The following is a 55,331-nucleotide window of genomic DNA, read 5'->3' on the forward strand; positions in this document are numbered from 1 at the left end:
GATCGTCGTCGGCCTCGGCCGGACCCTGCTGGGCAACGCCCCGGTCGCGGAGAGCGCTCAGTACGCCGTCCAGGCGGAATCGCTCACGCAGGCGGCGCTGATCCTGCTGATTCTGCGCGCCTTCTCGAGCGGATGTTCCGCCCTGACGGGGGTCGAGGCCGTGTCGAACGGCGTGCCCGCCTTCCGCATGCCGAAGATCCGCAACGCCCAGACGACGCTCACGATGATGGGCGGGATCGCCATCGTCCTGTTCACGGGCCTGACGCTCCTCGCGCTCATCTCGAACGTGCACTACGCCGAGAACCCGTGTCACCTCATCGGCTTCGACTGCGCGAACAACCCGCAGCCCAGCCTCATGGCGCAGGTCGCCGCCGCCACGTTCGGCATGGGCAGCATCCCGTTCTTCATCATCCAAGCCGCGACCGCGTGCGTGCTCCTGCTCGCGGCCAACACCGCTTTCAACGGCTTCCCGCTGCTCGGCGCCGTGCTCGCGCGCGACGGATACGCCCCGAAGGCTCTCAACACCCGCGGCGACCGGCTCGTCTACTCGAACGGCATGATCATCCTCGGCATCGTCGCCATCGGCGTGCTGATCGTCTACCAGGCCAACCTCACGACGCTGATCCAGCTCTACATCATCGGCGTCTTCGTGTCGTTCTCGCTCGGTCAGCTCGGCATGGTCAAGCACTGGCGCCGGGCGCTGCGCGGGCTGAAGAACCTGCCGCCCGAGGCCGCGAAGCAGCAGTCCGCGGCGATCGAGCGTCGCTCGGCGATCTCGGGCCTGTGGATCAACTCCGTCGGCGCCGGCATGACCGTGCTCGTGCTGCTGATCGTCACGATCACGAAGTTCACGCACGGCGCGTGGCTCGTGTTCATCGCCATCCCGATCCTCGCGGTGCTGATGGTCGGCGTGAACCGGTACTACCGCGACGTCGAGCACGAGATCCAGATGGACGACACGGTGCACTTCGGTGCGTCCGGCGACGTGGCGATCGTGCTCGTCAACCGGCTGCAGAAGCCCGTCATGAAGGCGATCGACTACGCCCTGGCGGCCAAGCACGACAAGACGCTCGCGGTGCACGTCGCGATCACCGACGAGGAAGCGGCGAGCCTGCAGCGCGAATGGGCCGAGCACGACATGCCGATCCCGCTCGTGATCATCGAGTCGCCGTACCGCACGTACACGTCGCCCGTGTCGAGCTTCATCAAGTCGTACCGCGAGAAGCACGGCTCCTCGGTCGTCACGGTGTACCTGCCGCAGTTCATCGTGGGGCACTGGTGGGAGTCGATCCTCCACAACCGCCGCTCCCGGCGACTGGCGCAGCAGCTCATGCTCGTGCACGGCGTCTCGATCACGCTCGTGCCCTGGCTGCTCGACTCGTCCGAGGTCATCTACGGCCGCCGCTCGCGACCCCTCCCGGGACAGCAGCGCGGTGGACAGCCGGTCGCTGAGGTGCCGGCGCACCGCGTGCGGAAGGGGCCCGGCGGCTCGGCATCCTGAGGCCGGGCCCGGCGAGGGCCGGGCGGGGGACGCGACGCGACGAGACGGGCGAAACTCCTGAGAAACGGCGACCGCAGCGGCATGCAGGCCACAACGGCGAGTTCCGCGCGCAGAAAGTCAGGAGTTCGGGCCGCCTCGTCGCGCCGCCGTCGCAGGCGGTAGACGCGACAGCATGTCTGGGGCAGGGTGGATGCCATGCCGATCCTCGCCCTGCTGACCCTTGCCGTCATGGTGATCGCGCTGATCGATGCCATCACCCGCCGCGATGACCAGGTCAAACACATGCCGAAGTTCGTCTGGGTGTTCTTCATCGTGCTGCTGCCGCTGATCGGGTCGATCCTGTGGTTCACGATCGGGCGCGAGTACGAGCAGCGCTCGACGCCGATGTCTTTCGGCGACCCGCGGCGGTGGCAGAAGGATGCCGAGCCCGCACCCGCTCCGCGCACGTACGACTCGCGGAGCACCGAGCAGCAGATCGCCGACCTCGAGCGCGAGATGCGCCTCGCCGACCTCGAGGAGCAGGTGCGGCGGCGGCGCGCCGAGGGCGACTCGGCGTGAAAGTCAGAGAGCGTCGATCAAGTCCCGCATGAGCTGCGACGGCGTCGTGTGACGATCGTGCGCGACCTCGTCGAGCTTCGCCCGACGCGCCGCGTCCAGCCGGAGAGTGAACGGGCGGGCCTTCGCGCCGACGCTGACGGGCCGACCGGGCTGCGACGGGCCGAGGTGCCCTCCGGTGTAGCCCTTCTCGGACTCGGCTTCAGCGGCCCACGCCTCGATGTCGTCATCGGTGAACGGGACGCCGTTCACATCGGTGTACTTCTTCACGCGTTATCTCCCCAATCCGACTTCCTTCAGAACGCTCTTGGTGGCCGGCATCGCGTGGAAGATCAGCCACCCGTCCGGCTCATCCTCGACCGCGATGTATTCGATCAGCCGACCAGCGGCGTCGGTTCCGACGCCCACCCAGTGGACGGGGTGCGTGTCTCGCGCCCTCACCCGGAGCGATGACTCGAACGCCGTCCGCACGTCGTCCTCTGTGACCTCAGGATGCCGGAGCGTGACTCGCTCATGCACGCGTACTCGCACCGGCCGCCCCTGTTCTCTTTTCGTACTACATCAGTGTAGTACGAAATAGGATCAATCGGTCGGGCGCCGGCGCATCCTCTTGACGTCGGTGCGGCGCTGCTTCGCGCGCAGGCGGCGCTCGGCCGACCCGCGTGTCGGCTTCGTCGCGCGACGTGGCGGCGCCGGAGCGCGCACGGCGTCGGCGACGAGCGCGGCGAGGCGCTCGCGCGCGGCCTCGCGGTTTCGCAGCTGATGGCGGTGCTCCGACGCCGCGATCGTCAGCACCCCGTCGACGAGCCGGTTCCCGAGGCGCTCGATGAGCCGCTCGCGCTGGACCGGTGACAGAACCGTCGAGGCCCTGGCATCCCACATCAGCTCCACGCGCGAATCGGTGGTGTTCACGCCCTGCCCGCCCGGGCCGGACGATCGTGAGAACCGCCACGACAGCTCGGACGCGGGGATCACGAGCGAAGCCGTGACCCGGATGCCGGAATCGTCGGAGGCGCTCATGCCTCCATCTTGCGTCAACGAGATGTGCCGCGCTCCGGAGAAATCCGCCCCACCGGCCGCCCCGCGGCGGCCTCCCGCAGAAGATCGGGCTCAGCTCCGGAGCCCGGCACCGGCGTCGCCCGCGTAAGCACGCCGTATGCGTCGGTCACCGACCCGTAGGGATACCGTTAGGACGCCCGGATGCCGGGCCCCCGGCGCGTTGGATCGACAGACGTGCCGCCCCGCGGCGCCCGCGGTCCGCCGCGGACACCCCCGAACCTGGAGTCGTCGTGCTCGATGCCGTCTTCCTCGTCGCGACCGTCGCGCTGTTCGCGCTCGTCGCCCTCGTCGCCAAGGGGGTCGAGAAGCTCGGCCCGCCGGCGAGCACTCTCGCGCCCCGCGGCACCTCCACCGCGCGTTCCGACGCGAACGCGGCCGGTGCCTTCCGCGAGGACGGGGACCGCTCGTGATCTTCTTCTCGATCCTCGCCGCGGTGCTCGCGGTCGCCGCTGTCGTGTACCTCGTGGTCGCGCTCGTCCGGCCGGAGAAGTTCTGACATGTCAATTCTCCTCACCAGCCTCACGCTCGTCGTCGCCCTCGGCCTCGCGTACCGCCCCCTCGGCGACTACATCGCCCGCATCTACACCGGCCAGCACGACCTCGCGATCGAGCGCGGCACCTACCGCCTGATCGGCGTCGACCCGAAGAGCGCCCAGACCTGGCAGGCCTACCTGCGCTCGGTGCTGCTGTTCTCGTTCGTCGGCGTCGTCTTCGTCTACGCGATCATGCGCCTGCAGGCGGTGCTGCCGTTCTCGCTGGGCCTCGACGCCCCGGGCGAAGCGCTGTCGTTCAACACGGCCGTCTCGTTCGTCACCAACACCAACTGGCAGTCGTACGGCGGAGAGTCGACCCTCGGCTACACCGTCCAGTTCGCCGCCCTGACCGTGCAGAACTTCGTGAGCGCCGCGGTCGGCATCGCCGTCGCCGTCGCTCTCGTGCGCGGCTTCGCGTATCGCCGCAGCGGAGTCATCGGCAACTTCTGGGTCGACCTCATCCGCGGCACCTACCGCCTCCTGCTGCCCTTCTCGATCATCGCGGCGATCGTCCTGCTCGCGGGCGGCGCCATCCAGAACCTCAACGGATTCACGGATGCCACGACCCTCACGGGCGCGGCCCAGTCGATCCCGGGCGGGCCGGTGGCGTCCCAGGAGGCCATCAAGCTGCTCGGCACCAACGGCGGCGGCATCTTCAACGCCAACTCGGCGCACCCGTTCGAGAACCCCACGCCGTGGACGAACCTTCTCGAGATCTTCCTCATGCTCGTGATCCCGTTCTCGCTCCCCCGCGCGTTCGGCCGCATCGTCGGCGACGACCGCCAGGGGTACACGATCCTGGGGGTGATGGGCGCGATCTTCGTGGCATCCACCGCTCTCCTCACCTGGGCGGAGCTCGCCGCCGCGGGCACGGCACCGACCCTCGCGGGCGGCGCGATGGAGGGCAAGGAGGTGCGGTTCGGCATCTTCGGATCGACGCTGTTCGGCACGACCAGCACGCTCACCTCGACGGGTGCGGTCAACTCGATGCACGACAGCTACACGGCACTCGGCGGCATGATGCCGATGATCAACATGATGCTCGGCGAGATCGCCCCCGGCGGCGTCGGCTCGGGGCTGTACGGGATGCTGATCCTCGCCGTGATCGCGGTGTTCGTCGGCGGTCTGCTGATCGGCCGCACGCCGGAGTACCTCGGCAAGAAGATCGGGCCGCGCGAGATCAAGCTCGCGAGCCTGTACATCCTCGTCACGCCGACGCTCGTGCTCGCCGGGACGGCGCTGAGCTTCGCCCTGCCGGGCATTCGCGAGGACGTCGAGAACACCGCGATCCTCAACCCGGGCGTGCACGGGTTCAGTGAGGTGCTCTACGCCTTCACCTCGGCGGCGAACAACAACGGCTCGGCGTTCGCCGGGCTCACCGCGAACACCCCGTGGTTCAACACGGCCCTCGCGGTCGCGATGCTGCTCGGACGCTTTCTGCCGATCGTGTTCGTGCTGGCCCTGGCCGGTTCTCTCGCGGCTCAGGATGCCGTGCCCGCCACCGCCGGAACCCTGCCGACGCATCGACCGCAGTTCGCGGGCCTGCTCGCCGGCGTCGCGGTGATCGTCACCGCCCTCACCTACTTCCCGGTCCTCACCCTGGGGCCCCTCGCCGAAGGACTTGTCCGCTGATGTCCACGTTGACCTCCTCCCCTGCGTCGCAGCCGGCCCCTGAGCCTGTCGAAGGGTCCGGCGCCCCGGCCAATGCCCCGCGCCGCGCCTTCAGCGCCGCGCAGATCGTCGCCGCCCTCCCGGGCGCCGCGAAGAAGCTCAACCCCGCCGCGCAGTGGCGGAACCCCGTGATGTTCCTCGTGTGGGTGGGGGCGGCGCTGACCACCCTGATCGCTCTTGCCGAGCCGTTCCTGGGGGACGCTTCGACAGGCTCAGCGACCGACGCCCTGCCCTTCGGCTTCACGTGGGGCATCGCCGTCTGGCTGTGGCTCACGGTGTTCTTCGCGAACATCGCCGAGTCGGTCGCCGAGGGGCGCGGCAAGGCCCAGGCGGCCACCCTGCGCAAGACGCGCACGACGACCTCGGCCCGCCGGGTCGTCTCGTATGACGAGAAGGCCGACCCCTCGGCATCCGGGGCCGCCACCGAGGACGTCCCCTCGGGCGACCTCCGCGTCGGCGACATCGTGCTCGTCGAGACCGGAGAGCTCATCCCCGGCGACGGCGACATCGTCAACGGCATCGCGACCGTCGACGAATCGGCGATCACCGGAGAGTCCGCCCCGGTCGTGCGCGAGTCGGGCGGTGATCGCAGCGCGGTGACCGGCGGCACCCGCGTGCTGAGCGACCGGATCGTCGTGAGAATCACCTCGAAGCCCGGCGAGACCTTCGTCGACCGCATGATCGCGCTCGTCGAGGGCGCCTCGCGCCAGCGCACGCCGAACGAGATCGCGCTGAACATCCTGCTCGCGAGCCTGTCGATCGTGTTCGTCGTCGTGGTGCTCGTGCTGAACCCGATCGCGTCGTACGCCGCGTCGCCGGTGTCGATCCCCGTGCTCGTGGCGCTGCTCGTGTGCCTCATCCCCACGACGATCGGCGCGCTGCTGAGCGCGATCGGCATCGCGGGCATGGACCGTCTCGTGCAGCGCAACGTGCTGGCCATGTCGGGCCGCGCGGTCGAGGCCGCCGGAGACGTCACGACGCTGCTGCTCGACAAGACCGGAACGATCACGTACGGAAACCGGCGCGCGTCGGCCTTCGTGCCGCTCGACGGCGTCGGCGGGCCGCTGCTCGCCGAGTACGCCTCGCTCTCGTCGCAGGCCGACCCGACCCCCGAGGGCGTCTCGGTCGTCGAACTGGCCGCGGCCCAGGGCATCGTCGCCGAGATGCCCCGCGGCGCGGAACCCGTCCCGTTCACGGCCCAGACCCGCATGAGCGGCCTCGACCTCACCGACGGCACGCAGGTGCGCAAGGGCGCCGCGTCGGCCGTGGTGGCCTGGCTCGCGGCATCCGGAGCCCCCGTTCGCGAGGCGCTGCGCGTGCAGCTCCAGAGCGAGACGGATGCCATCTCGCAGTCGGGCGGCACGCCTCTGGTGGTGGCGACGTGGACTCCCGAGAGGGGCCCGGTGGCTTCGACGAGCTCAGCCACCTCGGTCGCCGCCCGGGTCGCTGCCGCCGCGACCGAGGCCGCTGAGCACGCGACCGAGGTCCCTGAGCCTGTCGAAGGGACCGGACCCACGCAACCCCCGGTGACTTCGACAGGCTCAGCCACCTCCGCTTCGGGCGGCACCGGCCGGGTGCTCGGCGTCATCCACCTCAAAGACGTCGTCAAGGACGGCCTCCGCGAGCGCTTCGGCGAGCTTCGCGCGATGGGCATCCGCACCGTGATGATCACGGGCGACAACCCCCTCACCGCGAAGGCGATCGCGGCCGAGGCGGGGGTCGACGACTACCTCGCCGAGGCCACGCCGGAGGACAAGCTCGCCCTCATCCAGCGCGAGCAGGAGGGCGGCAACCTCGTCGCGATGACCGGCGACGGCACGAACGACGCCCCGGCGCTCGCGCAGGCCGACGTGGGCGTCGCGATGAACACGGGCACCTCGGCGGCGAAGGAGGCCGGCAATATGGTCGACCTCGACAGCGACCCGACGAAGCTCATCGACATCGTGCGGATCGGCAAGCAGCTGCTCATCACCCGCGGAGCCCTCACGACGTTCTCGCTCGCGAACGACATCGCGAAGTACTTCGCGATCATCCCGGCGATGTTCATGGGGGTGTTCCCGGGCCTCGCGGTGCTGAACATCATGCAGTTGTCGTCTCCGGCATCCGCGGTGCTCAGCGCGATCGTCTTCAACGCGATCGTCATCATCGTGCTCATCCCCCTCGCCCTGCGCGGAGTGAAATACCGCGCGGCGAGCGCGTCGAGCATCCTCAGCCGCAACCTGCTCGTGTACGGGCTCGGCGGCGTCATCGTCCCCTTCATCGGCATCAAGCTCATCGACCTCGTCGTGAGCCTGCTCCCCGGCTTCTGAAAGGCCCCGTCATGCGCACCACCCTGCGTACCGCCGGCGTCGCCGTCCGCGCGATGCTCGTCTTCACCGCCGTACTCGGCATCGGCTACATGCTGCTCATCACCGCGATCGGCCAGGTCGCGCTCCCGTTCCAGGCGAACGGCTCGCTCGTCCGCTCGGCCGACGGCGCCGTGGTCGGCTCGGCCCTCATCGGGCAGTCGTTCCAGGATGCCGACGGCCAGGCGCTGCCGCAGTACTTCCAGTCGCGTCCCTCCGCCGCCTCGTACGACGGCGCCGCCTCGACCGGCTCGAACCTCGGCCCCGAGAACCCCGACCTCATCGCCTCGATCCAGCAGGGGCAGTCGGACTTCCGGGACCTCAACGGTGCGGGGTCGGTCCCCGCCGACGCCGTCACAGCCTCGGGCTCGGGGCTCGATCCCGACATCTCGGTCGAGAACGCCGAGCGTCAGGTCGCGCGCGTGGCGGAGGCTCGCGGCATCCCGTCGTCGGAGGTGGAGGCGCTGGTGGCGCAGCACACGCTGCCGCGCGATCTCGGGTACCTCGGTGACCCGCGCGTGAATGTGTTCGAGCTCAATCGCGCGCTCGATGCCCGGTGAGCGACGAGAATCGCTGGCATGACCTCCGTCGCGTCCTTCGCCGCCGCGCCCCTCGCGCGGCGGCGGGGCCGCGCGGGCGTCCCGGTCCCTTCGACAAGCTCAGGGACCTCTCGAGCACCGGAGGTGGCTGAGCCTGTCGAAGCCCCCGGAACGCCCTCACGACCGGACCCGGCGACAAGCTCAGGGACCCGGGGCGCGGGAGCGCGGCCGTGAAGCGCGGCACGCTGCGCGTCCTGCTCGGCATGGCCCCGGGCGTCGGCAAGACCTACGAAATGCTCGAAGAGGGACGCCGGCTCGCCGCCGAGGGACGCGATGTCGTCATCGCGGTCGTCGAGACGCACGGTCGAGCCGCCACCGCCGCTCAGGCCGAGGGCCTCGAGGTCGTCCCACGTCGAGCCGTCGCCCACCGCGGGGTCGTGCTCGACGAGATGGATCTCGCGGCGGTGATCGCGCGGCATCCGGATCTGGCCCTCGTCGACGAGCTCGCCCACACCAACGCGCCGGGATCCGCGAACGACAAGCGCTGGACCGACGTCGAAGAGCTCCTCGACGCGGGGATCGACGTCATCACGACCGTCAACGTCCAGCACATCGCGTCGCTGAACGACGTCGTCGAGAAGATCACCGGCGTGACGCAGCGCGAGACGGTTCCGGATGCCGTCGTCCGCGCGGCCGACCAGATCGAGGTCGTCGACCTCGCGCCGCAATCTCTGCGCGATCGCCTGTCGGCCGGGTTCGTCTACCCCGCCGAACGCATCGACGCGGCGCTGTCGAACTACTTCCGCCTCGGCAACCTCACGGCCCTGCGCGAGCTCGCGCTGCTGTGGCTCGCCGACGAGGTCGACTCCGCGCTCCAGCGCTACCGCACCGAGCACGGCATCGAGGGGGCGTGGCAGGCGCGCGAGCGCGTCGTCGTCGCGCTGACCGGCGGCTCCGAGGGAGAGACGCTGCTCCGCCGCGGGGCGCGCATCGCCGCGCGCTCGGCCGGTGGCGAGCTGCTCGCCGTCCACGTGTCGACGCAGGACGGTCTGCGAACGAGCAACCCGGGGGCTCTCGAGACGCAACGCGCCCTCGTCGAACAGCTCGGGGGCACGTATCACCAGGTCGTGGGCGACGACGTGGCCACCGCTCTCGTCGACTTCGCCCGCTCGGTGAACGCGTCGCAGCTCGTCATCGGCGTGAGCCGACGCGGACGCCTCGGTGCCGCCCTGACCGGTCCCGGCATCGGTAACACCGTCATCCGCGAGTCGGGCGACATCGACGTGCACATCGTGAATCACGCCCGCGCGGGCGGCCGGTTCGCGCTGCCGCGTCTGACGGGCCCCGCGCTGAGCAGGAAGCGGCGCCTCCTCGGCTTCGTCACCGCCCTCCTGGGCGGCCCGATCATCTCGCTGCTCCTGCTGGCGACCGGCTCCGACGACTCGATCACGACCGACGTGCTCAGCTACCAGCTGCTCGTGGTGATCGTCGCGCTGATCGGAGGGATCTGGCCGGCGGTGTTCGCGGCGGTCCTGTCGGGTCTCACCCTCGACTTCCTCTTCATCGCGCCCGTGCACACGGTGACGATCAGCGACCCCGTGCACGCGATCGCCCTCGTCCTCTACGTCGTGATCGCGATGCTCGTGAGCGTCGTCGTCGACCAGGCGGCCCGCCGCGCCCGCGCCGCGCGCCGCGCCTCCGCCGAGGCCGAACTGCTCGCCACGGTCGCGGGCAGCGTGCTCCGCGGCGAGGTCGCCGTCCCCGCGCTGGTCAGCCGCGCGCGCGAGGCGTTCGGCCTGGCCGGCGTGCGCCTCGTCGCCGCCGACGGACGCGTGCTCGCGACCGACGGCGAGCCGGTCCGGGACGAGCGGCGGACCACGATTCCGGTCGGCGACGGACGCGCCACCCTCGAACTGCACGGCGGAGATCTGGATGCCGGCAGCCGCCGCCTCCTCGACGTCGTCGTCGCTCAGCTCGCCGCAGCCCTCGAACGGGCCGACCTGGCCGAGACCGCCGCCGAAGCGGGCGCCCTCGCCGAGACCGACCAGGTCCGCAGCGCGCTCCTCTCGGCCGTGAGCCACGATCTGCGCCGTCCCCTGGCATCCGCCGTCGCCGCCCTGGGGGGACTGCGCGCCGCGGGCGATCACCTCTCCGACGACGACCGCCGCGAGCTCATGGAGACCGCGGACGAGAGCCTCGCCACGCTCTCGGTGCTGGTCACCGACCTGCTCGACGTAAGCCGCGTGCAGGCGGGCGTGCTCGCGGTGTCTCTCGCGCCCGTCGACGCGGCCGATGTCGTGATCGCGGCGCTCGACGAACTCGACCTGGGTCCCGACGAGGTCGAGCTCGCCCTCGACCCCGAACTGCCCGCGCTCCGCGCCGACGCGGTGCTGCTGCAGCGCGTGCTGGTCAACGTGCTCGCGAACGCACAGCGGTACACGCCGGCGGGCGTGCGCGTGCGCATCGCGACGAGCCGGCTCGGCGGGATCGCCGAGATCCGCGTGATCGACCACGGCCCCGGCATCGCCGCGGAGCGTCGGACCGACATGTTCTCGCCGTTCCAACGGCTCGGCGACACCGACAACACCGCCGGCCTCGGGCTGGGGCTCGCCCTCTCGCGCGGCTTCGCCGAGGGTATGGGGGGCACGCTGGTCCCCGAGGACACCCCGGGCGGCGGACTGACGATGGTGGTGACGCTGCCGATCGCCGAGCGCGAAGCCGAGGCCGTGGCATCCGGGATCCGAGAGGACGCACCGTGAAGATTCTGATCGCCGACGACGACCCGCAGCTCGTCCGCGCGCTGCGCATCACCCTCGGCGCGCACGGGTACGACGTCGTGGCCGCGGCAGACGGCGCCGCGGCGATCACCCTCGCCGCCCAGGCGCACCCCGACATCGTCCTGCTGGATCTCGGGATGCCACACCTCGACGGCGTGCAGGTGATCCAGGCGCTGCGCGGGTGGACGAGCGTGCCCATCATCGTCGTGTCGGGACGCACGGGCTCGGCCGACAAGGTCGACGCGCTCGACGCCGGGGCGGACGACTACGTCACGAAGCCGTTCCAGATCGACGAGCTGCTCGCGCGGCTCCGCGTGCACGCGCGGCGGTCGATCCCCGCCTCGGGCGACGCGGTGGTGCGCTTCGGAGACGTGGAGGTCGATCTCGCCGCGAAGGCGGTGCTGCGCGACGGCACCCGCGTGCACCTCACCCCGACGGAGTGGCGGATGCTGGAGTTCCTCGCCCGCAACCCCGGGTCGCTGGTGACGCGACAGACGCTGCTCAAGGAGATCTGGGCGAGCGAGCAGGTCGCAGACAGCGGCTACCTGCGGCTGTACATGTCGCAGCTGCGCAAGAAGCTCGAGGCCGACCCGTCGAACCCGGCGCACCTGCTGACGGAGCAGGGGATGGGGTATCGGCTGGTGGTGTGAGGCGGCGGGTTCGGCCGCGGCCGGGGCCATCCGCCCGCCGGGCCGAACTCCGGAGAAACCGAGCCGTCGGCCGTCTTACACCCCGGTTCCGGCCTCAACCGAGCGAAAACTCCGGAGTTTCGCACGCCCCCGCGTCGCGCCCGCCCACTCGGCCGAGCGAAAACTCAGGAGTTCCGCTCGGCCTCGACCTCGTCGCCGGCGGAGCACCCCTCGAACTCCGCCTGCACCCGCGCGCAGCGGCACGCGTAGACGATCGAGTGGAGCAGCATCAGCGGACCTCGCCGACCGTGTGGCATCCGGGCCAGGGGAAGGCGACGCGGTCGCCCACGTGCACGTCGCCGGGCAGCACGACCGTTCCGCACGCGGCCGAGCCGTGAGCGTCCAACACCGCGAAGGGCTCGTCATAAGCGTGCGAGACGCGACCGATCAGTCGCGCTTCGCGCCAAACGGCCTCGAGCCCCGCGACGCACGCGTCGAGGCGCAGCCCCGCGGGTCCGGCATCCGTCACCGTCGCCACCACCACGGTGGTCGACAGACTCGCGGATGCCACCCCGCCCGACGCCGGGATCACCGCCGGTCCCGTGCACACGCAGGGCGTGCCGCAGATCTCGGCGTACCGCCCGACAGACACCGCGCGGACGGTCACGTCGTCGAGGGTGGGCGCGGAGCCCGCGGGCCAGGCCGCGGCGTCGAAGGGCGCCGGGATGCTCGAGCGGAGGGTGGGGAGGAGAGCCGTGAGGGTCATGGCATCCGGTCTACGCCGGTCGTACGGCGGGGTGCGGGAGTCTCACGACTCCCATACGGCGCGCCCGGCGATCCCTACGGGTCCCTGCGGCCGGGCGCGTGCCGCGCTCCGGAGAACGGCCCCGGGTGCTCCCGGTTCGGCCGCTCTGTGCGGCAATCGGGCAGTTCTTTCCGGAGCGCGGCACGCGCCAGCGAGCGAAACTCCTGAGATTCAGTCCCCCTCCGCGCCCGAACCCGCGACCGCGGGGGCACGGCGTCCGCTCTGTCAGGAGTTTCGCCCGCCCCCGCCGTCCGAACCGCCCCTCGACATCGGCCGGGCCGGCCCGCCACGTCCGTGGGACGCCCAGCCCCCACCCACCCGCCGCCACCCACCCCGCGCCGCGTAGCCTGGAGGGGTGACCCTCCCCTTCGATGTCGACGCCGTGCGCGCCGACTTCCCGATCCTCGAGACCGAGGTCGACGGACATCCGCTCGTCTACCTCGACTCCGGCGCGACGAGCCAGAAACCGCGCGCGGTGCTCGACGCCGAGCGCGACTTCCTCGAGCGCGCGAACTCCGCCGTGCACCGCGGGGCGCACACGCTCGCCGCCGAGGCGACCGAGCTGTTCGAAGACGCCCGCTCGACGGTTGCCGAGTTCGTGGGCGCCGAGCCCGAGCAGCTCGTCTGGACGAGCGGCGCCACCGCCGGCCTCAACCTCGTCGCCGGGTCCCTCGGCTACGCGGGGCGTCTGCGCGAGGGCGACGAGATCGTCGTCACTGAGGCCGAGCATCACGCGAACCTCATCCCCTGGCAGGAGCTCGCCGCCCGCACAGGAGCGCGCCTGCGGCACATCCCCGTCCTCGACGACGGCACCCTCGACATGCGCGCCGCGGCCGACCTCATCGGCGAGCGCACGAAGGTGGTCGCGTTCGCGCACGTCTCCAACGTGCTCGGCATCGTGAACCCGGTCGCGAAGCTCGTCACCCTGGCTCGCGGCGTCGGCGCGCTGACGGTGCTCGACGCGTGCCAGTCGGCGCCGCACCTCGCGCTCGACCTTCCGGCATCCGGGGTCGATCTCGCCGTGTTCTCCGGCCACAAGATCCACGGTCCCTACGGCATCGGTGCCCTGTGGGGCCGCGACGAGGTGCTCGAGTCGCTGCCCCCGTTCATCACGGGCGGATCGATGATCACGACCGTCACGCTCGACCGCGCCGAGTACCTCCCGCCGCCGCAGCGCTTCGAGGCCGGCACGCAGCCGGTGTCCCAGGCCGTGGGCCTGGCCGCCGCGATCCGCTGGCTCGGCGAGCACGACCTCGACGCCGCGCGCGCACACGAGGCGACCCTTGAGAAGCGCATGCGCGAGGGGCTGCGCTCGATTCCCGGTGTCCGCCTCCTCGGAGACACGGATGCCGCCGACCGCGTCGCCCTGCAGTCGTTCGTCGTCGACGGTGTCCACGCGCACGACGTGGGTCAGTTCCTCGACTCACGCGGGGTCGCTGCCCGGGTCGGTCACCACTGCGCCCAGCCGCTGCATCGGCGCTTCGGCATCACCGCCACCGTGCGGGCCAGCGCCGCGATCCACACGACCGAGGCCGAGATCGACACCTTCCTCGACGCGGTGTCGGGCGTCCGCGGATTCTTCGGGGTCGACGCATGAGCGGGCTGGAGTCGCTGTACCAGGAGCTGATCCTCGACCATGCGAAGAAGCCCCGCGGCTTCGGCCTCGTCGAGCCCGGTGCGCACAGCGCGACGGTGCACCAGCGCAACCCGGTCTGCGGCGACGAGATCACGCTTCGCGTCGACGTCGAGGGCGACCGCGTGGCCTCGGTCACGTGGGAGGGCGCCGGTTGCTCGATCTCGCAGGCCTCGGCATCCATGCTGGTGGCGCTCCTGCAGGAAGACGGCGGAGACGAGGGGATGCCACGCGCCGACGCCGAAGCCCTGATCGCGTCGTTCCGCGAGGCGCTGCGCTCGCGCGGCAAGATCCCCCTCGACGAGGAGACGTTCGCCGACGCCGCCGCGCTGTCCGGCGTCTCGAAGTACACCGCCCGCGTGAAGTGCGCGATGCTCGCCTGGGTCGCGCTCGAGGAAGGGCTGCGGCAGGCCTGAGGCTGTGGCATCCGGATGTCCGCTCGCCAGCGCCCACGCCCACGCCGACACTCACGAGGGGACGCCGCGAGCCGACGCCGACGGCGGGCAGCGGATGGTCGGGCCGCCGGGGCGGCGATATCCTGCGACCACCACGGAGAGAGGCGGATGCCATGGCCACCGGATTCAGCGCAGAAGAGCGCGCGGCGATGAAGCAGCGGGCCGAGGAGCTCCAGGCGATGAAGGGCCTGAAGGGCCTCGCGAAGCTCCAGAAGGAGAACGAGGCCTGCCTCGAGGCGATCGAGAAGCTCGAGGGAACCGACCGCGCGATCGCCGAGCGTGTCCACGTCATCGTGCTCGAAGAGGCACCCCACCTGACCCCGAAGACGTTCTACGGCTTCCCGGCCTACGCCAAAGATGGAAAGGTCGTGGTCTTCTACCAGCCGGCCTCGAAGTTCAAGACGCGCTACGGCACGGTCAGCTTCGACGACACCGCGCAGCTCGACGACGGCCCGATGTGGCCGGTGTCGTTCGCGGTGGTCGAGGTGACCCCCGAGGTGGAGCAGCGGATCCGCGAGCTCGTGCGGCGGGCGGCGCCCGCGGCCTGACGCGCGGCACCGGAATCGGAGCGCGGCGACAGAATCGGAGCAGCGAGGCCGCGGCATCCGAATCCGCTACGTCGGTCCGATTCCGCGTGCCCGGCCGAGAGGATGCCGCGACCCTGAGGCCGCGGCATCCGGAGATCACCCGATGACCACGCGCTCCATGCGCTCGAAGCTCTGCTCCATGCCGTCGACCATGCCCGTGGCAAGGACGGCGTCGCGGGTGGCGGCATCCGGATACTCGATGAGCAGCGTGACCAGGGTCGCGCCGTCCTCCTCGTAGAACGACAGGTCGTTGGTCGTGGAGGGGTAGTCGGTGCCGGTCATGTGCTCGGTCTGCACGATGCGGCGCGGCTCGTCGACGAGCAGCGTCTCGCCGTCGAAGCCGAAGGGCTCGCCCTCGGTGCCCTCCTCGGGTTCCCAGGCGATGCGGTACGTCCCCCCGACCGAGACGTCGACCTCGCTGACGCTCATGCGCCAGCCGTCGGGGCCGAGCATCCAGCGCCGCATGAGGTCGGGGTCGGTGTGCGCGCGCCAGACGAGCTCGCGCGGACCGTCGATGAGCCGCGTGATGCGCACGTGCTGGTCGTCGAGGATCTCGAGTCGCGTGCCCTTCCCCTGCGCGAACTCCCGCAGCCCCACGAGCACCGCGTCGAGCTGGTTCATCGCGAGCGTGGCACCCTCGACGGCGCCCATCGCGGTGAGCTGCTCGAGTGCGTCGAGCGAGTCGAAGTACGTGATGTTCGTCAGGCGGGACCCCGTATCGGTCTCGTCGAACGCGAAGGTCATTCGCATGGCGGGCATGCCCTCGATCGGGTCGCCCTCCTCGTCGAGGAACGAATCCACGACCTCGAAGCCGCGCGGAGCGTCGATGGCGATGAACTCCCAGCTGCCCCGGGCGATCTCACCGGTCGGGCTGGCCATCGAGTAGCGGGCACGGCCGCCCGGTTCGAAGTCGAAGGAGGCGAAGGTGGCCGGCCAACCGGGAGGTCCCCAGAAGCGCTCGAGCTGCCGCGGGTCGGTGAACACGGTCCAGAGCCGCTCGGGGCCGACAGGGAAGTCGGCGACCAGGGTCATGGTGAGCGCTTCGGCGTCGCTCTCGACGGATGTGACGGGCATGACGGACTCCTTCGTCGGTTCAGTTCGTGGGTGGAGGGACGGATGCCGGGTCCCCGGCGTCTTCGAGGCCGGGATCCGCGGGCGCGGGTTCGGCCAACAGGGCGTCGAGCCGGTCGATACGGCCCCGCCAGAGGTTCTCGTAGGAGCGGAGCAGTTCTTGCGCCCGCGCGAGCGCGGCGGGGTCGGCGCGCACGAATCGCACCCTTCCCTCCGCGCGTTTGGTGATGAGCCGCGCCTCGGCCAGCACGGAGATGTGCTTCGACACGGCGGCGAACGACATGGCGTACCCGGCCGCGAGCTCCGACACCGACTGCTCCGCGACGAGCGTGCGCCGCACGATGTCGCGCCGCGTCGCGTCGGCGAGCGCATGGAAGACGCGGTCGATGTCGGCGTCGTTGAGGAGATTTTGTTTAACCATTTGGTTGCACGTTAGCGCTCGCCGGACGAGGGCGCAACCGCGGAGCCGAAATTGTCGGGGATGCGCACTTGCTGCATTCGCAATGCTTCAAGTCAATCCCAGATCTTGGACGAGCCGAGGGCGCGCGGTGGCACCGGCATTTCATGTAACTCGCAACCCGGGTTTCGGGTTACACTAACCGCGTGAGTGGTAGCGTCGCTGCTAGGTCCAAGCTGTTGTTCAATAACGTGCATATGTTGCGGGTCGCGGGGGTCATCAGCCACGGGGACGACGTCGTCGACTCGCAAAGGTTGCAGAGGGAGCTCGAGCTCGGGCAGTCGGCGGTGCAGCGTATCCTCGTCACCCTGGAAGGAGTGGGACTGATGGAGAGATTGGAACGTCAGGTCAGGACGGAGCCCGTCCGGTTCCGTCGGCTGCCGCACTCATTTTGGCGGGCAGCTCAGGAGCTCGCCGATGCTTGAGGTGTTGGAGGTTCCCGGCGCATCTCGTCAGGCGTTCCGGCACATGGGGGTGTTCGACGGCGCGGAGCTGACGGTGACCTACACCGTGGACCCTGGCGAGCATGAGGCGCGAATTGACGCGAACGTTGGGGCGTTTGCGAACGAGTTTCTCCTCGCCGCGCTCCTCACCCTCCCCACGGACTGCATCGGGCCCGTGGACCCCCGTTTCGAGCGCGTACTTCGCAACCCCACTTCGTCGGCTGCTGCCACTGTCATCAGCGACCCCGACGGGGGTCTTTGGGCGCGACGCCGCATCGGCGCGGTCGTAGACGTCCTCGGCATCGAGATCTCCTCCGCGACTCTCCAGCGCGGATGCTCCGTCGCGCATCGGTTGGCGGGCTACGGTCCGCGCACGGTGCATTCCTCACGCGCTGCGAACGCTCTCGCGCTCACGGAAGCATCCCACTACGGGATCGGTTTCATCGATGCCGACGGCCGCCGTCTGCTAGCGCCTGCAACCTTCGTCGCCGAGCGCTGGTCCTCAGCGCGATGGCGATTCGCGGAGCTCGTGTATGGCCGGCACCGCGACCTCCTCGGCTAGGACGTCGTCGCCCACACCTTTTCGAGGATGTTGTCAACCTTGAGTGGGCGACCAATGTGCGACTCGAGCTGCGGGTAGGTGTCGAGCGCTCCGGCTACCTGACGAGCCCAAAGTGCTCGCCGGCCAGGCTCGTCGAGGTCGATGTAAAGCGAATAGAGGCTGTCGAGCGAGACGACGTTGTGGTTGTGCCCGATGCGACGTTCGGGCTCTTCGCCGTGCAGGCGGTCGAGGGCTTCACCGCGGCAGATGCTGCAGAAACAGTGAATGGGGTTGACGCCAGCGAACCAGTCGCGACGCATGTGTGTGGACCGAACAATCCGCAGCATGTCAGTGATCATCATGTGCGGCGACATGTCTTCACGGTCGATGGCACCGCCTCGTCCGCCGACTGGCGTGAGGCGCCGCAGCTTCGGATACGACCCGATAGCAGAGGCGATGGCACCGTGGGCGAGCGCGTCGAACCCGACGAGGTCGGCTCGGTACGCAAGGACGGGGACGGTAGCCTCCTGGAAGATCTGACGGTACGCGCGGGCACGAGACATGCTGCCGACCGGGTTGGTGGGGTCGGTGAACGTAAGAAGAACGGGGTGGCGGCTGCGGTTGATTACGGCGATGAGTTGCTTCGTGAGCTGCGGCTCGCTCAGCCATCCCGCGGCGACGGGGATCGCGAACAGCAAATCGGCGCGGTCGAGCTTGTTGGCCTCGCGCAGTGCAGCCTTGAGGGCGGCGGAGTCGTTCTTGCGGATCTGACCCGTCGGGGTGATGGCGAGATCGCTGTCCATCCGCTGCCAGTCGAGTTCGGCATCAAGTGACAGCTGGAACGTGTTGTCGCTTCCGCGGCGCAGGAACGGCTCGTCCTCTGTGGCCCAGTGAGTACTCAGCGCAAGGGGCTCGATGATGACGGGCAGGTTGGGGTTCGCGCGCCGGATTTGCTGGGCGAACTTCGGGGCGTCCCCTCCCAACTAGGAACGCGCCTCCGGCGAAAGCGCGGATGAGCCCGGCTTCATAACGCATGTTGACGCCGCACACGTGGAACTGACGGTTTGCGAGCAGCGCAAGCGCATCACCGACTTCGACGGAGCGCGGCGCGAGGAACGCGCTGGAGGGGGCGGTGTTGGGGTTTTCGATGACAGTGAACATCATGATGACTCCTGCAGGAAGGTATGCCTGAACTCGCGCGGGAACATGAAGGCACTGCTTGCAAGTTCATCGACGCTCGCGCCGGCGTCGATGCTCTTGCGGATGGCGGTTTCGAGCGCGGTCGGGTTTTCGCGCTCCGTAGGGTCGGGTTCGCGGCGATGCATCCCGCTGGTGCTCAGCTGGATGCTCCACGTGCGGTACTCATCTTCGGTAAGTAGGTCGGTGTCACGACCGCGGCGGATGAGCGCGGCAAGCGAGACACCCCAGCGCTTCTTCAGCGGGAGGAGCGTTTCAAGGGTCGCGGGACTTGGCCATTCCGTCGCAAGAGAGGCGGCCGGGACGAGGAACTCGGCGGCGAACGCGTCGGCCTCCTTCTCCTGCGGTGCGTTGGCCTCAGAATCGTGCATCACCGCGTGACCGAGCTCGTGAGCGACAGTGAACCTTTGTCGATCTGCGGGGACGTGCTCGCCGACGAGGATGACCGGCACCTCACCGTCCTGCCAGGAGGCGATGGCGTCAACTTGAATCGTCTCCAGCGGCCAGCGGAGCACGAGCACGCCGGCGTCTTCGAGAACGGCGACGAGGTTCTTAATAGGCCCAGCACCGAGCCCGAGTTCCTCCCGAACGTCCTGCGCAACCTCCTGGGGCGTGATGAAGCCGTCGTCGAGATCGTGGAGGGTCAGCGTGGTGCGCTGCTGACCCATGAGGTCGCGCACGCGAAGCCGGACGAGCGAGAGCTCGGCGGCGACCTTTGTCACCGCCGCCTTTGGCGTGCTCTTGAGTTTGCGGTGGAAGATGCGGGCGGGGGCAGCCGAGGACGTCACCCCTGCGAACGCGGACACCGGAACCCCGAGCAGGTCAGCAAGTGCATCCCATTTCTCTTCGTCGAGGTCGGCCCCAGACTCTGCCTTCGACAGCGAGGCCTGCGAGATACCGGTCACCGCAGCCACCTCCGTCTGGGTCAGTCCACGCGAAAGGCGGAGGGCTTCGAGCAGCTCCCCACGGGCCTCAGCGTTTGTCATGAATCTAGCATAGCAGAGAATATTCTTGACGCGTCATATGTGACATCTGGATCTAGGTTGGTAACCATGCAGCGATCCATACGGACGCGGCTGAGATGCATGATGGACACGCCCACGGATGCAGGTCGGCCTGGATGGCCTATTTGACGGAATTCGTGTCATATGTGACACTTGGGTCATGCGCATTCGTCGACGACGGTAAAAACCAGCAGTCCGCCGCATCACCCCACCCGCCGCATCCTCCAGCGGCCTTCCGCGCATCCGCCACAGGATTAGAGGAATCTTCCATGCCTAGGCTCGACGCTTCCCGCGTGCCCACAACCGAGATCGACATCCTCGAGGAAAGCTACGACCGTCTCCCTGACGGCCCTCTGCGAGCCACTCTCGAGACGCTGTCGCATGCGCTCCGTGGCGGCCAGGACACCTTCGTCATGACAGAGAAGGACGACTTCACGCCGTCCGAGGCAGCCAAGCTCCTGGGCGTAAGCCGGACTCATCTCTACAAGATTCTCGACTCCGGGGCGCTTGCGCATCATGTCGTAGGGGCACGCGACCGGCGCATTGCTGCAACGGACCTTGTCGCGTACCGAGCCCGCATGCTTGCCACGCAGAAGCGGATGGCTGAGGCCGCGGCGCACACCGACGACCTCGACGACCTAGTGCTAGACGAGTTCGACTGATTCTGGCGTCGGCAACGTTCGTATGCTGGTGTCATGGGGCGTAGCCGGCGAGTGACATTGCAATGCGCTGCCGAGGATCTGTCGTCCGGGTGGACCACGCCGGCAGACTTCGACAACGTTCGCGAGCTGCGTGTCCTTGCCCAGAAGGCGGTGGCCGGGGACACCACCGACTCAGCCATCAGCCGACACCTCAGATTGTTGCCACCGCTCGCACTGCTCCGTCATCCGCTCGTTCACGCCTTCGACGAACAGTTCGCTGGGGACGACGACCGTGGGACCCTCCGCGAGACCATCAGCGCAGTCAACGACCATCAATGGTTCAAGCAGACCTACTCGGCGCGATGGCGCGGCGCCGCCGTCATCATCGAAAAGGCCGGGGTGAAGACGGCGTGGCTCGGCGCCGCTGGCTATCACCGAGCTGGATCACCGGAGGATTTCTACACGGAGTTCGCTCGCCGGTGTCGGGGCGGCTCCGATGGATTTCTTCCCCAGGCCGAGGACTTCAAGGTGGAAGCCGTTGAGGACAAGATCTCTCGCCGCGACGCGTGGAAGCTGCAGCTTCACCTGACTGCCCTCGTGCTCCTGAACACCGCGCTCAACGATCCCGAGAACTCGTACGACGTCATTGTGCTCTCCCCTTCGGGTCGCGAACTGCTGACCTTGGCCATGATGGTCGTGCATACCGATGTGGACGGAACTGTCGCCCACGAGCTCGTCGTGGAGATCGTGCCTGCGGACTGGGAGAGCCCGCGCCTGTGCGAACAGGCGTCCATCATCGTGAAGAGCGCCATCGACCCTCAGTTCGAGACCTGGACGACTGCCCCCCTCCAGGACAACGCGGTTTCGCACTGGACGGTTCTGACGGAGGATACGATCACGTCGGCACGAGCCGTCGCGGAGTCCGGTGAGGTCGGACCTGACGCACGGCCGGGCGAGGTCCGCCTGGGCACAATAGCTCACTACGCGCGAAGGGACAACATCGCCTACGCATCCGTACACGGCGAAGCGGTGCAGGCGATGTGCGGACACTGGTTCGTGCCGACCGCAGACCATGAGCACAAGCCGCGTTGCGCGACATGTCGCGAAGAGTTTGAGCGGATACCGGTCAAACCCAAGTGATGCCGGGTGGATGAGCTATGCCTGACGACCACAAGCTTCGACTCGGTGATGCCGTCGGAAGCGACAGCGAGACCTGGGTGCGGGTAGGCGTACGCCGCGGCAAAGAGGCGAAGCTCCGGCGAGACGGATCCTCTAACGACTGGCAGTTCCTGCCCGTACCCGAGTGGCTCGTCCACGCTGCCACCGCGCGACGCGACGTCGACCCCGGCCGACGAAGCCCCACCCTCGCAGGTGAAAACCATCCCGTCGCGCCGTTCGGCCATGTCGCGGAGTCCACGCCGCACATCGGGGTGAAGAGGACGATCCCTCGGAATCGTGATCTGTCAGCACCCTGATACGCGTAAAACCCTGCGCGCGAAGGGTCGCCAGGAAAGTATCACCACAAAGTTGCCCCGGGCCACTGGAAACCTCACGAGCTACGTGACATCCAGTGTCTTCTCACCTCGTTCCCGACAGGAGTCAACCCCGCCACCCGCGCTTCGCAGCGCGCCCGCGGCAGCGGCTGCGGGCTGCGGGCTGTGGGCTGTGATCGCGCGGATCTTCAGCCCCGCAGAGCCTGCAGCAGCGCCCCCACGGGGTGGTCGCTCTCGACGGGGTGGCGGAGCGGAAGGTCCTCGACGCACTCGTAGCGATTACGTCGGCCCTCCTTCTCGCGCTTGAGGTAGCCGGCGTCGACGAGGTCGGCCAGGATGCCGTGCGCGGTGCGCTCGGTGATGCCGACGGCATCCGCGATCTCGCGGACGCGGGCACCCGGGTCGCGGGAGACGTAGATGAACACGTGGGCGTGGTTCGTCAGGAACGTCCAGGTGTTCATCACCACAGCCTAGTGATCGGCACTATCGGAACTCAAGAACGTGTTATTCATTGCCTGCGTTTTGACACACGCAATTTTATGCATGTAACTTGCTTCGCATGTCACCGATCGCCCCGCTCCTGACGGCCGCGCTCCTCGCCGCGGTCGGCGCCGCCCTCCTGCCGGATGCCACACGCCACCGCACTCCGGGCTCGCTCGCCGTCTGGCCCGGGGTCGCTGCCACGGCTCTCGCCACGCTCGGGCTCGCGGGCGCCCTCGCCGACCGCACCGATGTGGCCGGTGCCGCGCTCGCGCTGCTCATCGTCGCCCTCACCGTCGTCGTGCAGGTGTACGCGAGCCGCCACCTGCGCGGCGACCCGCGCTCGCGCAGCTTCTTCGCCCTCTCGTCGCTCGCGGCGCTCGGATCGACGACCGCCATCGCCGCGGACGACGTCGTGCTGCTGGCCGTCGGATGGACCCTGGCGACACTCAGCACGATCGCCCTGATCGCGACGGGGGGCTCGGGCCCGCAGACGCGGGTCGCGGTCCAGCGCAGCGCCGTGGCTCTCTTCATCGGCGACGCGGCGCTCTGGACGGCCGTCGTCGTCGCGACCGCCTCGACCGGGTCGATCTCGCTCGCCGCCCTCGGCAGCCTCGACGGCGTGGCCGCGACCCTCGTCGGCGCCCTCGTCGCGGTCGCCGCGGTCGCCCGCGCGGGGTCGTTCCCGCTGCACGGCTGGCTCCCGGCCACCGCCGCGACGACCACGCCCGTCTCCGCCCTCCTGCACGCGGGCTTCGTGAACGCGGGCGCCCTGCTCCTCCTGCGGTTCTCCCCCGTCCCCTCGGCCGTGGGTCCCTGGATCGCCGGAATCGCCGGGGCGGTCACGCTCCTCATCGCGACGCTCGCGATGCTCACCCGCGCCGACGTGAAGGGGCGGCTGGTGCACTCCACCGCGGCACAGATGGGCTTCCTGCTCCTCGCGTGCGCGCTCGGCGCCTACGGACTCGCGTTCGTGCACGTCGTCGGCCACGCGCTCTTCAAGGCGAGCCTGTTCCTCGGGGCCGGGTCCGCCGTGGAACACGCGCTCCGCGCCCGGGCTCTCCCCCGGTCCACCCCCTCGCGGATGGGGCGGGTCGTGGGCGCGCTGCTCATCGTGGGGACCGCCGCGATCGCCCTCATCGGCAGCGACGCCTTCGCGCACCCGACCGCGGTCCTCCTCCTCTTCGCGCTCACAACCGCCGTCGTCGCGGGGGCGCGGATCGGCGCGTCCTCGGCGCGCGTCCCGACGCGAGCGGCGCTGCTCCTCACGCTGTCGATCGCGGTCGTCGGGTACGTGGCGGTGGTCTTCCCGGGAGCGGAGGCGCTGGTCCCCGCCAACGGGACGACGGCGCTGCCGTGGGGCGTCGCCGTGGCGGTCTTCGTCATCGCCGTGGCATCCCTCCTCCTCATCCGCTCCACGGGACCGGTCTCCGACCGGATCTTCGCCCTCGCCCTCGCGTGGGGTCGGCCACCGCTCCCCGCCGCCCCCACCCCGTCCTCGGCTCCGGCATCCGCCGGCGGCCCCCTCGAGTACCGGAGAGTCTGATGACCACCACCGCTCCTCCTTCACCGGCCACCATCCGGGGCTGGGTCGCTGCCGCCGGCCGCGCGATCTCGCCGCACTTCCCGCTCGAGACCTTCATCGCCCGCAACCCCGTCGCCGGTTACGAGGACCTCGACTGGGAAGACGCTCTCGGACAGATCGCCCGCGATCACGGCATCCTGCTCACGCTGCCCGAAGAGCGCTTCCGCGAGCTGCATGAGCAAGGGCGCATCTCGTCGGGCGACCTGATCGCCGCCCTCCGGTTCACGGTCGCCGAGGCGCGCGCGACCGACACCCTCACGGTCGGTCAGGTCGCCACCACGGTCGCCGAAGTTCTGCGGCAGGACCTGCTCGTCTCGCCCCCGATGGCCCTCGGCTCCTCGCTCCCCACCCCGGCGAGCGCCCTCGCGCCCCGCATCCACGCTCGCGTCGACGACCTCATCGCGCGGTGGCTGACCGCGATCCTCGGCGAGGGCGCGTGGAGCGGCCCCGTGCGGCGCGACGGCATGTGGACCGGCTGGCGGCGCCTCGCTGCGGTCGACCCGACGCTCTCGCGGCGGGTGCGCAGCGGCATCCGGAGCACGCCCGCCGACGCGGCGAGCGCGATCGGAGTCGCCCTCGACCGCTGGCAGCTCGCGGGCTCGGAGGCCGAGGACTTCCTGCGGGCGCACGTGCTCGCGCAGCCGGGCTGGTCGGCCCTCGTCCGGCACTTCACGGACAGCTCGCGGGGGATCGATCTCACCTCGCTCGTCGCCATCCGGGTCACGCTCGAGCGCCTCCTGCTCCCGGCCGACGCCACTCTCCCCGCGTCGGCGCAGACCGCGCCCAACAACAAGGCGCGGATCGGCACGGTCACGCTCGCGCTGGGCGCCGACCCGTCCGACCCCGCCACCCGCGCGGTCGTGGGCCGCACGCTCGCCCTGGTCACCCCGGCGACCAGGCTCGCCGTCTGGCAGGAGGCATACGAGCGCGGCGTGGCCCGCGCGCTCGCGCCCGCGCGGGGAGACGAACGGACCGGCCGCCCGCTCGCCCAGGCCGTGTTCTGCATCGACACGCGGTCCGAAAGCTTCCGGCGCCACCTCGAGGCGGCGGGCCCCGTCGAGACGCTCGGCTTCGCCGGCTTCTTCGCGGTGCCGATCTCGTTCCGCCCCGCGGACGGGTCCGCCGAGGTCGCCTCGTGCCCCGTCCTGCTGACCCCGCGGGTCGCGATCACCGAGTCGTCGGTCGAGCGCGACGCCCTCGGCCGGTGGCGGCGGCAGCGGATCGGGGAGGGAGAGCGGGATGCCACGCTCGACGCGCTGAAGGAGTCGCCGGTCACGCCCTTCGCGTTCGCCGAGACCGCGGGCTGGGTGATCGGCGCGGCCTCCGCGATGCGGACGCTCGCCCCGGAAGGCTGGCGCGCGCTGGTCGAGAAGGTCAGGCCCGCGAAGCCATCCACGCACGTGGACGCCGACGTCGTGTTCTCGCTCGAGGAGCGCGTCCTCTACGCCGAGACGGCGCTGCGGATGATGGGCCTCGTCGACGACTTCGCCCCGATCGTGCTGCTGTGCGGCCACGGTGCGACCGTCACGAACAACCCCTTCGCGTCGAGCCTGCAGTGCGGGGCGTGCGGTGGGCACGAGGGCGAACCGAACGCCCGCGCCGCGGCGATGATCTTCAACGACCCCGAGACGCGCCTCGCGCTGGCCGCGCGTGGCATCCGGATCCCCGCGGACACGCTGTTCCTCGCCGCGCAGATGGACACCGTGACCGACGAGGTCACGCTCCTCGAACCGTGGACGGTGCCCGCCACGCACGAGACGATCGTGCTCGAGCTCGGGCGGCACCTCGAGTCCGCGCGGGTGGCGAACACCGCCGAGCGCAGCGCGAGCCTCCCCGGGGGCAGCGACGCGGCCGGAGCGGTGCGCGACACCGAGCGGCGGTCCGCCGACTGGGCGGAGTCGTACGCCGAGTGGGGGCTCGCGGGCAACGCGGCCTTCATCGTCGGGCCACGGGCGATCACGGCCGGGCTCGACCTCGAGCGGCGGGCATTCCTGCACAGCTACGAGGCCGCCGCCGACCCGGACGGGTCGGGGCTCGAGACGATCCTCACCGCGCCGATGATCGTGGCGCAGTGGATCAACGCGCAGTACACCGCGTCGACGGTCGCCCCCGACCGCTTCGGCGCCGGCCCCAAACCGCTGCACAACGTCGTCGGGACCGTGGGCGTGCTCTCGGGCTACGGCGGCGACCTGCGGATCGGCCTGCCCTGGCAGTCGGTGGGCGTCGGCCACGAAGCCCGGCACGAACCCGTGCGCCTGCAGGTGTTCGTGCAAGCGCCGATCGAGCGCGTCAACACGATCGTCGAGGCCTCCGAGGTCGTCCGCACCCTCGTCACTCACCGCTGGATCACCCTTCGGGTGCGCGCCGGCGAGAACGCGCCCTGGATGCGCTGGGGCCGCTACGGCTGGCAGCTCGACGACCTCGACACGGCCGGGACCCCCGGCATCCCCGTCCTCCATCACGAGACCACCACGAAGGCGCACCGCTCATGAGCACGTCCGAACTGACCCCGATGACCAAGATCGAGGTGGTCGTCGCGAGCGACGACGTCGCCGAGGTCTCCGCACTGATGCAGTCGCTCGGTGCCCGCGGCTACACCGCGATCACCGGTGTGGCCGGCGTCGGACACCACGGCTCGCGCGGCGGTCGCCTGCTGTTCAACGACCACGACGCCCTCACGCTGCTGGTGACGGTCGTCGCTCCCGAGCGCGCGGACGGGATCGTCGCCGGCATCCGTCCCCTTCTGGAGCGCACGGCCGGCGTGATGTTCGTCTCGCCCACCGCGGTGAGCCGCGCCGACTACTTCGTGTGATGGGCGCTCCCTCGCCGTTCGACGGGACCACGGTGGCGATCGGCACCGTCCACGGGAAAGAGGCGGCGTTCGCGCCCGCGTTCCGACGGTGGCTCGGCGCGTGGGTCGCCCCCACGGTGGCGCTCGACACCGACGCCCTCGGGACGTTCACGCGCGACGTGCCGCGGCTGCTCACTCCGGAAGAGGCGGCGACGGCCAAGGCCCGCGGGGCGGCTGCCGAACTCGGGACGACGACGGGTCTCGCGACCGAGGCGTCGTTCTCCCCCGCGCTGAGCGGCTTCGGCCCGATGGTGCACGAGGAGCTCGCCGTGTTCGTCGACCTCGAACGCGGCATGCGCGTGCGTCATGGCATCCGCCAGCACGTGCACATCGCGCCAAGGCGCACCGTCCGTAGCGAGAGCGAGGCACAGCGGTATCTCCAGCGCGTGGGCTTCCCCGCGCAGGCCGTCGTGGCGCACACCGACGAGGGCATGAGGAAGGGGATTCAGGATGCCACGGCCCTCCTCGCCCTCGTCCGTCGGGGTCCGGTCGAGCTCGAGCCGGATCTGCGTGCGCACATGAACCCGGGGCGACGACGAACGCTGCGGCGGCTGTCGTGGCTGCTCGCCGCACGCCTCACTCGCCTCTGCCCGGGGTGCGGGTGCCCCGGTTTCGGACCGGTCGGTGTGGTGCGCGGACTGCCGTGCGGCGCCTGCGGCAACGCGACGTCGCAGGTGCGGCTCGACGTGGACGGGTGCCCGCGGTGTCCGGAACGGCGGGAACGCCGGCGACCGGTGGAGGTGGCCGATCCCGCCGCGTGCGACGCGTGCAATCCGTGAGGCGTCGGCTAGTGGTAGTGGGTGACCCACGTCCAGAGCGCGGGTCGACGCTTCCGCGCGACGACGTCGCGCGTCTGACGCACGGCTCGAAGTGCCGGCACCGGCTCCGGACTGTCCGTGGTGATCACCGTTGCCGGCGTCGGCTCGGGGAGGTCGTGCAGTTCGGCCGCCAGGGCCGCGACCTCCGACGCGGTGGGGCGTGCGTCGGGGTCACGGGCCGTCATGGCGGTGAGCAGCAGTTCCCAGCCGTACCCGAACGTCGTGGGGATCTCCGGGTCATACGCCAGAGGGTCGAGAAGGAGGTCCTGCACCAGTCCGCCGGAAAGGGGGCGCTCCGCGGTCAGCGCCTCGAGCATCAGAAGGCCGAGCGAGTAGATGTCGGAGGCAGGTTGGGCGCCTTCGCCGTGGACACGTTCCGGAGGAAGGTACTCCGCCGTGTCGACGGTGAGGTCGAGCCCGTCCGCTCGTGCCGCGCGCTCCAGGAGGTCCGTCACGCCGAAGTCGGAGAGGACCGCGGCGAAAGGCCGACTGCCGTCTCGCAGAGGGCGAAGGAGCGTGTTCGACGAACGGAGACGCTGGTGGACGATGCCCGCCTCGTGGACAACGGCGAGGCCACGTGCGATATCCCGGAGCACCCCCGCGGCCGCCTCGGAGGGGAGAGGACCGTTCTGGTCGAGGTGCTGTCGCAGAGTGGGCCCCTTGATGAGCTCCATGACGAGAAACCCACGGCCGTCGCGCCCGAGGTGCGCGTCGTAGAGGGTCACCAGAGACGGGTGATCGAGCCCGGTGAGCACGTGAGCGGCGGCAAGGCGGCGCGGTGGATCGGAAGCATCGCGCGGGTCGGCGCGGAAGATCTTCACGGCGACGTCGCGCGCGAGGATGTCGTCCCGCGCGCGGAACACGCGCGATCCGCCGTCGAGTCCGAGGGGCTCCAGCAGCCGGTATCGCCCCGCGAACACCTCGCCGAGAAGGGCCGAGAGGGCCTCCCGTTCGGAGCCGCGGCTGCGGTCGCGTCGCGTTGCGGTGCTCACACGCGGGTGTGTTCGTTGTCGCGGGCGCGGCGGGTGGTGGACACCAGCGCGCCGGTTCCGATACCCATGCGAGACTCCCTGTGACTCTTGGCGCCGGTGGGACCGCAGCGGGCGAAGACTTGGGGGGCGCCCGGCCCGCTGCGGTCGCTCAAAGATTACTGAGCTAAACCACTTGGCGCTGCCCGCTGACAAGTGCGACCCTGAGGTGCATAATGGACGACCTTCAACGGCGCGCGGATGCCTTCGCTGCCCTCGCGGATCCGGGACGCCTGCAGATCGTCGACCTGCTCTCCATCGGCGACATGTCGTCGAGCGAGATCGCTGCGACCCTCGGGATGAAGTCGAACCTGGTCGCCTTCCACGCCAACGTCTTGGAGTCTCGCGGTATCGCTCGACGTGTCCGATCAGAGTCCGACGGTCGTCGCAGCTACCTCCAGCTCATCCCCGAAGCGTTCTCGGCGCTCGCCCTGGGACCGCGGAAAGTGGGAGGCCGGGTGGTCTTCGTCTGCACCGCCAACTCCGCGCGCTCGCAACTCGCGCAGGCCATCTGGACTGCCCACAGCTCCATTCCGGCCGCGTCCGCGGGCACCCGTCCCGCCGATCGGGTGAATCCCGGCGCGGTGGCCGCCGCCGCTCGCCACGGCATCCCCCTCGAGGCGGATGCGACCCCTCGTTCGGTCGACGAGGTCGCGCGTCCCGGCGACTTCCTGATCAGCGTCTGCGACCACGCCCACGAACGGATGCGGGGACGAGACGACGTGCACTGGTCCATCCGCGACCCCGCACGAGCGGGCAGCATCGAAGCCTTCGACGAAACGGTGGCCGAGCTGCGCGCCCGTATCACCCGCGTCGCTCCCCAGCTCGCGGCGGCGTAGCCCGACCGGAGCGGACGCGGTCGGCATCAGCTCAAAGAGATGAGCGATCGAACCTCGCGGGCCAGCCGTGCGCGGCACCTCGAATGATCGCCACCCAGCCCCCGAGGAAGAGCGTGATGCCGGCGACGAGCCCCACAGCGGGCAAGAGCGGCTCCAGCGCCGGCATGGGTCGCGGGGTCGGTTCCGAGAAGATCGGCACGTAGCTGAACCATGTCCCGAGCACCTGTCCCGTCATCCCGAGCAGAGCCACACCGGTCGTGACGCCGAGTACGGTGCCCGCCACGAGAGCGAGCACCCCTCCGGCGATCAGAGAGAGGGCGAGCTTGCGCGGAGAACTGATCATCCGAATCTCCTCCGCTGCACCGTTCGATGATCCTCGCATCGGTCTGGGGCGCAATGCCGCGCTCAGAAGCTGTGCGGCGAGGAGAGTGCCGCGGCCGTCGCCCCGAGCACGATGAGTGCGCTCGCACCGGTCAGAACGCCCGCGAGCACCGGGCGCTTGCGTGCGCGCCCGTGGAACAGGACGAGGTACGCACCGACAGCCAGCAACAGCCAGACGACCAGCGCGGCAACTCCGAACTGCACGTGCCACAGCCGCTCGGCGTCCCAGCGGGGGGAGTCCTCGAGAACGGTGTCGGGCTTGGAGAACGTCCAGTCGAGTCCGGTGACGAGAAAGGCGAAGGGGCCGAAGAGGCCGACCGCCGTCGCCACGATCAGGAGCACGACTCCGCCGACGATGCGCATGCTCCCATCCTGCCCTCTGGTCCGGCTCATGCCTCGACCGTCACCTCGCTCCCATCGGCGAGCGGACCGCGCGCGTTCCACCAGACGGGAGTGCAGCCGGCGCGGCGAGGGGCGGTCGAACTCGCCCCGCCTGATGCCCGAGATCGCGTCACACCCCGACACCTCGTCAGGGGCGCTTCGCGTCACTCCGTGATGCGGCAGGCCGCACCCTTGACGGGGTGCTGCGCTGTGAAGGACGGCATGTATCAAGGGGACCGGGAAAGAGTGATGATGACATCCGGAAGGCCGAGAGCTATCTCGTCGTCCGGGGCTTTGCATGGCGACGCCGGTAGTGGTCGCTGAGCTGGATTTCGCTGTTCACTTGGAGGGTGTGGGCTGCACGACGGATGACGCTGCGGTGCGTGTGATCTCGGCTTGTGTAGGTGTACGCGCGAGCACCCCAGACGAGTGTTACTGCGACAAAATAGAGCAACGTGTCGGCGGGTATCGCGGCGCGGGGTTCAGCAAGGCGATAGGGCATCGCACCGCTGCCCGGGTCGGCGGCCTTGTAGTACAGGTCCGTGACTGCCAGGGACGCATGGCTATAGCTCGACATGACTCGGTAGTAGATGTAGGCGTCAACGCCACCGGGCGAAAGATCGAGGCAGATATCGCGGAACTGACGCGAGCTGTCCGACGTCGCCAAGTCATGAGCGAGCTCGCTATCGGCAATGTCATCCGCCGACTCTCGGAACGTCGGTGACGCCGCCTTGTGAGCGTCGATCGCGAACGCTCTGCGGCTACGGGAGTGCTCGCGAATGATCGCGCGTACCCCGTGCTGATCCTTGCTCTGAACGACCCACACAGCGGTCAGGGCGCACTCGAACATCTGGCGGACGAGAGGAAGCGCAGCGTTGGTCATCCGGTTATCGAGAAGAAGAGCCGCCGCCCTCGCCGTCTCATGCAAGTGCCGCGCCCAGCCGTGCACGATGGCGACCCGCGCGGCGTCCTCTCCCGTGAACCGCTGATCCCGCCGCGCCGCGGGTTGGTAGAGAGAATCGGCGTCGCCGTGTGCTTGCCATGCGCTCTGCAACTCGTCGATGACCGTTCGCAGCTCGCTGCCGGTGAGCTTCACCGCGAACCTGCCGGCTCCTGAGTGTCAGCAAAACGAGACAGCTCCGCGTAGGCACGGGAGGCGGTCGACTTGTCGACGCCGAGCACCTTCCCGATGTAGGCGAAACTCGACCCGTCCTCCTCGCGCATACGGCGCAGCTCGGAGAGCTGGTCAGCGCTCAGCTTCGACGGTCGGCCAATCAGCTTTCCCCTGAGCGCGGGCATGATCCATGCCGCGCTGCGTGTTCTCCCGAATCGTGTCGACGCGCAGCTCCGCGAACACCGCAACGATCCCGAACAGAGCACGGCCCGTCGGGGTCGTCGTGTCGATCTGCGGTTCGGTCAGAGAGCGAATGTCGATGCCGCGTTCGCGCAGCTCGTTCAACGTGTCGAGGATGATCCGTTCGCTGCCGCCGAGACGGTCGAGGCGACGCACCAAAAGAGTGTCGCCCTCGCGGAGGTAATCCAGGCACGCGACCCACTGAGGGCGCGCAGCGATGCGACTGGACTCGCCGTGGTCGACGAACACACGGGTAGCGCCGGCCGCGCGCAGCTCGGCCTCCTGCGCGTCCGGGTTCTGCTCCCGGCGGGAGACGCGGGCGTAGCCGATCACGTTCGTCATCTCTCGAGCCCCGCCGTGGGGAACCGGTCGGACATGTGGCCGGGGCCGCTACGGCGGGCCCGGGGCGGCTGCTGGCCGCTCTGGCCCGCACCCCTGGTCGCTTCTTTCGGGGACCGTTGGTAGCTGCCGCTGATGACGGCTCGGACGTCTGCGAGAGGGTCGGCCGCGAGGGATGGCTTCTCGACACTCACCGCGTTGAAGATCGGCACGAGCGACGACGGGTCAGGAGCGAACGCGAACATGTCGGGACGGCTCATAGCGGATGCCTGGTTCCACTGCTCGGGAGTCACCCGGTCGAACTCGAACCGGAACGGCGAGCCCTCGGCCAGGTCGTGCATGAACTGCTTCGACGTCCTGCCGTTGCCCTCGCGGAACGGGTGCGCCTGGTTCACGTACGCGAACACGGTGGCGCTGGTGGCAATGAAGTCGTTACGGCTGATCGAGGCCCAGTCGGTCGACGTCGCGAGCTGGTGCACCTCGGAGAGGTAGCGGCCCACTTCCCCGTCGTCGACGTGGCCGAAGTCGCGCCCCGGACCCTTGCCCATGTTGACCGTGCGGAACTCCCCCGCCCACTCGTACACGTCCTGGAACAGGTGCCGGTGAATCGCCTTCAAGTGCTCCGCGTCGAACGTCTTAGGGATATCGACCATCCCCGCTTCCAGCTCGAACCCGCGACGGGCCGTCTGCCCGTACTCGCGAGCTTTCAGCTCGAAGAAGTCGCGCTCATCGAACTTGTTGCGCAGAGTGCCGTTCAGACCGTTGATGGTCTCGGGATAGAAATACGACTCCCAGGTATCGAACCGATCGGCCACGTCAGGCTGCGCCGACGACGCCGGCGGCGCGTCGAGACACCTCGGCCGCGCGGTGAGCTGCCGCCGCCGAACGACGGTCGTACTCGGCCGCGTCAATCGCGCCGCGCGCGTAGTCCGTCAGGTTCTCGACGTCCTCGCGCGTGGGCTCCCAGCCCTCATGCCAGCCGGCGGCGAGGGATTGCACGACGGCGCGACGCTGCTTGTCGGTGAGCTGCGCGAACAGCTCCGGGTACTGCTGCTCGATCTTCATCTGCGACTCGGCCACGGTGGCTCCCCTCGGTCCCCACCAATTCTATCAAATGATGCAAAAGGGCTCCACTTGTTTTTGCATCGGTTCGGGTTTCGCGACGGGGTTTTGCACCGCGGCGATCGGCGTGTTTCCGGCAACTCTGTGAAGCGCGGCGGTAATTGTCGCGTTTGTCGCGTCGCTTCGGCGCCCAAGGAGGAGGGCTTCTTGAGCCAGCGCGGCTGGAGCCTCACATGGTTAGCAGCGGTGGGATCAGCATGGCAACGATGGTTGCATCGGCCACGACGTGGGCGAGGTAGGTGGCCAGCATTCCTCCTGTGCGGGTGCGCAAGTAGCCCAGCATCAGCGCCCACGTTCCGGCGAGCAGGACGCCGACGATCCCGTTTGGAACGCCGTGGAGGTGTGCGAGTCCGAATGCGAGAGCGGTGAGAGCGACAGCCGATCGAGGTGGGAAGTACCGCAGCATGGGTGTCAGCAATAGTCCGAAGAAGATGCTGTCCTCGATCGCACCGTTCAAGACGGTGAAGCCGAGGGCGCCCGCCACCGCAACCGGGGCAGCCACCGATCCGGCGAGCTCGCTGTATGTGGTCGGCAGCTGTCCGTCGAACACGGTTTGCCAGAGCAGGAGGGCAACGACACTCACGGCGGCCACTGCTCCTATGGTCGCCCAGGCCTGTCCATCGAACCGCCCGACTCGTAGCCATTCACGCCACCGTGCGAGGCGGCCGGCTCTCCACGAGATGAGCGCTGTCACCCCAATGGCAATCGCTGGCCCGCTCGGCCACAGACCAATGCCCGGAACCAGGCCGACGATGTAGAGCAGAGCGACCAGGATGATCGCATCCTTGGCCTCCGCCGCGTCGAGAGATCGTAGCCATAGGCTCAGCCCGACTGCGACCCCCGCCGCTACGACTGCGAACGGCAACGAGCCGACGACAACTGGTTGCAAGGCTCCCATTATGAGCAGCGCGATAGACACAACACGCCCACGCACGACCTCGCCTGGCATGTGCTGATCGTGTGCGTTCATACGCCTCATGATGTCGTGACTGAGAGGCAAGTCGTCGCAAAGATGCGCAGCGCATGCCGTGAGGGCGGAGTGCCGGCTGGACGTTGCACCTCTTTCGGCCCCCACCGCCCCGAAGCCCAATCGTCCCCCGCGGGATCGGGACTAAATGGCCTGTCTTCCATAGAGCCCTCGCGAACGACCGTTCATGAGACGGTCCTCCTACCGCCGAGCTACTTCCGCGAGTCGTGTCTCACAACCTGTGGTTGTTCACGGAATGTGGCGGTGATTCGGTCACAGAGGTTGGCGGCTCGAAGGGCAAATGACGGCGGCGCTTGACCCTGCCCCTACGTCATGGTTCGTACTGAAGCGATGAGGCTCACTCCTGTTGCGTATCTGGCGTCCTATTTACTGTCGCTGCTTGGCAACTCGATCGCGGGCGTTGCTCTGCCGCTGATTGTCTTGCAGGTCACCGGTAGTGCCCTCGGTGCTGGTGCGGTCGCCGCGGCAACGGCGATCCCTGCCATGCTTGCGGGCCTGCTGATGGGTGTGGTCATCGACCGGATCAACCGGCGCACATCGTCGGTCGTGACCGATCTCGTCTCGGCCGCGTCGGTCGCAGCGTTGCCGCTGATCGACCTGCTCTCGGGACTGAGCCTGGGCTGGTTCATCCTGTTCGGCATCATCGGTTCGTTGGGAGATGTGCCGGGCATGACTGCTAGGGATGCCCTGTTGCCCGCGATCGTGCGCCACAGCAGGATCGCTTCGGAACGGCTCATGGGAGTCCGCGAGGCCCTGGGCGCGGTCGCGCTGCTGCTCGGCCCAGCGGCGGCAGGGACGCTCATGGTGCTGTTCGACGGGTCCACGGTGCTGTGGATAACCGCGGCGACATCATTGGCAGCGGCGCTGCTGACGTTGCTCATCCCGCACCACGTCGGTGCCGTTGTCACCGCGGACGGCGCTGCGGCCACTGTCACGGGCAACGGCTGGGTCGCGCTCCGGGACGGGTGGCGGGTGCTACTTGGTAGCCGATTCCTGATCGTCACCACGGTGCTGAGCCTCGCGTCGGTGATCGTGCTTGCTTCCCTGCAAGGGTTGATCCTGCCTGTCTACTTCACGCTCGTCGGGCAACCCGGAATGCTCGGCTTCATCCTCACCGCCCTGGCCGCTGGAATGCTGGTCGGCGGTACGGTTTACGCGATCGCTGGCACCCGCGGACGACGGCGCGCATGGTTCCTCTCTGGGCTGCTCGGTAGCACCCTCGGCTTCGGTCTCATCGCCACCCTGTCCTCCGTGTGGGTGGTCTTGGCCGGCGCATTCGTCGTCGGCCTGTCCAGCGGACTCTTCGGCAGCCTGATCGGAGTGCTGATGATCGAGCGCATCCCCGAGCAGATGCGCGGACGGATCATGGGCACACAGAACGCGATCATGACCGCCGCCCCACCCGTCGGGATCGTGACCGCCGCCGTTCTCACTGAGTACGCGGGCGTGAACGTCGCGGCGATCGCTCTCGTGAGTGTGTGGCTGGTCGCGGTCGCCGTCGGCTTGTTCGCACGCTCGCTGCATAACCTGGACCCCGAGTCGGCAGAGGCCGGCAACGGCGAGACGGCGGTGGTTGACAGTGCATAGCGGAGAGTTGGCGCGACTCGCGGGGGTCACTGTCCGGGCGTTGCGCCACTATCACCAGGTTGGCGTGTTGCCGGAACCTGACCGTGGGCGCAATGGGTATCGCAGCTACGACGTGCACGACCTGATCCGGGTCGTTCGAATCAAGCGCCTCGCCTCGCTGGGGATACCGCTGGATCGGATGCCCGATCTGCTCAACGATGCGGCACCAGATGAAGGAGGGCTGCTGGATGAGCTGGACGCCGCGTTTGCGGGGCAGATCGAACGTCTCACAGAGCAACGCAACCTCATCGCCCATCTCCGCATCCACGACGCGGCCCCGGACCTTCCCCCGGAGCTGGCTCCGTTCCTCGCAGTCTTCGTAGCCACGGGACTACCGCCGAACCTCGCGAAAATCGACCGCGACCAATCGGTACTACTGGCGCACCTCGTCGGAAAAGAGGGGATGCCATTTCTCGCGCGCTTCTACGAGCGGATAAGCGGATCCACGGTCGCTCCGTCCATAGCTGACATCGCGGAGCGTTTCGATCGGCTCGGACCGACGAGCACTGAGCAGGACATCTCCGCGCTCGTCGAGAACATCGTCGTATCGTTTGAGCCGTTGCTCGACGAGTTCTCGAATGGTCCGCAGCCCTACGAGCTGATCGGTTCCGCGAGCCTGTTTAGCGAGTACACGTCGGACGTGCTCAACGAGCAACAGCAGAGCACGCTCACACGAATCGCAACGGTACTAACGAGCAGAAGCCCCAATGACGGGGCGAGTCGCGACTCCGGCTCGACACCGGGCGTCCCTTACCCTGATCCGGAGACAGCGACAGGGTAGGTGGACTTCGTCTCCGACAGGGGCCACTCGTCCCGAAAAACTAAAGATTTTCAAGACATAAGAGGCTGCGTTATTCAGGCGCTTCCCTCCCCCGCATTTTCGAGGTTCACCACCGTCTCGGAAAGTCATCTCACAGCATCCCGTGTCTCAGTAGCTCTGCGAGGACTTTACGGGACAAGATGGGCGGGTGAGGCTTCTCGGTTACACACGGGTCAGTACCGCCGGTCAGGACCCGCAACTCCAGATCGGTTCGCTCCTCTCTATAGGGGTGCAGAAGCGGGACATCTTTTCCGACGTTATGTCCGGCAGTAAAACGGCGGCGTCGCGTCCGGGGATGCGACGCCTGCTCGAGTACGCCGAACCGGGTGACACCGTGGCTGTCTGGCGAGTGGACCGGCTTGGCCGCTCCCTGATTGATGTCCTCAATACCGTGAATGGGCTCCGGGATGCCGGCATCCAGGTGATGTCTGTCTCGGATGGTATCGATCCTGCGACGTCGACGGGCCGGCTGATGCTGAACATGCTCGCCACGTTGGCGGAATACGAACGGGAACTCATCGTCGAACGAGTCAACGCCGGCATCGCTGTGGCTCGGGAGGCCGGGATCCGGTTCGGGCGGCCGAAGTCGGACCCGGGTGTGGTGGGTGAGAAGTTGGCGATCGTGGCTCAGGCCAGAGCAGCGGGAAAGACAGCCGCCGAGGCGGCCGCGTTGGTGGGGTGGTCCCGCGCGTCCCTGTACCGGCACCAGTCCACCGCCGGCGCGGGCAGTCCCGGTGTCGGAGTGCCCCATGAATGAGACCTGCCGCGTGCTCGCGACCCTGTCTGAACTCGACGAGGACGGTGAGGTCATCAGCGTCGGAGAGTCCATCTCTCGATGGGCAGTTCCTTATCGGCGGGTGTACTTCCACGACGCGAGTGTCGACGAGGTCCCGTTCATTTTTGATAAGTACGCCGAGGGTGGCGTCGACGGGGCCGTTGTCGTTGAGGGCATTGTGACTGCTCTTGATGCCCTCTATGTGAAGGTCACCTGGGTTGACGGAAACGGGTGGGAACCCTGCGCAGGATCAGTTACTCGTGCGCCTCTAGAGACCACTGCGGACACGCGCCGACCAGTAGAGCATGTGGTGTGGGGCCCGACGTCAGAACCGGACGACGATGGGGTTGCTTACGCGATCGGGTACCCGGACACCCGCGAGGGTGATCAGATGTTGGCCGGGTGGGTCTTCACGCTGGAGCGTTGGGCAGTCCGGTCCGGCGATACCGAACACGGTAGGCCCTAACGAACGCGACCATGCCCTTCACACCCAATATAACGGAGGCCGCGCCCAGGGCCGCGCAGAGCACGAGCGCGACCACGATGACGACAAGTCCGGCCGGACGCTCCTCGTAGTAGTAAGTCGAGTAGGTGGGGTCCCACACCAGATACTCCGCCCCGTAACTCATCCCCATCGAGTAAACGGCGGGGACCGCCACGACGCAGACGACAGCCAAGACGAGTCGTAGCATCGCAGGCGTGAAGCGTCTCATGGACGTCATCGTGACACGCACAGATGACCAGTTCGTGAACACCTGCTCTCTGGGTCCCGGTTGGCGTAGGAGAGCGGAGCAGCACCAGTTCGACACCGCCCGGGTGTTGCAGTGGAGCGGCGGGTGCGCTGTGGTGGCGGCATCGCTCCTAATCGGGCTTGCCGTCCGCGTCGGGCGCACGCTCTGGGCTGTGGTGTCGTTCTTCGTGGCCGGCCTCGCCGGACTCGGTGTCTTCATTGCCGCGTTCTCTGCCACGGGTGGCCTGCCGATTAAGCGGCGCGTCCATCACGCCCAGCACTGAACTTCGCGAGTCGGTGCGAAACCGATCGGTTCCTTCCGGTTCGTATAGGAAGGGCTAGCGTGGCACACGATGATGACCCGGGTACAAAAACGTTCGCTAACAATTCTGATCGTTCTGATCGTTATCGTGGTCGTCGGGGGGTACGCCGTCTTGACGTCTGGTGTCTTGGCGTTCATCTTCGATCCCGACGTGGAGGCAGCCGCTTCGACAGGTGTTGCTATGACCGCGCCGATGAGCGGAATTTGCACGCCGAGCCTGTCAAGTTGTGTGTGTAAGTGGGTGGTGTCTCGGGGGTTAGAGGTAGCGGTGGATGCGTTCGGGGTAGACGAGGGAGAGTTGTTCGAGGGCTTTCATCCAGTTCGTGACGACTTGCCCCTCGACGAGGCGTCCTTGGGCTTTCCGCTTGGATCCGCGGGGTAGCCCTCGTTCGCTGGCGCGGTCGCGGGCTCGTTTGTCCTCGATGTCGCAGATCGCGAGCCAGAGCAGCTTCACGGCTGCTTGGTCGTTGGGGAAGTGGCCGCGGTTTTTGATGATCTTCCGAAGCTGGAAGTTCAACGACTCGATCGCGTTCGTCGTGTAGATCACCCGCCGAAGCTCCGGCGGGAACGCCAGAAACGGTATGAACCTCTCCCAGGCGTCCTCGAACACCTGCGCCGACCGCGGGTTCGCCTGCCCCAGCTCGGAGGCCTTAAACGTATCGAGCGCCGCCAGAGCCGCGTCCGCGGTGGGGGCCTGGTAGATCGGCTTGAGCGCTGCGGCGACGGCCTTGCGTTGCCCGTAGGCGACGAAGCGCATCGCGTTGCGGATGAGGTGAACGACACAGGTTTGGACCATCGATTCCGGCCAGGTCGCCTCGATCGCTTCGGGGAACCCGGTCAGCCCGTCAACGCAGACGATGAGGACATCGCGGACACCACGGTTGGCGAGTTCGGCGCAGACGGACGCCCAGAACTTCGCGCCCTCGGCGTGTTGGACCCAGATCCCGAGGACGTGCTTGATGCCGTCCATGTCGACGCCGACAGCGATATGGGCGGCCTTGTTGCGGACGTGGCCGCCGTCACGGACCTTGATCACCAGGGCATCGAGGTAGATGACGGGGTAGAACGCCTCCAGCGGCCGTGACTGCCAGGCCAGGACCTCGTCGGCGATCTCCTCGGTGATGTTGGAGATTGTCTCGTGGCTGAGGTCGACGCCGAGGGTTGCGACAAGGTGATGCTCGATGTCGCGGACGGTCATCCCGCCGGCGTAGAGCGAGACGATCATCTCGTCCAACTGCGACAACCGTCGCGACCCGGTCGGGACCAGCCGCGGCGTGAACGTGCCGTTGCGGTCCCGGGGGATCCGCAACTCGACCTCGCCCGCCGTGGTCCCCACCGTCTTCGGAAACGACCCATTCCGGGAGTTCGGATGCAGCGCCGCTTCGGGGTCGCCCTTCTCATAACCGACGTGCTCGGTCAGCTCCGCCTGCAGCCCCCGCTCGAGACCGGTCTTGATCAGCTGCTGAATGAAGCCGCCGTCGCCATCGAGCTGAACCTCGCCGGCGTCGATCTTCGCGAACAAGTCATCCAGCATCCCGGACTCGATCAGACGCTGAGCACCCTCAGCCTGGGCCTTACGCCGCTCTTCACGCGACGCCTTGTCGATAGCCAACAGTGTGTTTCCTTTCGTAAGGAGACCCACCCCTTACACACACCATTTGACACGCTCTGCACGCCCCGACCACCCTGCGCGATCTCCTAACGGCGAGGGAAGAAGCCCTCCCCAAATCTGTACAGGGGACGTGCGTGGTCACACCCCGCATCACCAGGAAAATGCTGGAAAGTGACGCCTGGAGGCAGACCCAGAACCTCACGCAGAGTGTCGACACACTCGAAACCCTCACACCCAGAGAGCGCGAAGTAGCCCACGCAATCTCTGAGGGCCTCACCAACCGCGAACTTGCTGAACGCTTCCAGCTGTCCGAGGCCACCATCAAGACCTACGTCAGTCGCATCCTTTCCAAGCTCCAGGCCCGCGACCGAGTAGAGATAGTTCTCCGTGTCCAGCGAGCCTCGCGGTGGAGATGAGGCTGGCCGATGGATCCCCCCCACAGCGGGATGCTAGTTCCCGCGCAGTGGGGTGACACCAGGGGCGCCCACAACGTAGCCCGAACTAGTGCGATTCACGCGCGAGCCCTCGCTGTGAAGTGACTCACCAACGACATTTATCGCCGCGAATACTGCGCCATAAAACGCCGCGTTTCACAGGGTCGGCGTCGACGTCGGCTGAGCCGCCCCGGAAACGATCAGTTTCGAGCGATTCCGGAAACCTACAAAGAGGACGCCGCCAGGACGGCCGTGGGTCGGGAGCGGTAGATTGGCCGGGTCCGGCGCGACGCGCCTACTCGGGAGGGTGCAATGGCTCTGATTCCACTCAACGACGGAGAGGCGCAGGGTCCTGCCGTTCTTGAAGCTCGCGATGTGCGTAAGGGGTTTCAGGTGCGTCGGGGAGAGACGCGCGACGTTCTACGTGGTGTGACGCTGCGCGTCGGGGCCGGGGAGCGGGTGGCGATCGTAGGTCCGTCCGGTTCCGGGAAATCCTCTTTGCTGTACTGCCTCGCTGGCCTCGATCCGGTGTCCTCTGGGTCGGTGGCGCTGTTCGGTCGCGATGTCGCGTCGATGAGCGGGGCTCATCTGGCGCGGGAGTATCGGGAACGAGTGGGCTTTGTGTTTCAGCAGTACAACCTGGTGTCGACGCTTTCTGGGTTTGAGAATGCCGTTCTGCCGATGCGGCTGAGCCGACGACGTGTCGCCGCTGACGTCGTACGGAGCGTCCTGGATCGGTTGGGGGTTGGCGATCGCGGGCGAGCCCTTCCGGGCACTATGTCGGGGGGCGAGCAGCAGCGCTTCGCCATCGCCCGTGCGTTGATCGCGCACCCACAGCTCGTTTTCGCTGATGAGCCAACCGGTGCTCTCGATAGCGAGAACGCGGATGCCGTCGTGGAGCACCTTGAGTCGTTGAGCTCGTCGGGAGCGGCGCTGGTCTACGTCACGCATGACCCTTCCCTCGCGGCTCGCGCCGACCGGGTGCTGGTCATGCGAGACGGCGTGCTCGCCGCCGAGCTGCGCGGAGCCGATGGCGCAGCCGTGCTTCGCGCCATGTCTGCCCCGCGAGCAGCCTGATGCTTCGCCTGATTCTCAGTGCCACCGTGAGGAACCCGCGCGTCAGCGTCGGCCCAGCGGTGTTGTTTCTCACCGCCGGTGCCCTCGCCGCGCTCGCCCTCACGGTCGTGTTCTCTGTCGCAGGGCCAGCGGGACAACTCGCTTTGCGCGATGCCCCCGAAGGGACCGGCGCTGTCGTCGCTCAGGTCGCGTTGTTCATGATGATCCTCGGCATTGGCGTCCCGATGATCTTCGTCACGTCCTCGGTTGCCGGTACATCTGTCGAACTCGACAGGAAACTCATCGCAACCTGGCGTCTCGCTGGGGCCGCGCCGGTACACGTTCGCCTTATCGTGCTGTGCCGGCTTCTCCTCGTCGCTGTCGTCTCATCTGCCGTCGGAGCCGCCGTGTCTCCGCTCCTCGCGCAGCCATCTCTCGATTTTCTCCTCCACGTCACGACGATCAGCGTTCCAATCGCCGCTGATGTGTCTATCGCGCCCATCGCCCTGGCCGTCGCCGTGGTTTCGACTCTCGCTATCCTCGGCGGACTCGCTCCTGCGGGTCGGGCTTCACGTATCCCTCCGCTGGAAGTGCTTCGCGCCGCTCAGGGACGGCCAGGACGCAGGATCGGCCGTTGGATATTGGGAGTAGTCGCCGCCCTGGCGACGGTAGGGATCGCGACATCTACAGCAGGCCAGCCCGATCCCGGTCCCGCTTCCACGACGGGACTGATCGCAGCTTTCGCAGCGGCCGCGGCAATCAGCATCCTCTCTCCGCTCGTTCTCGGACCGCTTCTCGGCCTGTGGACACGGGTCGTTCCGCCGAGCGCGTGGCCTGCGTGGTGGCTCGCGCGAATCAGAGCGACGCAGCGCCTGTCCGCTACCTCGTCGACTGTCGCGCCTCTGGCGATGGTGCTTGTGATCATGGGTGTGTACTTCAGCCTGTCCCGCACGTGGGAGATAGCCACCGGTCAAGCAGAACAAGCGGCCGTCAACGCCCAGCAGGGCCTTGTACTCTTCGCTCCCGGGGCGGTCATCGCCCTCGTTGGTGCAGCGACCGTCCTCTTTTCCGTGGTCGGCTACTCGCAGCGCGAGCAGCGCCAGTTGCGCTCCGTTGGAGCGAGCCCAGCGAACCTCGTCTTGGCGAGCCTCATCGAACCGCTCATGTATGTCGGAACAGCTCTTCTCGTCTCAGTCCCGGTCGTGTTCGGCATCACCGTCAGCTTCACGGCGGCGCTGAATCACGTTGGCCTGGTTGCGGCTCCGACCCTCCACGTCGAAGCGCTCCTAGGCGCTGCCGTTGCCGGCTACATCGTGACCGCCCTCGCCACCGCCCCCAGCACCGCCGCTGGAATTGCTCGCGTCCGACCCGCGCGCGCCGCTACCGCTCACTGAACGACCGTCCCGAAACTCTGTACCGAAACCACTTGTGCCGTTGGCGGGTTTCGATACGTGTGGATTTGCATCCAATCTGGCGGTGTTCTGCGCGCGTCAGTGGCGGGTCTTATCCGGTAACGAGGACACTGGCGGCGGCTTCGATGACATCGTCGGTGATGGTTTCGAGCTGGTTGATTCGTAGGACGCGTTGTATTTGGGGGAAGAGGCGTTCGAGGAGTCGGAAGTTGCCGCGTGTGATGCGTTCGATCGCGGCGATTGCTTGTGCGTCGGTGAAGTCATCAGCGTCGAGAGTTTTGCCGAGGCGTTTCCAGTGGCGGTCGAGGACAAAGAGGAGTTCGTCGCGGCCGAGGGCGCGGTAGCGGTGGGAGAAGCCGAGGCGGCTGTAGAGCTGGGGGTAGTGGCGGAAGCGCTGGTCGATACCGGGCATACCAATGAGGACGACTGCGATGTGGGTGCGGTCGTGGTGGTCACGGATCAACTCAAGGCCAGTGGGTGTCAGGCGTTCGGCCTCATCGATGATGATCAGCTCGGTCCATCGCATGACGTTGGTGGTTGAATCGGCCTGACTTTCGTTCCGTTCTTCAAGCAAGGATGGAAGACGATGAACAGGAAGTATTCGCCGGAGATGCGTGAGCGGGCGCTCAGGATGCTCGCGGAGACGCGGCCCTCGCACCCGACGATGATGAGCGCCGCGCGGCATGTCGCAGGCCTGCTGGGGATGAGCCCGGAGACGCTGCGACTGTGGCAGCGCCAAGCGGAAGTCGACGCGGGCGCCAAACCCGGGCTGACAACGGAAGCGGCGGCGGAGATCAAGCGGCTGCAGAAGGAGAACGCCGAGCTTCGTAAGGCGAATGAGATTCTCAAGGCTGCGAGTGTGTTTTTCGCGAAGGAGCTCGACCGCCCCTGACCGAGATGATCCGGTTCATCAACGAACACCGGGATCGTTACGGGGTCGAGCTCATCTGCCGGGTCCTGAAACCCGCAGTCCAGGGGCTCCTCACCTCCCGCGGCTACCGCGCCGCCCTCGCCCGAACGCCGTCAGCGCGGCGGTTGCGTGACGAGCTGCTCGTGCCGGAGGTCGCGCGGTTGCATGCGGAGAACTACGGCGTCTACGGGCGACGGAAGATGCATGCGTTGATGCGCCGGCAGGGGTGGGACATCGGCCGCGACCAGACCGAACGTCTTATGCGCTTGGCTGGCGTCCGCGGCGTGAGGAAGTCGAAACGCGTGTTCACCACCCGCTCGGACAGGACGACGGCGCTCCCTGCCGATCTCGTGAACCGCAGGTTCACCGCTCCCGCGCCCAGGCGGCTCTGGGTCTGCGACGTCACCTACGTCGCGACGTGGTCCGGGTTCGCGTATGTCGCGTTCGTCACGGACGTGTACTCGAGACGCATAGTCGGCTGGAACGTCGCATCGACGTTGCGGTCAGAGGTCCTGCCTATGCCGGCGCTCGACATGGCCGCGTGGGGCGCGGGCGGCAGGCTCGACGGGCTGATCCATCACGCGGACCACGGGTCGAACTCCACCGCCATGGTCTACACCGACCGGATCGTCGAACTCGGCGCCGTCTCCTCGACGGGCACCGTCGGCGACTCGTTCGACAACGCGATGGCCGAGGCAGTGAACAACCTCTACAAGACTGAACTCATCCGTCAGCGCGGCCCCTGGCGAACCGTCGAGCAGGTTGAGCTCGCGACTCTGGAGTGGGTCTGGTGGTGGAACAACCAGCGGCTCCACGGCGAGCTTGATATGCGCACCCCCGCCGAGGTCGAGAACGCGTACTACGCTGACCTCGAATCAGCCAATCCGGCCCCTGCCGGACAAGGCTCCCGATAGGAACGAAAGTCAGGCCGATTCAGAGACCCGTTCTAAGCGGGTCGGGCTTCCTCCATCGGCTGATGTCCTCCATCAGCTCGTTGGAACGCCTACGCGCGAGTTCGACCCGGGGCTTAGCTTTCTCCGAAAGCCACTCCATGCGATCCGCTACGACGTCCTCGGTTTCCCCCATGGTCGAACGGTACCGGTGACTGTTTGTCCGCGGCAGAGCTAACGATGCCGTCGTTCAAAACCGATCGTTTGTGGTGGAGTTGCCCGCCAGTCGATCCAACATGTGAGCAGAAGTAATACCCCTCCGAGGCTGCACAGCAGCGGAGGCCTGATATCCCGACTGCGCAGCAGCCGGGCTACCTCGCGTAGCGGGGTTGCGATGAGATCCCCTGGCTGGCGGGAACCGGCCTCCTACATCATCAGCGGAGAGGCTCCAAGCCGGCGGAACCGGCACCTTCCTCCCCGGAGGTGGTCTGCGCTCGCGCCGTCATCTCCCGTGCTACCCGAGGGTCGGGGCAAGGTGTCCGCTGATTCGATCGCAGCTTGCGGATAAGTCCGCCCACCAGAAGCCCTGTCTGACCTGTCCTTCCTGACCGGGTCCCGAGCCCTCGTCATAGGCGTTCGCGGTACCCGGTCGTCGCGCATGCCCCCATCCTCCGCTCCAGAGGTCAGGACGCGACAGCTGCGTCGGTCTTGTCTCTGGCGAGCTGGCTGATGCGGGCGGGACTGACGCCGAGCAGCACAGCGGCGTCGGAGACCGTGACGCCGTGCGCGCGAAGTTCGCGCACGACCGTGCGTGCCTGGCGCGCTGCAGCGACCTGACGCTCCTGCGCCGCCGCTGTGGCCTCCCGCGCCTCCCTGACGCGAACCGAAACGCCGGTCCCGAGATCGGGGATGAGGTTCACGCGCACATCGCTGTGGTCGACGTCGGGGGCGAGGGTGTCGAGGTAGTCGCGGACCTGCTGCTCTGCACGGTCGAGAGTGCGCACCTGAGTCACAGGATCGCCGTCGATTGCGAGTTCCCATCCGCCGTCCCAGCGGGTGGCCGTGACATCGATCATCGTCATCGGTCCTGTCCCTTCACTTCCTCGATGGCCGCCAGCGCCTTCCGCGTCAATCCTGGCGACACCTCTCGCGTCTGCGTGATGATGACGGGGCGCGACAGCCCCGGTGCCGACCACTTCTCGTGATCGCCCTTCCCCTGCTCCGAGTCGAATCCGGCATCCCGAAGCAACCTGACCAGGTCGCGGTACTTCATCGGCTTGACCATGATCGCACTGTAGGGCCCCTTAATACATAGCTGAAGGGGGAGTAAATTCTGCGCTGGCGCGGCTCACCTCGCACACGCTCTCAGCAGCCGCGCGCCACGCGGAACTCGCGCTGGCCCAGACGTGAGCACGGCAACCATGCGCTGCGCCGAAGCCACCCGCGGCTTCATCTGTAGGGAACATGACCCGAATCCGCCCTGGGCGAGGAATCGCGCGGGAAATCTCGGGACGCGTCACGGTGACGCGAGCGCCTCCACCGGCCCCTCCGGCAGCACGACCCATCCCTCCCGCCGGGCGATGTCGAGAACCTCGGATGCCGGGGGCTCGAACGCCCCGAGCGCACCGGCGCGCGTCGCCAGAGCGGCCACCACCGCGTCGAAGGCATCGGCGTTCGCGACCGCGAGCGGGGCGAAGCCGCCCAGATCGAGCCACGGAGCGCGCGCGGACAGTGTCTCGAGGAGAACGGCCCGGCGCTCGGCATCCACCCGGTACCCGGTCGTGTCGAAGCCCCACAGACGCAGCGAGCCGCCGGGGTACACCTCGAACAGGCGCCCCTCGGCTGCTCGGTCGACGGGGAAGCCCGCCTCCGCGAGCCGCCCGAGAAGCCCCGCGCACCGCAGCGCGGTGACACCGAGGCGATCGGTCGAGACGCTGAGCGGCCAGCGTCCGATGCGCTCGCGCACCACGTGGTCGGTGTGGCGGTAGACGAGCGGGCGACGCCAGTCGGCTCCGCCGTCAACGAGCTCGCGGGCGGAGCCGGAGTGGTGTGCGCGCACGAAGTCGACGAACGCGTCGGGCCAGCCGAGCGGGCAGTCGACCCCGAGCCAGACCGCTTCGCCGGAGACGGATGCCACGATCGTGGCGTCATCGACCCCGGCCTCCAGCCGTGTGAGCCGGGCGCCGCCGTCGGTCCAGACGAGCTCGGCGAGGGCGGTGCCGGGCACGCCCGCGGCCAGGTCGACGCCGATCGTTCTCACCCGCGCAGCCTACGGCCCCACGCCACGGGCGGCTCGGCCGCCCGTGCGGAATACCGTCGACGACGCCGTGGTTTCCCGCGGTGTGACTTCGCACGCCGCCGCCCTCGATCGCGCGCTCGCGTCGCTCGAGATCCGCGCCGAACACGCGCGCCGCTCGACACTCGAGGCGGGCGAACGCCTGACGGTTCCGCCCGGCGAGGCGACGCTGCTCTTCGTGCGCGCGGGAGAGATCACCGGCGACATCGGCGAGAATCTCGGCTGCTCGATCGACGCCGGATCGGGTGAGGCAGCGACCCTGCGCGGCCGCCGCACGCTCCTCGCGGGCGACGCTCTCGTCTCGCTGGGGTGCGAGCACCTCGCGCTCGCGTCGCAGTCCGGGGCCGAGGTCACCGTCATCTCCGTGAGAGTGGCACGCACCCTCCTCTCCGGCGCGCTCCCCGGCGTCGTCTTCGTCAACGACTTCACGCGCGCCGAGCCCGCAGCGGCGGCCCTCGCCGCCCACCTCGGCCAGTCACCCCGCCCCGGCGACACGACCATCTGCCACATCATGGTGCGCACGGTGGTCCTCGCGGCGATCCGCGCGTGGGCCTTCGCCGATGCGAACGCCGCGTGGCCGCCGCGCTCGGAGGACCCGTTCCTGGATCGCGCCGCCGCCGCGATCGTCGCGGACCCCGGTCGCTCCTGGACCACCGATGAACTGGCCGGTCTCGCCGCGATGTCGCGCTCGGTGTTCGCCGAGCGGTTCCGCGAGGCCTTCGGCCGCTCCCCCGGCGGCTACGTCACCGACGCCCGCGTCCGCCGAGCGAAGGAGCTCTTAGAGGCCGGAGAGTCTGTGTCGGAGGTGTCGCGGACCCTGGGCTACGCCTCCGATGAGGGCTTCCGCCGCGCGTTCCGCCGCGTCACGGGCGTGGCGCCCTCGCGATGGCGCGCTTCCGCGGGGCCGGTCCCGATCGCGCACGGCTGAGCCGCGACGGCCGGGACCGAACCGCCGCGACTGGGCCGCGCGCCACGCGGGCACGCTCAGCGCGAGCGCGGAACCCGCAGCGACACCCCGAACAGCACGGCACCGACGACGAGGAGCGCCGCGCCCACGGCATCCGTGACGACGATGCCCATTCCGTCGACCAGCAGCCCACCGATACCGGCCGCCGCGACGATCGCGAGCTGGAAGCCCGTGACCACGAGGCTGCCGCCCGCCTCGAGTCGGTCCGGCATCCGGTGTCCGACCCAGGTGTTGACGATGATCAGCCACGACGCGAAGAGGAAGCCCCACGCGAACACCGCCGCGGCGACCGCCGCGAACCCGGGGAGCGAGAGCACCACGACGATCGACGCCGCGATCGCGAGCGGACCGACGACGGACAGGATGCCGAACGCCCGGTCGACCACGATCCCGATGACGATGTTGCCGATGAGCCCGCCGGCTCCGAACAGCGTCAGGAGAAGGACCACCGTTGCGGCATCCACCTCGGGGAGGCGCTCCAGCGCGAGCCGCACGTAGGTGTAGGCGAGGAAGTGCCCGAGCACGATGAAGACGTGGCCGACGAGTCCGAACGCGGCTCCGGGCCGGCGGAGCGTGTCGACGAGGAGTCGGATGCTGGATGCCGCGGCCGCCGGCACCGGGGGCAGGACGAGACGCACGGCCACCCCCACGACGGCGGAGGCGAGACCGACGATGAGGAACGCCAGACGCCAGTCGAGCGCCTCGCTCAGCAGGACGCCGAGGGGGACGCCCGCGACGGTGGCCAGCGACAGACCGGCCGAGGTGAACATGACGGCGCGACCAATGCGGTCAGGCGCCGACAGGGCCGCTGCGACCGTGATCGACATCGACCAGAAGGCCGAGATCGCCGCGCCGAGGAGGAAGCGCGCGACGAGGATCGTGACGAAGTGGGGGGCGACCGCCACGGCGATGCTCGACACCGCGGCCGCGGCGGCCGCGATCACGAGCAGCGTGCGTCGGTCCAGACGCGGGAAGATCAGGCCGACCGTGGGAGCCATCAGCAGCCCGGCGAGCGCGGTGACCGTCACGGTCTGCCCGGCCTGGCCGGGGGTGATGCCGAGACCCGCGGCCATCTCGGTGAGCACACCGTTGGGGAGGAACTCGGCGGTGACGAGCAGGAAGCTCATCAGCATCAGGACGACGAGCCCGCCGTATCTCATGCGGGCGACGGGAGCGACGGGAACGGGGGCGGTCATGGTCATGGCTCGATGCTCGCAACGGAGCATTCCGCGCGCCCGACCGATCGTCCGGGGCACCCCACCGTTCGTCCGAGCACGATCGTCGGCGCGCAACCGGTCGCCCTCACCCGCCGGACCTGAGAAGATCACCCCATGGCAGACGACGACCTCCCCGACTCCTTCGAGCCGGGCCTTCGCGTGCCTCCGCGACCCCAGCCGCCCGCGCCGCCCGTTCCGAAGGGCGACCTCCGGGTGGCCTCGATCATCGCGATCGTCACCGGGAGCATCGTCATCGCCTGGCATATCTTCCTGGTCTCGGTCAGCGCGATCGCCGACTTCGATCAGTTCGTATGGGTACAGCTCGGCATCTGGGCGCTCGCCCTCGTGTCGTTGGTCACCGGCATCCTGAGTCTGAACGCCCGCATGGCGCGCGAACTGGCCGCGGCCGGGTTCATCGCGGGAGTCGCCGCGGCCCTGCTGTCGCTGGGCATCGGCTTCTTCAGCGGAGCGGACTTCCTTCCCTGACGCCTTTCCGGCCCGGACGCGTCAGCCGGCGCATTCCTCGCTGAGCTCGGTGAGTGCCCACGAGCTCGCGGTGCGCTCGAGGTGCACCGTTCCGCAGTCGCCGTTGGCATACGTCACCTGCAACAGCGCGTCGTCGGCGGTCTCGGACTCGACGTCGACGGTCACATCGGCGGGGAGCCCCGCCGCCGCATAGAGGGCCGAGCTCTGCCGGATGAGGGTGGCGCAATCGTCGATCTCCACGCCGGTGGCGGCTTTGTACTCGGCGATCATCCGCTGCTGGAGGGGCTCGGTCAGCGCACCGCACGCGGCGACGGTGTCGGCGGAACGCACCGCCGTCCACCAGGTCTGGAACGCCGCGACCGGGCCGTCGGCCGGCACCGGCGATGCGGTGGCGACGGGGCTGGCATCCGACGTCGCGGCCGTCGTCTCGGACGGCTCGTCGGATGCCGAAGACCCGGTGCACCCGGTCAGGGCGAGACCGGCGGCGAGCAGGGTGATGACCAGCGCGTGGGGGGATCGCATCCCTCCATTGTCGCCGAGGCGGGCGTCGGCGTCACCTCCGTGCGGTGTCCCCCGTCCGACGGAGGGGACACCGCACGGCCTCGCTCAGGGCTGAGGCGTCTTCGCGGCTTCCTGGGCGACCTCGCGCGTGAGCTCCGCATCGGGGCCGAGCGAGCGCTCGAGCTCATGGGCGAGGGAGTCGAGTTCGGCCCCGCCGGCCATGAGGCTCGTGAGCTCGGCGAGCGTGATGTCGGCCTTGAGGTGGTCGCCGATGCTCGTGCCGCGGTTCAGCAGCAGGAACCGGTCGCCCACGGGGTACGCGTGGTGCGGGTTGTGCGTGATGAACACGACGCCCAGACCCCGGTCGCGCGCCTTCGCGATGTACTTCAGCACGACGCCCGACTGCTTCACGCCGAGAGCCGCGGTGGGCTCGTCGAGGATCAGCACGCGCGCGCCGAAGTACACGGCACGGGCGATCGCGACGCACTGGCGCTCACCGCCGGAGAGCGTGCCGATGGGCTGGTCGACGTCGCGCAGGTCGATGCCCATGTTGGCGAGCTCGGTGTAGGTGACCTCCTTCATCCGCGCCACGTCGAGGCGGCGGAAGGGACCCCACCCGCGGGTCAGCTCCGATCCGAGGAAGAAGTTGCGCCACACGGGCATGAGGGGCACGACGGCGAGATCCTGGAAGACGGTGGCGATCCCGGCATCCAGGGCATCCCTCGGGGAGGAGAACGTGACGGGCGCGCCGTCCAGCAGCAGTTCGCCCTCGGAGGGGCTGTGGGCCCCGGCGAGCATCTTGATGAAGGTCGACTTGCCGGCGCCGTTGTCGCCGAGCACGCACGTGACCTGGCCCGCGGTGACCGTGGTCGAGACGCCGGAGAGGGCGTTGACCGGGCCGTAGCTCTTGCCGACGTTTCGGACTTCGACGATCGGGGTCTGTGTCGAGGTGGTCATTTCGTCCCTCCCGCGCGCAGACGCACGAAGTGGTTGAGCAGCACGGCCAGCAGCAGCATCGCCCCGAGGAAGGTGCGCAGCCAGTTGGTGTCCCACTGAGCGAAGGTGATGCCCTGGAAGACCATGCCGTAGATGAGCGCGCCGAGGGCGGCACCGATCGCCGAACCGAACCCACCGGTGAGCAGGCAGCCGCCGACGACGGCGCAGATGATGTAGATGAACTCCTGTCCGACACCGGTGTTGGCCTGCACCGTCGAGGTGCGGAACAGCGAGATCATGCCGACCAGCCACGCCGCACCGGCGGTGGTCATGAACAGCCCGATCTTCGTCTTGAGGATGGGGACGCCGACCTGGCGCGACGAGTTGAGCTGGCCGCCGACGGCGAAGATCCAGTTGCCGGCGCGGGTGCGCAGCAGCACCCAGGTGGCGACCGCGGTCACGAGGACCCACCACAGCACCGAGACGTAGAACGTGCCGTCGCCGATGCGGATCGAGGCGCCGAACAGGGGCTGGATGCTGTCGTAGAACGGCACCTTGGTCATGCCCTGGATCGCGACCTGACCGGTGATGAGCTTGGTCACGGCGAGGTCGGCGCCGGCGAGGACGAAGAACGTGCCGAGGGTCACGATGAAGCTCGGAAGGCCGGTCTTCATCACGACGAGTCCGTTGAGAGCGCCGATGGCCAGGGCGGCGGCGAGCGAGATCAGCACGGCGAGCCAGATGTTCAGGCCGTAGTGCGTGGTGAGGATGCCGACGATCAGCGCGGTGAAACCGGTCATGACACCGGCGGAGAGGTCGAACTCCCCGCCGATCATCAGCAGGGCGACGGCGACGGCCATGATGCCGAACGTCGAGCCCGACTCCAGCCACACGCCGGCACCGGCGAGGGTCATGAAGTTGGGGGTGTAGACCGAGAAGAAGAACATGACGGCCAGGGCCGCGACCAGTGCTCCGATCTCGGGGCGGGCGAGCAGGCGCCGCACGGGCTGCCGCTCGAGGCGGGGGCGTGTGGCGATTGTCACGATGTCGGTCGTCGTCATCGTCGAGTCCTTTCGGTGGTCCCCGGCCGGGCGCGGGCGCCCGGCCGGGGATGAGAGGGTCAGCGGGTGCCGTTGGCCGCGAACTTGGCGACCTCGGCGGCGTTGTCCTTCGTGACGAACGCGGGACCCGAGTAGACGGGCTGTCCGCCGCCGATCTCGTTGCCGTTCGTGCTCTTCAGGTAGAGCGCGGTGACGCCGAGGAAGCCCTGCACGTAGGGCTGCTGGTCGACGGCGAAGAGGATCTTGCCGGCCTCGATGTCGCTGACGACGTCCTCGGAGAGGTCGAAGGTGCCGATCTTGGCGGAACTGCCCGACTCTTCGACCGCGCCGACGGCGTCGATGGCGTACTGGCCGCCGAGGGTGAGGACGGTGTCGATCGAGGGGTCGGCCTGGAGCTTGGCCTTGATGGTGGCCTTCACCTCGGCGTCGTTGGTGCCGTCGACCTGGAGGTTCTCCATCTGGCCCGAGAACGCCTGGGTGGCGGCGGCGCAGCGCTCCTCGAGTCCGACGTTTCCCGCCTCCTGGATGACGCAGAGGCCCTTCTTCAGGCCCTCCTTGCTGAGACGCTCGCCCACGGCCTTGCCCGCGACGCTCTCGGTCTGGCCGATGTGCGTGAAGGCCCCGAACTCGGCGTAGCGGTCGATGCCGGAGTTGATGGTGACGACGGGGATGCCGGCGGCCACCGCCGCTTCGACGCTCGTCTTCAGACCGTCGGGGTTGGCCATCGAGACGACGATGCCGTTCACCCCCTGCGCGACGGCGTTGTCGATGAGCTGGGACTGCTTGGCGGGGTCGGGGTCGGCGTTGTAGGTGACGGTGACGCCGTAGTCGCCGCCGGCGGCTTCGGCGCCGGACTTCACGCGGTCCCAGAAGCTGTCGCCGGGGCCCGAGTGGGTGATGACGGCGTAGGTCAGGTCTTTCTTGGCGGTGGTGGTGGCAGCTCCGTCGCTGCCGTTGTTCACAGGTTCCTGCCCTGTCCCGGAGCAGGCGGTCAGTGCCAGCGCAACAGAGGCCGCCAGGGCGAGGGTGCCGATCAAGCGCTTCTTCATGGAGTTCCCTTTCGATGAGGACTTCGACATCGGGTGATGCTCATCGGTTGACGTCGCTGTCGGGTGTGAGCCTGGCACCGGCACTCGCATTTGTCAATACATTCTGTCAACATGTGATCACGCAACGACGCGAGCGAGAGGAAGACGATGAGCGAGTCCGGACACATCGGAGTGGGACTGATCTCGGCGGGGTGGATGGGGCGCCTGCATTCCCGCGCGTATCGCGCGGTGCCCACGCACTTCCCCGAGATCGGAGCGCACCCGCGCCTGGTCGTGGCCGCCGACCCCGACGAACGCGGCCGCGCGCACGCCCGTGACGTGCTCGGCTATGCCGCCGCGGTCAGCGACTACCGCGAGGTTCTCGCCGACCCCGCTGTCGATGTCGTGTCGATCTGCTCGCCCAACTTCCTCCACCACGAGATGGCCCTGGCCGCGGTCGCCGCCGGCAAGCCGTTCTGGATCGAGAAGCCCATGGGGCGCTCCCTCGCCGAGTCGCGCGAGATCGCCGAGGCGGCCGAGGCCGCCGGGCTGGTGACCTCCGTCGGCTTCAACTACCGACACGCGCCGGCCGTGGCCCGCGCGCGCGAGCTCGTCCGCTCCGGGGCACTCGGCACGATCACGAACGTGCGCGTGTCGTTCCTCGCCGACTACTCCGCCGACCCCCTGGGCGTCCTGACCTGGCGCTTCCTGCGCGAGAAGGCGGGCTCGGGCGTCATGGGCGACCTGCTCTCGCACGGCGTCGACCTCGCCCAGTTCGTCGTGGGCCGCATCGCCGCGGTCTCGGCGGCGAAGGAGACCTTCATCCGCCGCCGCCCCCTCCCTTCCGCGGGCGCGGTGAGCCATTTCGCGTCGGGGAGCGCGGATGCCGAGACGGGCGAGGTCGAGAACGAGGACTACGCCGCCGTCATCGGTCGCTTCGACTCGGGAGCGGTGGGCGTGTTCGACGCGAGCCGCGTCGCCGTCGGTGCCCGCGCCGAGTACCGCCTCGAGGTGTATGGCACGCGCGGCTCGATCCGCTGGAACTTCGAGCGGCTGAACGAGCTCGAGCACGCCGACTCGGTGCACGGCTACCGGCGCATCATGGCCGAGCCCGGGTTCGGGGCGTTCAACCGCTTCCAACCGGGAGCGGGGACGTCGATGGGCTTCGACGACTTCAAGACCATCGAGGCGGCACTCTTCCTCGAGTCGGTCCGCACCGGCCGGCAGCTCGCCCCCTCGGCCGCCGACGGCTGGGCGGCGGCGGCCATCGTCGACGCAGCCGAGGAGAGCGTGGCAGACAGCCGATGGCATGACGTGCCCGAGGTGACCGCGACGACGACCTACGACGCATGACACGAACGACGGCCCCGGGGGTGTCTCGGGGCCGTCGGGGTCGGTGCGGTCGGGCGGGCCGTACGGTCGGGGCCGCGCCCTCGGGGCGGCGCCCTCGGGGCCGTGCGCTCGGGGCCGTGCGCTCGGGGCCGTGCGCTCGGGGCCGTGCGCTCGGGGCCGTGCGCTCGGGCGGTGCGGTCCAACGCGGGCCGCGCGCCGCGGCGGCGACGCGACCCGCGCGATCACGCCCCGCTCCGCGGTCAGGCCGAGAACGCCGCGCGGAAGGCGTCCAGCGCCCGGTCCGGATCGGCGCTGGCCCACCCCTCCAGGCCGATCACGCCGTCGTACCCGAGGCGGCACAGTTCGGCCGCGATCGCTTCGTAGCGGATCTCGCCCGTCCCGGGCTCGCAGCGACCGGGCACGTCGGCGACCTGGATCTCCCCCACCCACGGCAGGCAGCGCCGCACGAGCTCGATCAGGTTCCCCTCGCCGATCTGCGCGTGGTACAGGTCGAGGTTCATCCGCATCGCCGGCGAGTCGACGGCGCGCACGAGCGCGAAGGTGTCCGCGGCGCGCGCGAACGGCGTGCCGGGGTGATCGACCTCGAGGTTGAGGTTCTCGAGCGTGAACACGCGGCCCGCGCGTTCGCCCATCTCGGCAAGACGGCCGAGCGTCTGCGTGGCCACCTCCCACTGCACCGGCAACATGTCGGCGCCCGGACGCACGGGCTGTCCCGTGGCATCCAATCCCGTTCCGTGCAGGTTCAGCCGGGGCGCATCGATCACGTCGGCGGCGCGCAGCGACAGCTCGGCCGTGCG

59 protein-coding genes and 1 pseudogene (2 of these 60 running past the window's edge) are annotated in these 55,331 nt (G+C 68.6%); 32 read left to right on the plus strand and 28 right to left on the minus strand.

All coding sequences use genetic code 11. The features are described from left to right. Window positions 1-1,501, plus strand: the 3' portion of a protein-coding gene (locus QE388_RS04975) for an APC family permease (RefSeq protein ID WP_373426604.1). 593 nt of this gene lie to the left of the window's left edge; the window shows 1,501 of its 2,094 coding nt (coding positions 594-2,094); the start codon falls outside the window, past its left edge; its stop codon occupies window positions 1,499-1,501. Window positions 1,502-1,696: 195 nt separating this feature from the next. After that, entirely contained in the window at window positions 1,697-2,059 is a 363-nt protein-coding gene (locus QE388_RS04980; RefSeq protein WP_275797466.1) for a PLD nuclease N-terminal domain-containing protein, read from the plus strand. 3 nt (window positions 2,060-2,062) lie between these two features. Here QE388_RS04980 and QE388_RS04985 read toward each other — a convergent pair whose 3' ends face one another. The 3 genes from QE388_RS04985 to arfB all read right to left on the minus strand — a co-directional run bounded on the left by QE388_RS04985 (window position 2,063) and on the right by arfB (window position 3,076). Then, the gene (locus tag QE388_RS04985) at window positions 2,063-2,326 is read right to left on the minus strand and encodes a CopG family transcriptional regulator (RefSeq protein WP_275797464.1); all 264 of its coding nucleotides are present in this window, start codon (window positions 2,324-2,326) and stop codon (window positions 2,063-2,065) included. 3 nt (window positions 2,327-2,329) lie between these two features. After that, window positions 2,330-2,575 carry a hypothetical protein gene (locus tag QE388_RS04990; protein ID WP_307383511.1) on the minus strand — a complete coding sequence of 82 codons (246 nt, stop codon included), beginning with the start codon at window positions 2,573-2,575 and terminating at the stop codon, window positions 2,330-2,332. A 63-nt stretch (window positions 2,576-2,638) separates the two neighbouring features. Next, a complete protein-coding gene (gene arfB, locus QE388_RS04995) occupies window positions 2,639-3,076 on the minus strand; it encodes an alternative ribosome rescue aminoacyl-tRNA hydrolase ArfB (protein ID WP_275797462.1) in 438 nt (145 codons plus the stop codon). A gap of 269 nt (window positions 3,077-3,345) precedes the next feature. Here arfB and QE388_RS05000 point away from each other — a divergent pair, with 269 nt between their 5' ends. The 7 genes from QE388_RS05000 (at window position 3,346) to QE388_RS05030 (ending at window position 11,630) form a co-directional block, all read left to right on the plus strand. After that, complete coding sequence (locus tag QE388_RS05000) at window positions 3,346-3,525, plus strand: hypothetical protein (RefSeq protein WP_307383516.1); 180 nt, start codon at window positions 3,346-3,348, stop codon at window positions 3,523-3,525. Then, on the plus strand, window positions 3,522-3,611 hold the full coding sequence (kdpF, locus tag QE388_RS05005; RefSeq protein ID WP_074696280.1) for a K(+)-transporting ATPase subunit F: 90 nt from the start codon (window positions 3,522-3,524) through the stop codon (window positions 3,609-3,611). The genes QE388_RS05000 and kdpF overlap by 4 nt, the downstream gene beginning before the upstream one ends. A gap of 1 nt (window position 3,612) precedes the next feature. After that, window positions 3,613-5,280 (plus strand): potassium-transporting ATPase subunit KdpA, encoded by a 1,668-nt coding sequence (gene kdpA, locus QE388_RS05010; RefSeq protein WP_307383518.1) that lies wholly within the window; start codon window positions 3,613-3,615, stop codon window positions 5,278-5,280. Further along, entirely contained in the window at window positions 5,280-7,628 is a 2,349-nt protein-coding gene (gene kdpB / locus QE388_RS05015) for a potassium-transporting ATPase subunit KdpB (RefSeq protein ID WP_307383520.1), read from the plus strand. The genes kdpA and kdpB overlap by 1 nt, the downstream gene beginning before the upstream one ends. 11 nt (window positions 7,629-7,639) lie before the next feature. Then, window positions 7,640-8,224 carry a potassium-transporting ATPase subunit KdpC gene (kdpC, locus tag QE388_RS05020; RefSeq protein ID WP_307383524.1) on the plus strand — a complete coding sequence of 195 codons (585 nt, stop codon included), beginning with the start codon at window positions 7,640-7,642 and terminating at the stop codon, window positions 8,222-8,224. A 209-nt stretch (window positions 8,225-8,433) separates the two neighbouring features. After that, a complete protein-coding gene (locus tag QE388_RS05025; protein WP_307383526.1) occupies window positions 8,434-10,962 on the plus strand; it encodes a DUF4118 domain-containing protein in 2,529 nt (842 codons plus the stop codon). Then, window positions 10,959-11,630, plus strand: a complete 672-nt coding sequence (locus tag QE388_RS05030) for a response regulator (RefSeq protein WP_307383528.1) — start codon at window positions 10,959-10,961, stop codon at window positions 11,628-11,630. Before QE388_RS05025 ends, QE388_RS05030 begins: the two co-directional genes overlap by 4 nt. A gap of 268 nt (window positions 11,631-11,898) precedes the next feature. Here QE388_RS05030 and QE388_RS05035 read toward each other — a convergent pair whose 3' ends face one another. Continuing rightward, window positions 11,899-12,375, minus strand: a complete 477-nt coding sequence (locus QE388_RS05035; RefSeq protein ID WP_307383530.1) for a hypothetical protein — start codon at window positions 12,373-12,375, stop codon at window positions 11,899-11,901. 394 nt (window positions 12,376-12,769) lie between these two features. On the opposite strand from QE388_RS05035, the gene QE388_RS05040 reads away from it, so the two are divergent. The 3 genes from QE388_RS05040 to QE388_RS05050 all read left to right on the plus strand — a co-directional run bounded on the left by QE388_RS05040 (window position 12,770) and on the right by QE388_RS05050 (window position 15,050). Next, window positions 12,770-14,011: an aminotransferase class V-fold PLP-dependent enzyme gene (locus QE388_RS05040; protein ID WP_307383533.1), complete on the plus strand. Its 1,242-nt coding sequence runs from the start codon at window positions 12,770-12,772 to the stop codon at window positions 14,009-14,011. Beyond that, window positions 14,008-14,463, plus strand: coding sequence for a Fe-S cluster assembly sulfur transfer protein SufU (gene sufU, locus QE388_RS05045; protein WP_307383535.1), 456 nt, complete (start codon window positions 14,008-14,010; stop codon window positions 14,461-14,463). Before QE388_RS05040 ends, sufU begins: the two co-directional genes overlap by 4 nt. A 152-nt stretch (window positions 14,464-14,615) precedes the next feature. Further along, complete coding sequence (locus QE388_RS05050; protein ID WP_307383537.1) at window positions 14,616-15,050, plus strand: iron chaperone; 435 nt, start codon at window positions 14,616-14,618, stop codon at window positions 15,048-15,050. 135 nt (window positions 15,051-15,185) lie between these two features. On the opposite strand, the gene QE388_RS05055 is transcribed toward QE388_RS05050, so the two are convergent. Both QE388_RS05055 and QE388_RS05060 read right to left on the minus strand, forming a co-directional pair. Beyond that, complete coding sequence (locus tag QE388_RS05055; RefSeq protein WP_307383540.1) at window positions 15,186-16,163, minus strand: SRPBCC family protein; 978 nt, start codon at window positions 16,161-16,163, stop codon at window positions 15,186-15,188. 19 nt (window positions 16,164-16,182) lie between these two features. Beyond that, a complete protein-coding gene (locus QE388_RS05060) occupies window positions 16,183-16,581 on the minus strand; it encodes a helix-turn-helix transcriptional regulator (RefSeq protein ID WP_307383542.1) in 399 nt (132 codons plus the stop codon). Window positions 16,582-17,034: 453 nt separating this feature from the next. On the opposite strand from QE388_RS05060, the gene QE388_RS05065 reads away from it, so the two are divergent. Beyond that, complete coding sequence (locus QE388_RS05065; protein ID WP_275800374.1) at window positions 17,035-17,622, plus strand: hypothetical protein; 588 nt, start codon at window positions 17,035-17,037, stop codon at window positions 17,620-17,622. Here QE388_RS05065 and QE388_RS05070 read toward each other — a convergent pair. Together QE388_RS05070 and QE388_RS05075 are read right to left on the minus strand one after the other, a co-directional pair. Further along, the gene (locus QE388_RS05070) at window positions 17,619-18,584 is read right to left on the minus strand and encodes a hypothetical protein (RefSeq protein ID WP_307383549.1); all 966 of its coding nucleotides are present in this window, start codon (window positions 18,582-18,584) and stop codon (window positions 17,619-17,621) included. The two genes, QE388_RS05065 and QE388_RS05070, sit on opposite strands and share 4 nt — an antisense overlap. Window positions 18,585-18,761: 177 nt before the next feature. Then, window positions 18,762-19,784 carry an XRE family transcriptional regulator gene (locus QE388_RS05075; RefSeq protein WP_275800372.1) on the minus strand — a complete coding sequence of 341 codons (1,023 nt, stop codon included), beginning with the start codon at window positions 19,782-19,784 and terminating at the stop codon, window positions 18,762-18,764. A 287-nt stretch (window positions 19,785-20,071) separates the two neighbouring features. Here QE388_RS05075 and QE388_RS05080 point away from each other — a divergent pair, with 287 nt between their 5' ends. Both QE388_RS05080 and QE388_RS05085 read left to right on the plus strand, forming a co-directional pair. Then, a complete protein-coding gene (locus tag QE388_RS05080) occupies window positions 20,072-20,464 on the plus strand; it encodes a helix-turn-helix domain-containing protein (RefSeq protein WP_275800370.1) in 393 nt (130 codons plus the stop codon). 33 nt (window positions 20,465-20,497) lie between these two features. After that, the gene (locus tag QE388_RS05085; RefSeq protein ID WP_307383554.1) at window positions 20,498-21,583 is read left to right on the plus strand and encodes a DUF3039 domain-containing protein; all 1,086 of its coding nucleotides are present in this window, start codon (window positions 20,498-20,500) and stop codon (window positions 21,581-21,583) included. A gap of 541 nt (window positions 21,584-22,124) precedes the next feature. On the opposite strand, the gene QE388_RS05090 is transcribed toward QE388_RS05085, so the two are convergent. Beyond that, window positions 22,125-22,397, minus strand: coding sequence for a winged helix-turn-helix domain-containing protein (locus QE388_RS05090; RefSeq protein WP_058597146.1), 273 nt, complete (start codon window positions 22,395-22,397; stop codon window positions 22,125-22,127). A gap of 98 nt (window positions 22,398-22,495) precedes the next feature. On the opposite strand from QE388_RS05090, the gene QE388_RS05095 reads away from it, so the two are divergent. From QE388_RS05095 to QE388_RS05110, 4 genes are read left to right on the plus strand one after another with little or no spacing between them, the layout of a single operon-like run. Next, on the plus strand, window positions 22,496-23,962 hold the full coding sequence (locus QE388_RS05095) for a proton-conducting transporter membrane subunit (protein ID WP_307383558.1): 1,467 nt from the start codon (window positions 22,496-22,498) through the stop codon (window positions 23,960-23,962). After that, entirely contained in the window at window positions 23,962-26,493 is a 2,532-nt protein-coding gene (locus QE388_RS05100) for a DUF2309 domain-containing protein (protein WP_307383560.1), read from the plus strand. Before QE388_RS05095 ends, QE388_RS05100 begins: the two co-directional genes overlap by 1 nt. Next, window positions 26,490-26,813, plus strand: coding sequence for a P-II family nitrogen regulator (locus QE388_RS05105; RefSeq protein ID WP_058595311.1), 324 nt, complete (start codon window positions 26,490-26,492; stop codon window positions 26,811-26,813). The genes QE388_RS05100 and QE388_RS05105 overlap by 4 nt, the downstream gene beginning before the upstream one ends. Then, window positions 26,813-27,631, plus strand: a complete 819-nt coding sequence (locus QE388_RS05110) for a DUF6671 family protein (RefSeq protein WP_307383561.1) — start codon at window positions 26,813-26,815, stop codon at window positions 27,629-27,631. The genes QE388_RS05105 and QE388_RS05110 overlap by 1 nt, the downstream gene beginning before the upstream one ends. Before the next feature lie 8 nt (window positions 27,632-27,639). On the opposite strand, the gene QE388_RS05115 is transcribed toward QE388_RS05110, so the two are convergent. After that, a complete protein-coding gene (locus QE388_RS05115) occupies window positions 27,640-28,662 on the minus strand; it encodes a serine/threonine-protein kinase (protein WP_307383563.1) in 1,023 nt (340 codons plus the stop codon). A gap of 212 nt (window positions 28,663-28,874) precedes the next feature. On the opposite strand from QE388_RS05115, the gene QE388_RS05120 reads away from it, so the two are divergent. Beyond that, window positions 28,875-29,537, plus strand: coding sequence for an ArsR family transcriptional regulator (locus QE388_RS05120; protein ID WP_307383566.1), 663 nt, complete (start codon window positions 28,875-28,877; stop codon window positions 29,535-29,537). A gap of 31 nt (window positions 29,538-29,568) precedes the next feature. On the opposite strand, the gene QE388_RS05125 is transcribed toward QE388_RS05120, so the two are convergent. From QE388_RS05125 to QE388_RS05155, 7 genes are all read right to left on the minus strand, one after another. Then, window positions 29,569-29,880: a hypothetical protein gene (locus QE388_RS05125; RefSeq protein WP_307383568.1), complete on the minus strand. Its 312-nt coding sequence runs from the start codon at window positions 29,878-29,880 to the stop codon at window positions 29,569-29,571. A 62-nt stretch (window positions 29,881-29,942) separates the two neighbouring features. Then, window positions 29,943-30,281, minus strand: a complete 339-nt coding sequence (locus tag QE388_RS05130; protein WP_307383570.1) for a hypothetical protein — start codon at window positions 30,279-30,281, stop codon at window positions 29,943-29,945. 292 nt (window positions 30,282-30,573) lie between these two features. Further along, window positions 30,574-31,395: a DUF5677 domain-containing protein gene (locus tag QE388_RS05135; protein ID WP_275800354.1), complete on the minus strand. Its 822-nt coding sequence runs from the start codon at window positions 31,393-31,395 to the stop codon at window positions 30,574-30,576. Between the two features lie 150 nt (window positions 31,396-31,545). Continuing rightward, a complete protein-coding gene (locus QE388_RS05140) occupies window positions 31,546-31,995 on the minus strand; it encodes a recombinase family protein (RefSeq protein WP_307383573.1) in 450 nt (149 codons plus the stop codon). Beyond that, window positions 31,992-32,807 carry a Fic family protein gene (locus QE388_RS05145; protein WP_275800350.1) on the minus strand — a complete coding sequence of 272 codons (816 nt, stop codon included), beginning with the start codon at window positions 32,805-32,807 and terminating at the stop codon, window positions 31,992-31,994. Before QE388_RS05145 ends, QE388_RS05140 begins: the two co-directional genes overlap by 4 nt. A gap of 1 nt (window position 32,808) precedes the next feature. Continuing rightward, entirely contained in the window at window positions 32,809-33,072 is a 264-nt protein-coding gene (locus QE388_RS05150) for a hypothetical protein (RefSeq protein WP_275800348.1), read from the minus strand. Between the two features lie 211 nt (window positions 33,073-33,283). Beyond that, on the minus strand, window positions 33,284-34,063 hold the full coding sequence (locus tag QE388_RS05155; protein ID WP_307383577.1) for a CPBP family intramembrane glutamic endopeptidase: 780 nt from the start codon (window positions 34,061-34,063) through the stop codon (window positions 33,284-33,286). A gap of 351 nt (window positions 34,064-34,414) precedes the next feature. Between QE388_RS05155 and QE388_RS05160 the strand changes: the two genes are divergently transcribed. The 5 genes from QE388_RS05160 (at window position 34,415) to QE388_RS05180 (ending at window position 38,337) form a co-directional block, all read left to right on the plus strand. Beyond that, complete coding sequence (locus QE388_RS05160; protein ID WP_307383578.1) at window positions 34,415-35,689, plus strand: MFS transporter; 1,275 nt, start codon at window positions 34,415-34,417, stop codon at window positions 35,687-35,689. Beyond that, complete coding sequence (locus tag QE388_RS05165) at window positions 35,682-36,509, plus strand: MerR family transcriptional regulator (RefSeq protein ID WP_275800342.1); 828 nt, start codon at window positions 35,682-35,684, stop codon at window positions 36,507-36,509. The genes QE388_RS05160 and QE388_RS05165 overlap by 8 nt, the downstream gene beginning before the upstream one ends. A 187-nt stretch (window positions 36,510-36,696) precedes the next feature. Further along, complete coding sequence (locus QE388_RS05170) at window positions 36,697-37,305, plus strand: recombinase family protein (protein WP_275800340.1); 609 nt, start codon at window positions 36,697-36,699, stop codon at window positions 37,303-37,305. A 10-nt stretch (window positions 37,306-37,315) separates the two neighbouring features. Beyond that, on the plus strand, window positions 37,316-37,789 hold the full coding sequence (locus QE388_RS05175) for a hypothetical protein (protein ID WP_307383583.1): 474 nt from the start codon (window positions 37,316-37,318) through the stop codon (window positions 37,787-37,789). 233 nt (window positions 37,790-38,022) lie between these two features. Further along, entirely contained in the window at window positions 38,023-38,337 is a 315-nt protein-coding gene (locus QE388_RS05180; protein ID WP_275800336.1) for a hypothetical protein, read from the plus strand. 294 nt (window positions 38,338-38,631) lie between these two features. Here the strand turns inward: QE388_RS05180 and QE388_RS05185 are convergent, their stop codons facing one another. Further along, window positions 38,632-39,909 carry an IS256 family transposase gene (locus QE388_RS05185; protein ID WP_373426637.1) on the minus strand — a complete coding sequence of 426 codons (1,278 nt, stop codon included), beginning with the start codon at window positions 39,907-39,909 and terminating at the stop codon, window positions 38,632-38,634. Between the two features lie 212 nt (window positions 39,910-40,121). Between QE388_RS05185 and QE388_RS05190 the strand changes: the two genes are divergently transcribed. From QE388_RS05190 to QE388_RS05200, 3 genes are all read left to right on the plus strand, one after another. Further along, window positions 40,122-40,403: a response regulator transcription factor gene (locus QE388_RS05190; protein ID WP_307383585.1), complete on the plus strand. Its 282-nt coding sequence runs from the start codon at window positions 40,122-40,124 to the stop codon at window positions 40,401-40,403. A gap of 330 nt (window positions 40,404-40,733) precedes the next feature. Next, window positions 40,734-41,498 carry an ABC transporter ATP-binding protein gene (locus QE388_RS05195; protein WP_275801305.1) on the plus strand — a complete coding sequence of 255 codons (765 nt, stop codon included), beginning with the start codon at window positions 40,734-40,736 and terminating at the stop codon, window positions 41,496-41,498. Then, on the plus strand, window positions 41,498-42,871 hold the full coding sequence (locus tag QE388_RS05200) for an FtsX-like permease family protein (RefSeq protein ID WP_275801303.1): 1,374 nt from the start codon (window positions 41,498-41,500) through the stop codon (window positions 42,869-42,871). Before QE388_RS05195 ends, QE388_RS05200 begins: the two co-directional genes overlap by 1 nt. 109 nt (window positions 42,872-42,980) lie before the next feature. Here the strand turns inward: QE388_RS05200 and QE388_RS05205 are convergent. Further along, a pseudogene (locus QE388_RS05205) lies at window positions 42,981-43,427 on the minus strand (AAA family ATPase); the annotation flags it as partial. Window positions 43,428-43,475: 48 nt separating this feature from the next. Between QE388_RS05205 and QE388_RS05210 the strand changes: the two are divergent. Further along, window positions 43,476-44,713 (plus strand): IS3 family transposase gene (locus tag QE388_RS05210; protein WP_307383593.1). Its coding sequence is split into 2 segments (ribosomal slippage): window positions 43,476-43,761 and window positions 43,761-44,713, totalling 1,239 coding nucleotides; the frame shifts between segments, so codons are not numbered across the junction. 659 nt (window positions 44,714-45,372) lie between these two features. Here the strand turns inward: QE388_RS05210 and QE388_RS05215 are convergent. From QE388_RS05215 to QE388_RS05225, 3 genes are all read right to left on the minus strand, one after another. Beyond that, window positions 45,373-45,771, minus strand: coding sequence for an antitoxin HicB (locus QE388_RS05215; RefSeq protein WP_307383596.1), 399 nt, complete (start codon window positions 45,769-45,771; stop codon window positions 45,373-45,375). Further along, the gene (locus tag QE388_RS05220; protein WP_058595305.1) at window positions 45,768-45,974 is read right to left on the minus strand and encodes a type II toxin-antitoxin system HicA family toxin; all 207 of its coding nucleotides are present in this window, start codon (window positions 45,972-45,974) and stop codon (window positions 45,768-45,770) included. Before QE388_RS05220 ends, QE388_RS05215 begins: the two co-directional genes overlap by 4 nt. A 231-nt stretch (window positions 45,975-46,205) precedes the next feature. Further along, window positions 46,206-46,949, minus strand: a complete 744-nt coding sequence (locus QE388_RS05225; protein WP_307383599.1) for a DUF429 domain-containing protein — start codon at window positions 46,947-46,949, stop codon at window positions 46,206-46,208. Between the two features lie 67 nt (window positions 46,950-47,016). On the opposite strand from QE388_RS05225, the gene QE388_RS05230 reads away from it, so the two are divergent. Then, window positions 47,017-47,913 carry a helix-turn-helix domain-containing protein gene (locus QE388_RS05230; protein WP_307383600.1) on the plus strand — a complete coding sequence of 299 codons (897 nt, stop codon included), beginning with the start codon at window positions 47,017-47,019 and terminating at the stop codon, window positions 47,911-47,913. Between the two features lie 56 nt (window positions 47,914-47,969). Here the strand turns inward: QE388_RS05230 and QE388_RS05235 are convergent, their stop codons facing one another. Continuing rightward, entirely contained in the window at window positions 47,970-49,154 is a 1,185-nt protein-coding gene (locus tag QE388_RS05235; RefSeq protein WP_307383602.1) for an MFS transporter, read from the minus strand. Window positions 49,155-49,283: 129 nt separating this feature from the next. Here QE388_RS05235 and QE388_RS05240 point away from each other — a divergent pair, with 129 nt between their 5' ends. After that, window positions 49,284-49,655 carry a hypothetical protein gene (locus QE388_RS05240; protein ID WP_153003261.1) on the plus strand — a complete coding sequence of 124 codons (372 nt, stop codon included), beginning with the start codon at window positions 49,284-49,286 and terminating at the stop codon, window positions 49,653-49,655. Between the two features lie 21 nt (window positions 49,656-49,676). On the opposite strand, the gene QE388_RS05245 is transcribed toward QE388_RS05240, so the two are convergent. The 4 genes from QE388_RS05245 to QE388_RS05260 form a co-directional block, all read right to left on the minus strand. Next, window positions 49,677-50,177 (minus strand): hypothetical protein, encoded by a 501-nt coding sequence (locus QE388_RS05245; RefSeq protein WP_307383605.1) that lies wholly within the window; start codon window positions 50,175-50,177, stop codon window positions 49,677-49,679. 84 nt (window positions 50,178-50,261) lie between these two features. After that, window positions 50,262-51,113 carry an ATP-binding cassette domain-containing protein gene (locus QE388_RS05250; RefSeq protein WP_307383608.1) on the minus strand — a complete coding sequence of 284 codons (852 nt, stop codon included), beginning with the start codon at window positions 51,111-51,113 and terminating at the stop codon, window positions 50,262-50,264. Continuing rightward, window positions 51,110-52,153: an ABC transporter permease gene (locus QE388_RS05255; protein WP_275801031.1), complete on the minus strand. Its 1,044-nt coding sequence runs from the start codon at window positions 52,151-52,153 to the stop codon at window positions 51,110-51,112. Before QE388_RS05255 ends, QE388_RS05250 begins: the two co-directional genes overlap by 4 nt. Window positions 52,154-52,212: 59 nt before the next feature. Beyond that, window positions 52,213-53,202: a sugar ABC transporter substrate-binding protein gene (locus QE388_RS05260; protein WP_307383611.1), complete on the minus strand. Its 990-nt coding sequence runs from the start codon at window positions 53,200-53,202 to the stop codon at window positions 52,213-52,215. Between the two features lie 147 nt (window positions 53,203-53,349). Here QE388_RS05260 and QE388_RS05265 point away from each other — a divergent pair, with 147 nt between their 5' ends. Then, the gene (locus QE388_RS05265; protein WP_307383614.1) at window positions 53,350-54,534 is read left to right on the plus strand and encodes a Gfo/Idh/MocA family protein; all 1,185 of its coding nucleotides are present in this window, start codon (window positions 53,350-53,352) and stop codon (window positions 54,532-54,534) included. A gap of 239 nt (window positions 54,535-54,773) precedes the next feature. On the opposite strand, the gene QE388_RS05270 is transcribed toward QE388_RS05265, so the two are convergent. After that, window positions 54,774-55,331, minus strand: partial view of a TIM barrel protein gene (locus tag QE388_RS05270; RefSeq protein WP_307383615.1) — the 3' portion only. Its footprint extends 267 nt past the window's final position; 558 of the gene's 825 nt are visible here — the last part of the coding sequence; its start codon lies off the right edge, out of view; it ends in the stop codon at window positions 54,774-54,776.

Source organism: Microbacterium sp. SORGH_AS_0969 (assembly GCF_030818255.1).
Classification (GTDB): Bacteria; Actinomycetota; Actinomycetes; order Actinomycetales; family Microbacteriaceae; genus Microbacterium.

Excerpts from the sequence above, each read along its gene's own strand:
- QE388_RS05050 (WP_307383537.1), top strand. The coding sequence starts at position 14,616 with ATGGCCACCGGATTCAGCGCAGAAGAGCGCGCGGCGATGAAGCAGCGG.
- QE388_RS05130 (WP_307383570.1), bottom strand. The coding sequence starts at position 30,281 with ATGCGCATCGTCGGCGGAGTCGTGCTCCTGATCGTGGCGACGGCGGTC.
- QE388_RS05035 (WP_307383530.1), bottom strand. The coding sequence starts at position 12,375 with ATGACCCTCACGGCTCTCCTCCCCACCCTCCGCTCGAGCATCCCGGCG.
- QE388_RS05120 (WP_307383566.1), top strand. The coding sequence starts at position 28,875 with ATGGACGACCTTCAACGGCGCGCGGATGCCTTCGCTGCCCTCGCGGAT.
- QE388_RS05055 (WP_307383540.1), bottom strand. The coding sequence starts at position 16,163 with ATGCCCGTCACATCCGTCGAGAGCGACGCCGAAGCGCTCACCATGACC.
- QE388_RS05160 (WP_307383578.1), top strand. The coding sequence starts at position 34,415 with ATGGTTCGTACTGAAGCGATGAGGCTCACTCCTGTTGCGTATCTGGCG.
- kdpA (WP_307383518.1), top strand. The coding sequence starts at position 3,613 with ATGTCAATTCTCCTCACCAGCCTCACGCTCGTCGTCGCCCTCGGCCTC.
- QE388_RS05065 (WP_275800374.1), top strand. The coding sequence starts at position 17,035 with ATGCTTGAGGTGTTGGAGGTTCCCGGCGCATCTCGTCAGGCGTTCCGG.
- arfB (WP_275797462.1), bottom strand. The coding sequence starts at position 3,076 with ATGAGCGCCTCCGACGATTCCGGCATCCGGGTCACGGCTTCGCTCGTG.
- QE388_RS05140 (WP_307383573.1), bottom strand. The coding sequence starts at position 31,995 with ATGACGAACGTGATCGGCTACGCCCGCGTCTCCCGCCGGGAGCAGAAC.
- QE388_RS05085 (WP_307383554.1), top strand. The coding sequence starts at position 20,498 with ATGGGGCGTAGCCGGCGAGTGACATTGCAATGCGCTGCCGAGGATCTG.
- QE388_RS05245 (WP_307383605.1), bottom strand. The coding sequence starts at position 50,177 with ATGCGATCCCCCCACGCGCTGGTCATCACCCTGCTCGCCGCCGGTCTC.
- QE388_RS05255 (WP_275801031.1), bottom strand. The coding sequence starts at position 52,153 with ATGACGACGACCGACATCGTGACAATCGCCACACGCCCCCGCCTCGAG.
- QE388_RS05215 (WP_307383596.1), bottom strand. The coding sequence starts at position 45,771 with ATGACGATGATCGATGTCACGGCCACCCGCTGGGACGGCGGATGGGAA.
- kdpC (WP_307383524.1), top strand. The coding sequence starts at position 7,640 with ATGCGCACCACCCTGCGTACCGCCGGCGTCGCCGTCCGCGCGATGCTC.
- QE388_RS05250 (WP_307383608.1), bottom strand. The coding sequence starts at position 51,113 with ATGACCACCTCGACACAGACCCCGATCGTCGAAGTCCGAAACGTCGGC.
- QE388_RS05075 (WP_275800372.1), bottom strand. The coding sequence starts at position 19,784 with ATGACAAACGCTGAGGCCCGTGGGGAGCTGCTCGAAGCCCTCCGCCTT.
- QE388_RS05240 (WP_153003261.1), top strand. The coding sequence starts at position 49,284 with ATGGCAGACGACGACCTCCCCGACTCCTTCGAGCCGGGCCTTCGCGTG.
- sufU (WP_307383535.1), top strand. The coding sequence starts at position 14,008 with ATGAGCGGGCTGGAGTCGCTGTACCAGGAGCTGATCCTCGACCATGCG.
- QE388_RS05080 (WP_275800370.1), top strand. The coding sequence starts at position 20,072 with ATGCCTAGGCTCGACGCTTCCCGCGTGCCCACAACCGAGATCGACATC.
- QE388_RS04980 (WP_275797466.1), top strand. The coding sequence starts at position 1,697 with ATGCCGATCCTCGCCCTGCTGACCCTTGCCGTCATGGTGATCGCGCTG.
- QE388_RS05060 (WP_307383542.1), bottom strand. The coding sequence starts at position 16,581 with ATGGTTAAACAAAATCTCCTCAACGACGCCGACATCGACCGCGTCTTC.
- QE388_RS05125 (WP_307383568.1), bottom strand. The coding sequence starts at position 29,880 with ATGATCAGTTCTCCGCGCAAGCTCGCCCTCTCTCTGATCGCCGGAGGG.
- QE388_RS05155 (WP_307383577.1), bottom strand. The coding sequence starts at position 34,063 with ATGCCAGGCGAGGTCGTGCGTGGGCGTGTTGTGTCTATCGCGCTGCTC.
- QE388_RS05090 (WP_058597146.1), bottom strand. The coding sequence starts at position 22,397 with ATGAACACCTGGACGTTCCTGACGAACCACGCCCACGTGTTCATCTAC.
- QE388_RS05100 (WP_307383560.1), top strand. The coding sequence starts at position 23,962 with ATGACCACCACCGCTCCTCCTTCACCGGCCACCATCCGGGGCTGGGTC.
- QE388_RS05110 (WP_307383561.1), top strand. The coding sequence starts at position 26,813 with ATGGGCGCTCCCTCGCCGTTCGACGGGACCACGGTGGCGATCGGCACC.
- QE388_RS05185 (WP_373426637.1), bottom strand. The coding sequence starts at position 39,909 with ATGCTGGATGACTTGTTCGCGAAGATCGACGCCGGCGAGGTTCAGCTC.
- QE388_RS05195 (WP_275801305.1), top strand. The coding sequence starts at position 40,734 with ATGGCTCTGATTCCACTCAACGACGGAGAGGCGCAGGGTCCTGCCGTT.
- QE388_RS05265 (WP_307383614.1), top strand. The coding sequence starts at position 53,350 with ATGAGCGAGTCCGGACACATCGGAGTGGGACTGATCTCGGCGGGGTGG.
- QE388_RS05235 (WP_307383602.1), bottom strand. The coding sequence starts at position 49,154 with ATGACCATGACCGCCCCCGTTCCCGTCGCTCCCGTCGCCCGCATGAGA.
- QE388_RS05200 (WP_275801303.1), top strand. The coding sequence starts at position 41,498 with ATGCTTCGCCTGATTCTCAGTGCCACCGTGAGGAACCCGCGCGTCAGC.
- kdpB (WP_307383520.1), top strand. The coding sequence starts at position 5,280 with ATGTCCACGTTGACCTCCTCCCCTGCGTCGCAGCCGGCCCCTGAGCCT.
- QE388_RS05095 (WP_307383558.1), top strand. The coding sequence starts at position 22,496 with ATGTCACCGATCGCCCCGCTCCTGACGGCCGCGCTCCTCGCCGCGGTC.
- QE388_RS05105 (WP_058595311.1), top strand. The coding sequence starts at position 26,490 with ATGAGCACGTCCGAACTGACCCCGATGACCAAGATCGAGGTGGTCGTC.
- QE388_RS05220 (WP_058595305.1), bottom strand. The coding sequence starts at position 45,974 with ATGGTCAAGCCGATGAAGTACCGCGACCTGGTCAGGTTGCTTCGGGAT.
- QE388_RS05260 (WP_307383611.1), bottom strand. The coding sequence starts at position 53,202 with ATGAAGAAGCGCTTGATCGGCACCCTCGCCCTGGCGGCCTCTGTTGCG.